Source organism: Algoriphagus sp. NBT04N3 (assembly GCF_019443765.1).
GTDB classification, from domain to species: Bacteria; Bacteroidota; Bacteroidia; order Cytophagales; family Cyclobacteriaceae; genus Algoriphagus; species Algoriphagus ornithinivorans.
The window spans coordinates 1,645,286-1,702,956 of the sequence record NZ_CP048415.1 but is presented as its reverse complement, the minus strand read 5'-3'; the positions used below and the strand labels follow the sequence as shown (position 1 = coordinate 1,702,956).

Genomic DNA, 57,671 nt, shown 5'->3' with positions numbered 1-57,671 from the left:
AGTGAATTCTCCAGGCTTTGCCGGGCGAACACCTTTTTTCATGAAAAGGCGGATTACCTGATTGATGATATAGGAGGAACCGTGAGTTGATATTTCAACCACATTTTCCTTAGTAAATGATTTGGGAGCTATAAAAAGCGATACGAGAACTTCATCTATGATCTTGTCACCATCACGGATTGTTCCAAAATGGATGGTATGTGATTCTTGCTTTTCAAGATTTTTTCCCTGAAAAACCTCATTCACTAATCTGATAGAATCTGGTCCTGAAAGTCGGATAACTGCAATGGCACCGACACCCTGAGATGTGGCCAAAGCAATAATAGTGTCATTTCGCTCGGAGAGTGAAAAGCTCATGGTTTAGGTCTAAAGGCTTTTTCTATTAATTCATTCAGGCCCGCTAAAAATTGTTCCGGCTGTCTATAACCTGGAAGTTGGGCTATATTTTGTAAAGTCGGTTCTATTATCACAAAATTAGGATAGGAGCGAACCCTCATCGCTGCAGCCATTTCTGCTTCATTGAATTCTCTGCCTCCAAAAGTAAAGGTCCTCTTCGTATCCTCGGCATTTAATTTTACGGCATAAAATTTCGCGTTGATATATTCTACCACTTTAGGGTCTGTAAAGGTTTCCTTATCCATTTTCTTGCACCAGCCACACCAATCTGTGTAGACATCTACCAGTAGCATCTTGGGGTTTTTCTCATTGGCCGCGATGGCATCCTCAAATTTCATCCACTGGATTTCTTGCTGGGCAAAAACCAAATGAGTGAAAGTGAAAAGGAAGAAAAGAAGAAATAATTTTTTCATAAGCTGCAATTCAGGAACTAAACGCCTCCTCCTTAGATTGAGTTCCGAATTTAAATTTAGACTTTTTGCTTGTTAAAATTGCTGAAGTCAAGAAAACGAAACCTGCAACGCTAACCATCATACCAGCAATCGAAGAATCCAACCAAAAGGCGAGGTAATATCCGATCACTGAAATTCCGATTCCAATACCTATCGTCAATTTGATCAATGACTTGATTTGCTTGGTCCAAAGGAAAGCAGTGGCTGGAGGCACTACAAGTAAAGCTACTACCAAAATCGCACCAACTGCCTCAAAGCTGCTAACTGTTGTATACGAAACCATGGACATTAAAGCTAAATTGATGGCACCTGCAGGAATTCCTAAAACGATCCCGAAGCTTTCATCAAAACTTGTAAGCTTTAACTCTTTGAATAAAAGCCAGATGAAAGTGATTACCAGCAGTAGGTTTAAGATAGCGAGCCATGTAATTCTAGGTCCCATACTAAAACCTGATTTGGTAATCCACAGATCAATTGGCAAATAGGCGATTTCACCATAAAGCACACATTCCTGATCCAAATCTACCTTGTAGGCAAGCATATTGATTAGAATTATTCCTATAGCGAATAATAAGGTGAAGGTGATACCAATTGAAGCGTCCAATTGAACTTTGGCTTTTTTTCTCAACCAATCAATGATGAGGGTAGCTAATATCCCCAACAAACCTGCACCTATAATGACTTCTATGCCCCTTTGCGTACCAGAAATAAAAAAGCCAATGACAATTCCAGGCAATACTGCATGTGAAATAGCATCTCCCGTCATAGACATTTTGCGAAGCATCATAAATACTCCCAAAAGTCCACATGAAATGGCAATCAGAGATGCTGTGAAAATGATCAGAAAAGCATTGGTATCAATGGTCATCATGGTCTCTTGGGATATTTTCCTGATGAGGATCTAGCTTAGGATAATTCAATCTGTTATCTAAAAGCTCCTCTAATTCAGGAGTGATCAAATGTTCTAATTTTTCAGCAGAATCATGTACGTGATCAGGGGCGATATTCATGTATTCGTTCAAATACAATTCCCATAATCTATGTAGTCTTACAATCCTTTTTGCTTCTTTCTTTCCGCTTTCATTTAATTCTATAAAACCTTCTTTAACAGTTATTTGATTGGTTTTATTTAGAGTTTTAATTGATTTCAAAGTTTCAGTTTTATGTACTGGAAACATTGAAAGAAGTTCTTGGATTTGAAGCCCGGATTTTTGCTCCTCCATTGCCTTATAAAGACTCTTAAGCACATGTTCCTTATGCGTCTTTTTTAAATAAGATTGACGGGAAATAAAACGGAATAGAACTCCCTTTTTTGGAGCGAAAAGAAAAGAAATCAAAGCCAGGGTTGATAAGCTGACCACAACCCAAGGACCGGTTGGCATTTGGGGGATGATAAAAGAAATATAGGTTCCGACTATTCCGGATATGATTGCGAAGAGAGCCGCCAAAATCAAAAGCGTTCCGAGCCTATCAGTCCAAAACCTAGCTGCTGCTCCAGGGGTGATCAATAAGGCTGCCATTAAGACAACTCCAATCGCCTGAATGCCGATGACCACTGAAAGGATCATTAAAATGTTGAAGACAACACGAATTCCCTTCATTGGAAAGCCGATTGCTTTTCCATATTCAGCATTGAAAACCAGAAGACTGAATTCTTTTAGCAGTAAACTGAGCGTTAGAATAATCAACAGAGAAAGTGAGCCATAAACCCAAAGGTCTTCTTCCAATATTCCAATGGCGTTACCGAAAATAAACTGATTTAATCCGGCCATTTCCGGATTTCCAGTCTTTTGGATCATGGTCAAAAGCACAATTCCAAAACCGAAAAAAACAGATAGGATTACAGCTATGATCGAATCCTCGCTCAGTTTGGTGTTTTCTTTTAGCCATGAACTCAAAAATGTAGCAAGTGCTCCGGAGAAAATGGCTCCTCCAACTATGTAAAAAGGATTTTTTTCACCTGCTAAAATGAAACCTAAACAAATACCTGGCAATACTGCATGAGAGATGGCATCCCCCAGAAGGGCCTTGTTATCCAAAAAACTGAAAGTACCCACATAGGCAGACCCTATACCCAATAAGGTAATCCCCATCACTATAAATAGGATGGAAGAGTCTTGGAATGAAAAGAAATAGAGAAAATCCTCCATATCAGTTTTTAAGTGGATTGAATTCTTTCTTACGAATGAGGTCAGTTACTTTGGTTAGGAGATTTAACTTTCCTCCATATGTTTTTCTGAGAAGTTCCTCACTAACTACCTCTTGCTTCGGGCCTGAGGCTACTAAGTGTAGGTTGAGCATGATGATCCATTCGAAGTAACTCATTGCCGAATGTATATCATGATGCACCACCACGATTGTTTTTCCTTCCTTGCTCATTTCCTGCAGTAATTGGAAAATGGCTGTTTCAGTCGCCATATCCACTCCTGCAAAAGGCTCATCCATCAAATACAAATCCGCTTCCTGTGCTAAAGCTCTTGCAATAAAGACTCTTTGCTGTTGTCCGCCTGATAGTTCGGAAATTTGACGAGAGGCAAAGGCACTCATTCCAACCTTTTCCAAGCAATTATGAGCAAGCTCTTTTTCTTTTTTTCCAGGCCTATTGAATAGACCCAATTTCCCATAGGTACCCATTAGCACTACATCCAAAACAGAAGCCGGGAAATTCCAATCTACAGATTCCCGTTGGGGAACATAACTGATCTGGTTTCTTACTTGCTCCAATTCCTTATTGAAAATTTTAACATAGCCTCCACTTGCCTGAACCAAACCCATGATAGCCTTGATCAAGGTTGATTTACCAGCTCCATTAGGCCCTAAGATTCCAATCAACTTTCCTTCAGGCAAGCTTAAATCCACGTTCCATAATACAGGCGATTGATCATAACTCACCGTGAGATCATGAATTTCCAAAATGGGGTTTTCTACTTGTTGGATCATGGCAATAGGCTTTTGAATATGGTTTCAATATTGGAGCGGAACATACCTATGTAAGTTCCGGCCGGAGTTTCAGGACCATCCAGACTGTCAGTGTATAATGGTCCAGCTAATTGGATAGGATGGCCTGCATTTTCACATCCCGCCACTACGGCTTTAATAGCCTTTGGAGAAATGGTTTGCTCTGCAAATACTGCTTTGATATTTCTTTCTACAATAAATTGAATGAGTCCAGTTAGATCTCTAAGACCCGGTTCACTTAAGGTGGATAGTCCCTGCAAACCTTTTACTTCAATTGAATAAGCTTTTCCGAAATAGGCAAATGCATCATGTGCTGTAATTAATGCTTGCTGACTCTGATTCAAGAGTTGGGCTTTATCTATGACTTCTTGATGTAGCTGATCTAATTCCTGAAAATACTGTTTTGAATTTGATTCAATGGTGCTTTTCCATTCCGGTTTCCATACGATAATTTCTTCAGAAGCGAATTGCATAGCCATTTTCCAAAGGGAAACATCGAACCAAATATGTGGATCTACACTATGAGCTTCAGGCCCTGATCTAATCAATAATTCATCTGGAACCTTTTCTGAGACATTGATCAAGTTTTTGCTGAAGGCTAGTTTCTCAAATATCTCCGTCATTTTACCTTCCAAATACAATCCATGGTAAATGACTAAATCTGCATCCTGCAAAAGATCCAAGTCTCTCACTGAGGCTTTATACAAATGTGGGTCAACTCCGGCAGGCATTAAAGCGATTACCTGAGCATTTTTCCCAACAAGATTTTTAATCCCATCTGCTAAAATGGAAGTGGTGGTTACAATCACCGGTAATCCATTTTCCTCACTTTCACGAAACTTGCAAGATGAAAGTAAAAGAACACAAATTAGAATCGAATAAAATCTGATCATGACTGAAGGACCAATATGTTACCAGCCACATCCTTGGACATAAAGATATTTTTCTTTTGATCTACCAATATTTCCAAAGAACCATCAAACTCAACCTTGTCCAGGACTTTGATTCTAGCCCCGATGTAAGCGCCAACCTTATCAAGATATCTCAAGAAAGCAGCAGAACTATCTTTCACCGCCACGATTTGACCGGATTGATTGAGCTCCATTTCATTCAATGGAATTCTAGGTCTTGCTCTGACATCCCCAAATTCATCCGGTATTGGATCACCGTGAGGATCAAATTTCGGATAATTAAGAAATGCATCCAGCCTTTGGATCAGTAGGGGAGACTGTATGTGTTCAAGTTCTTCTGCGACCTCATGAACTTCATCCCAAGCAAAGTTGAGTTTCTCAACCAAAAAAACTTCCCACAGTCTGTGTTTCCGGATAGTTTGTAAGGCTCTCTTTTTTCCTTCATCGGTAATATTGACCCCGTAATATTTTCGGTACTCAATCACTTCTTTCTCTCCAAGCTTACGGAGCATATCAGAGACAGAGGCCGGCTTGGTATTCATTTCACCAGCAACATCATTGGTTGATACAGATTTTTTTCCACCATCGGAGAGATGGTAAATGGCTTTTAAATAATTCTCTTCAGCTGTGGTCAAGTTCATCGTCTGGAATTTAATAAGACAAAGATAAAAATATTTTTAGATATAGCTAAAATATAATTTGAAACCGTCTAAATCGCCTGTGGATAAGCTCATTTTTATTGTGATTTGGATTTTAGTCTAGGCTAAAATATAAATTAATACTATCTAAAAAATGGGTTAAAATGCTTTATATCAATATTTTAAAAATATACATTTCATAAAATAACCTCAATAGGGTACTTTGGAAATGAGTTTCCATTTATGAAAATCGAGTGTAAAAAGGAGTTGATTGGTGGATAAGTTTTCCACTTATCCCCGGGGTAGGGAATTGTACTAAGAGAGAGATTGGATTAATCTCTGGAAATCAGGCTTAACCGTATCCCAATGGATTTCTGATGGGATTTCTCCTTGAAAGTAATAATTGGATAATGCTACCTTGAAAGAAGATCTAGCATTTAATAAGTCTAAAAAGTCAATTGATTTACCTCCTCCAAATTGAGACAAAAAGTTCTCCCAATTGGGATTAGGACTATGTAAAACTGCTTTCCCTAAACCGGCACATTCATACAGTTTAGTCGGCATTTTGGGAGCTATTTCAGGGCTTTGTTTATAAGGTAAGAGTACAAAGTCGGCCAGTTCCATAGCTTCAATGATTTGCTCATGAGCTATAGGTTGCCTGGAAATTTCAAGATTGATGTAGGATTTGTTTATAACAAAATCAGTCAGCTCTTCCCCGAATTTCTCAATTGTGCAATGCCCGATAACATGAAGCTTAATTTGTGGGAAGTCTTGGATAAGTATATCAACCCATTTTAAGGCGTCTAAGGTACCAAATGCAGGGCTAAGGGTACCAGTAACTAAGAGATGGATCTCTGGTTTTTCATCGACCTTAAATGGCTTTGTTTTTCTGATCTTTCCCTGAAATAAATTAGGGAGTATTAGCGCTGGTTTCTTTTTCGGCATTTCTATAGCATAGCAAGATTCAGCCAAGAGATAATAATCGACGGAGGCCAATCTTTCTGATAAAAAAATGACTGTTTTTGAGAGGCTTTTAGCCAAAGAACTTCTTGAATTAGGAAGATTTTGATTGGCTAGATAATTTTCCTGAACATCATAAATCAAGCTATATCTCAGGAAAAATTTGAGGAGTGTAGCGGGCAATAAATATTCCCAAGTACAACAAATGAGAACTTTTGGCCTTGTTTTGATGGTTAGGTATAGAAATCGGATCGGCAAAAAGGCTCTCTGCCAAAAAGATTTTATATCGCTGATAGAATAAAAATATCTAACATCACTGGATTTTAAAGGTCTTTTAGAGGAAAAGCCTATGAAGTTTAGCCTGTATTTATTTGTTTCACGCAGCGAAAGGCCAAGCTTCGCAAAAGCTCTTGTATCCTGTATAGGTTTTAAGCTTGAAGCGATCAGTACAGGAGTCTTATAGGCCGATTCAACATGCATAAACGAAACTAAACAATTTAATGGAACTCAGAGAAATCATCGAAAGAGCTTGGGAAAAAAGAGAATATCTTAAGGAAAAAGATACCGAAATCGCCATCAAAACTATCATCGCCGATTTGGACGCGGGTCAAATTCGTGTAGCTGAACCACAGGAAGATGGTTCATGGAAGGTAAATGACTGGGTGAAGAAGGCAGTAATCCTGTATTTTCCAATTCAGAAAATGCAAACTATTGAAGTTGGGCCTTTTGAATTTCATGATAAAATGGCGCTTAAGACCAATTATGCCAAGCAAGGTGTTCGTGTAGTTCCTCATGCTGTAGCTCGATATGGTGCACATCTAGCAAGCGGAGTGGTCATGATGCCAAGTTATGTTAATATCGGTGCCTTTGTGGACAGTGGCACGATGGTTGATACCTGGGCAACTGTCGGTTCTTGTGCTCAAATCGGCAAAAATGTTCATTTAAGTGGCGGTGTAGGTATCGGAGGTGTGCTAGAACCTGTTCAGGCAGCTCCGGTAATTGTAGAGGATGGAGCTTTTGTTGGCTCTAGAGCGATCATCGTAGAAGGAGTGAGAATAGGAAAAGAAGCGGTAATCGGTGCCGGTGTGACTTTGACAGCCAGCTCAAAAATCATTGATGTGACGGGTTCTGAGCCTAAAGAATATAAAGGTTATGTTCCACCTCGTTCGGTGGTTATTCCAGGATCAATCAGCAAAGAATTCAGTGCTGGTACTTTCCAAGTTCCTTGTGCATTGATCATCGGTCAAAGAAAAGCTTCTACGGATTTGAAAACCTCACTGAATGATGCATTGAGAGAAAATAACGTAGCAGTCTAAACCAACTATTATGAAAATGTTACTCCGAGCCGGGTGTGTTGTACTATTAAGTGCAACATTTCTGGCTTGTTCTAATTCAAAGCAAAACAAAGGGGATGCTTATTTCAACAAGGGTAAATATGAAGAAGCTGTAGGCGAATATTCAGAAACCCTGAAATTTAATCCTAATGATGTTACTTCCCTTTATAACAGGGGAAGGGCATTTGAAGAGCAGGGCCAATATGATTCTGCATTGAATGATTTTGAAAAAGCGATGCAAATCGATCCTAACAACTTTCAGATTCTTTTAAGCATTGCCAATATCCATTATCTCAACAAAGAGTATTCTAAGTCCTTGCTTTTTGCAAATAGGGCAGAAGAAATCTCAGGAGCTCCTGCAGCAGCTTCTTTTATGAAGGGTAGAGCTCTTCATCAGTTGGGAAATACCCTAGACGCGATGAAGGCCTATAATAATGCGATTAAGCTTGACAAAGATTTTGCACAGGCTTATTTTAATAGAGGAATGCTTAAAGTAGCTACCAATAAAAAAAGAGGAGGCTGTGAAGATTTTCAGCTAGCAAATGGCTTGGAATATCCAGGAGCTAAAGAAGCTTTAGAAAAGTACTGTAATTAAAAAATCCCGCTTCGTGCGGGATTTTTTTTAATGTTTATGCTCGATTTTTTGATGATTGCAAATGAGTTCAGTAGACAAACTTCCTGTGCCTCCACATACTTTACATTCACTGATTTCTTTGAGGCTTCCTTGACAGTTGGGACAAGTCAACCTTCCATCACCTCCGCATCGGTCGCATTCGAAGTATTCAACTATATTGAAAATATTCCTTTTTGTAATCATTCCAGTAGCTGCACACTTACTGCATCCTACAATACCTTTGCCTCGACAATAGGTACAACTTTGTTCTAATTTCTGCTTTCCTCCACAGTTTGAACAGGGTTCAAGTCTATAGCCCTTTCTATCACAGAGCTGACATTGAATGATATCTTTGAGCGGCCCTTCCAGCTTTTTCTGTAATTCTTGTGCTCCTTGATAATTAGCTCCCCTGAAACCATTAATTTCTAAATATTTATTCAAAAAGTTGGAGCTATTATCATATTGACCTAACTGATAAAGTGTCTCTGCAAAATAATAGGGCATTTCTTCCGGTAAGGGTAATCCTGAGTCGATCAGGTTTCTGAATATGGAATTGGCAGTGGTATAATCCTGTCTTTCCATGGCAGCTAGGGCACCTTTCATCCAACGGTCAGTCTGACCAAGATTGGGAACTCCCTGAGCTATAGAGGCAAAAGAAATTAGGAAGAAAATACCGATGAATAGTGGCAGATATTTTGAAAACACGGGTTGAATCAATTTTAATTTCAAGGTTACAAACTTGCTTTTGAAGACGAAAGTTAATGTTTGTAAATGGAGTTTTTTTAAAACATTCTTTAAAATGGATTTTGGAAGATAAAAATTGTCTTTATTTTAGGATAATAGTTTTGTTTAATCACCTGATTAAAAAGCTAGAGTCAAGAAACATTTTAACCTAAACACTAATAACATGGCAAAATCAATTGATGCTATTGAAGGTATCGGACCTGTATTCAAGGAAAAACTAGCAAAAGCTGGAGTAAAAACAGTAGAAGGCTTGCTACAACATGGAGCTTCTAAATCTGGAAGAAAGAAAATTGCAGATGCTTCGGGTATAGATGAAGGAAAAATTTTGGATTGGGTCAATATGGCAGATCTTTTCAGAATCAATGGCATTGCCAGTCAATTTGCAGAATTACTCAAAGCAGCCGGAGTTGATACTGTAAAAGAATTAAGAAATCGTAATGCAGAAAATCTTCATGCTGCTTTGGTAAAAACCAATGCTGAAAAGAAACTCACAAGAGCTATTCCTGCATTATCCAGAGTAGAGGATTTTGTAGCCCAAGCAAAAGCATTGGATCCTGTTGTAACTCATTAAGTTTCCCTTTTATCTAATTTCAAAAAAACCTTTTTGCGACCTGCATCAAGGTTTTTTTTGTAGTTTGTCATTCAAATCAGTAAAGAAGATGAGTCAAGAAGAAAAGTTTATCTCCCATCTGGCTGAAGGTCAGGTTTATAAAAAAGACTATATCATCATGGGAACTGGTATCCTAAATGGAGAGGCAGTTTCAGGAGCCCAAATCAAGGTGCCTCTTAAAACCATGAACAGACACGGCTTGATAGCAGGTGCCACAGGAACAGGTAAAACCAAAACTCTTCAGGTAATTGCAGAACAGCTCTCATTAAAAGGTGTTCCATCGGTTTTGATGGATTTGAAGGGAGATTTATCTGGCTTGGCTCAACCTGGAGAAGCTTCAGACTTCATCTTAAAAAGATCTCAAAAAATAGGGGTAGACTATGAGCCGATGGGCTTACCCGTAGAATTAATGTCTATCTCTAAGGAGAAAGGTGTCAAATTAAAGGCTACAGTTTCTGAATTTGGTCCCATCCTGATTTCTCAAATTTTGGATTTGAATGATACGCAGGGAGGAGTTATCTCTTTGGTATTTAGATATTGTGATACACATCATCTTCCGTTGGTAGATTTGAAAGATCTGAAAAGGGTGCTTCAGTTTATCGTTAATGAGGGCAAAGAAGCTATCACAAAGGAATTTGGAAGTGTATCCTCAGCATCGGTGAATACCATCATGCGAAAGATTATAGAACTTGAGCAACAGGGTGCTGAAAGGTTTTTCGGAGAGAAATCCTTTGACGTGGAAGACTTCGTAAGAACTAAAAATGGAAAAGGTGTCATTTCTGTGATTCGATTGACTGATATCCAATCTACGCCCAAACTCTTTTCTACCTTCATGCTCAGCATTCTTTCTGAGATTTATGAAACCTTTCCAGAGCAAGGAGATGCTGATCAACCTAAGCTTTGTTTGTTTATAGACGAAGCACACTTAGTTTTTTCTACTGCTTCCAAAGATCTTTTAGAGAAGATTGAAGCAATTATCAAGTTGATTCGTTCAAAAGGTGTTGGGGTGTATTTTTGTACGCAAACCCCTACAGACGTTCCAGATTCTGTCCTAGGACAATTAGGTTTAAAGGTCCAGCATGCTTTAAGAGCCTTTACAGCAAAGGACAGGAAAGCCATCACTAAAACTGCTGAAAATTACCCTGACTCTCCGTTTTATGATACTTCCAAAGTATTGACCTCCATGGGGATAGGAGAAGCCTTAATTACTGCTTTGAATGAAAAAGGTATTCCTACACCTTTGGCTCATACCCTTGTCAGAGCGCCAATTTCAAGAATGGACATTTTAACCAATTCAGAAATAGATGATTTGGTTAATAAATCTTCTTTGACCTCAAAATACAATGAAGATATAGACAGAGAAAGTGCATTTGAGTTGCTGGAAAAGAAGATGAACCAAATTGAAAAAGAACAGGAAAAAGCTGTTTTGCCTGGTCCATCTTCAAGATCCAAAACAGCAAGTCGTACCAAAGAAGACGAATCTCTAATCGAGGAGTTGAGTAAAAATACCATGGTTAGGCAATTGGGAAGAACTATTTTCCGAGAATTGACGCGTGGTATTTTAGGTTCATTTACCCGTAAAAGATAAAGTATTTAACTTTCTACAAATCAATAAATTAAAGTGAAAACTGCAATTATTGGGGGAGGGGCAGCCGGGTTCTTTGCTGCGATTCATGCTGCTTCACCTCACAATGAAGTATTCATTTTTGAGAAAACTCCAAAGCTACTTTCCAAAGTAAAAATATCCGGTGGAGGAAGATGCAATGTCACTCACCGTCCTATGGAAATAGCCAAGTTGGTAAAGAATTACCCAAGAGGAGAAAAGTTCTTAAAAAAGGTTTTTAGGCATTTCAAGCAGGAAGATACTTTTCAGTGGTTTGAGTCCCGAGGTGTTCAGTTAAAAATTGAATCAGATGGTAGGGTTTTTCCTGTTAGTGATCAATCTTCTTCTATAATTGAAGCTTTACTGAAAGAAGCCAAAGCGAAAAATATTCGAATCGAAACTGGAATGAATCTAAAGCGTATGGAGGCCAATGGGAATACCTGGACTCTTCATTTTGATTCCGGCTCCCGGCAATTTGATAAAGTGGTAATTTGTAGTGGAGGTCATCCTAAAACTGAAGGTTATCAATTTTTAAAGGGTCTTAAGCACACTATTGCATCACCTATACCTTCCCTTTTCACTTTCAATACTCCACAAGAATCCATTCGTGAATTAATGGGTTTATCATTACCGAATGCCTATGTGAGGTTGGAGGGTACCAAACTTTCCTATCAAGGTCCGGTTTTGATCACTCATTGGGGAGTGAGTGGTCCGGCAGTTTTAAAGCTTTCAGCCTTTGGAGCAGCTTGGCTTCATGAAAAAGAATATCAGGCAAAAGCGATAATTAACTGGAATCAGGATTTTGGTGAAGAGGATTATCAAAATCAGATAAGAAATTATATCCAAGCGCATTCATCCAGAAAAGTTAAAAATTACCCACTTTTTGACATTCCAGGCAGATTATGGGAGCATATTCTTGAAAAATCCCTTATTGAAGAGGAACAGATCTACGGAAACTTGGGCAAAAAGCAAATTAATAAATTGGTTCAGCATCTTTTTTGCTATATTTTGTCTGTCAAAGGTAAAACCACTTTCAAGGAAGAATTCGTAACTGCAGGAGGTGTTCAATTGAATGAGGTGGATCCTGAAACAATGGCAAGTAAGTTTCACCCAAATTTATACTTTGCTGGAGAAGTACTTAACGTGGACGGTATTACTGGAGGTTTTAATTTTCAGGCTGCATGGTCGACGGGTTTTCTGGCAGGAAAAACTATTATCAATAGCGCGATATGAGTTTAGCTTATCCTGAACTGAACCAACGGATCCTAGAAATGGCCGAAGGTGATGAGGAATTTAGAATGGAATTAACCACTGCTATCCATGCAGGACTCCTTGAGTTGAAAACCAAATATGCTGAAGGTTTTCATGAAAAAGACGAAGTTAAAATCCAACAAATCAGACATAAGGTCAAACCTACCTTAGGTATGTTTGAGTTTGAAGATTTATCAATTATCCTGCAAGAAGGAAAAGATATTTTAGAATCCGAGGGCTTTAATCAGGCATTCGGAGGACATTTCCATTTACTTCAGGAAAAACTGGATACAGCTATCGAAGAAACAGCCAAACTCTTAAATAATTGATCAAAAAGTATTTTTTTTGAAATTGATTTCTGTTCAGAGGGTTTCAACACTCTGCTGTATTTAAAATTCAATCCCATTCTCCATTTTTAGGATATGCCAATTATTGATTCCTCTTCCTACCAGGGTCCCAGTTATTTAATCAATGGTCATTTCGAAACTATAGTCCCGAGTTTATTTCGAAAAATCAAAGAGCTAACCTATGAAAGAGAAAAGATTCATACTCCTGATGATGATTTTTTAAATCTTGATTGGTCGAAGGTTGGAAGTGATAAGCTTTTGATTATTTCTCATGGCTTGGAAGGAGATTCCTATAGGCATTATGCAATGGGTTTGGCAAAATTATTTAATCAACATCATGTGGATGTTCTAGCCTGGAACAATAGAAGCTGTGGTGGAGAAATGAATCTGCAACCTATCCTTTATCATCATGGAGCGAGCTATGATTTGGATACGGTAATCGAACATACTAGAAATACAGAAAATTATAAGGAAATATATCTCTGTGGAATCAGTATGGGAGGGGCTCAAACCTTAAAATACCTAGGCGAAAAAGGTAAACATATCCCATCAGAAATTGTAAAAGCTGCGGTATATTCCACGCCCTGTAATTTGCCATCAAGTGCAGCCACTTTAAAATACCCTTCTAATAGTTTTTACAAAAATCGGTTTTTGGGTAAACTCAAAAAAAAGATGATGCTTAAGGCAACCCAGTATCCGGAATTGATCGACTTGGAGCTCTTGGGTAAAGTCAAAGACTTTGACACCTTTGACACCCATTTTACGGCCAAATTGCATGGGTTTAAAAATGCAGAAGACTTTTATCAATCAGTCAGTGCTGATAATTGGATGCAGGATATTCATATTCCTACATTGATTATCAATGCTCTCAATGATCCTTTGTTGGGTCAGGCTTGTTACCCGATAGAGTTAGCAAGGAAGAAGAAAGAGATTATTTTAGAAATGCCTAAGAGGGGTGGGCACACAGGATTTACCCTAAAAGGCGACGAATTTACTTGGGCAGAATATCGATTTTTAGAATTTTTGCTCGCTTAAAGGAAACTGATTTAGCTTTACTATATTAGTATTCCATCAAACCCACCTTTGGAATGCGGAAGCTTTTCTTTTTATCTATTCTCCTCATTTTTCTCCTCACTTTATTTCTTATGTGGTTCTCTGAACTTCGGGAATTTAGCTTCGGATATTTTTTCCTGATTGTTTTGGGCTCTTTGACTGCATTGGGTATTTATGATTCTATTCAAAAGAAACATGCGATCCTTCGGAATTTCCCCGTTGTCGGACATTTTAGATACATTTTAGAATCAATCAGCCCCGAAATCCAGCAATATTTCATTGAAAGCAATACCGATGGAAGACCATTTTCTAGAAATTTAAGAGCCTTGGCTTATAGAAGAGCCAAAGGAGTCAATGACACACATCCATTTGGAACTCAAAAAGATATTCATGGAGAAGACTATATAGCTTTAAGACACAGTATATACGCGGTAAGTCCCAAAGAGGAAGATCTTCGCGTCACGATCGGTACTCATTCTTGCGCTCAACCATATTCAGCTTCGATTTTTAATATTTCAGCAATGAGTTTTGGCTCTCTTAGTTCCAACGCTATCAAAGCTTTAAATCTAGGAGCTCAAAAAGGTAATTTCTATCATAATACGGGAGAAGGAGGGATTTCCAGTTATCATTTGTCAGGAGGAGATTTATGCTGGCAAATAGGAACTGGTTACTTTGGATGCAGGGATAAGGATGGAAATTTTGACCCTGAAAGCTTTAAAGAAAAAGCTCAGTTACCTGAAGTGAAATTAATAGAGTTGAAAATATCCCAAGGCGCAAAACCCGGGCATGGAGGTGTATTGCCAGGCATTAAAAACACTCCTGAAATTGCTAAAATCAGAGGACTTGAACCGGGTACAACTGTATTATCCCCTCCATCTCACAAGGCATTTTCCGGTCCTAAAGGAATGATAGCTTTTGTACAACAATTGAGAGAGTTATCAGGCGGTAAACCGGTCGGAATTAAACTTTGCATTGGTCGCACAGAAGAATTTATAGAAATCTGCAAGGAGATGATCAGTCAGGAATGTTTACCTGATTTTATCACAATAGATGGAGCAGAAGGAGGAACTGGTGCTGCTCCTTTAGAATTTTCAGACAGTGTAGGTTTACCGCTGGAGCCAGCTTTGATCTTTGTGAGAGCTGCATTGGAAAAATTCAATCTCAGAGATAAGATTACCATAATTGCATCAGGAAAAGCATTAAGTGCTTTTTCGATTTTAAAAAATATTGCTTTGGGAGCCGATATATGTAATTCAGCCAGAGGTTTTATGTTTAGCTTGGGTTGTATTCAAGCTTTAAGGTGTAATACCAACGATTGCCCAACTGGAGTGGCAACTCAAAGGAGAGGTTTGGTAAAAGGTTTGGTGGTTCCAGATAAAGCTGAGCGCGTTTACAATTTCCATAAAAACACAGTTCACGCTGTAATGGAATTATTGGGAGCTTCAGGGCACTATCATACTTCTGAACTGAGTGTTCATGACTTGGTCAAAGGTGATGAAATGATAAAGCTAGCCAATAGATATTTCCCTGATACTGTCAACACTCAGGTTTGATTATTCAAAGCGCTTGAGAGCCATAGTGGCCACAGTACCTCCAATGGATAGGGAACTGGTGGCAGCTGGAGATGGAGCATTTAATACATTGATGACTGTTGCACTCTCTCTGATAGCGAAATCATCCAACAATCCACCGCTTCGATCACAAGCTTGAGCTCTCACACCTGCTCCGCCATCTACCAAATCTGATTCCTGAATTTCAGGAATCAATTCCTGTAGTGCTTTCGTGAAGGCAGCTTTGGAAAATGAGCGGTATAATTCTCCAAAACCGGTTTTCCAATATTTTGCAGCAACTTTTTGGAATCCAGGCCAAGCTAAAGTTTCCGCTAATTCTGAAAAATTAATTTGAGACTTTTTATAGCCCTCTCTTTTAAAAGCCAAAACTGCATTGGGACCTGCTTCCACGCCGCCTTTCATCATTCTTGTAAAATGCACCCCTAAAAATGGGAAGTTAGGATCTGGAACGGGATAAATTAAGTTCTTGACCAGATATTCCTTTTCTTTTTTAAGCTTGTAATATTCGCCTCTGAAAGGAATGATTTTTACATCATCTGCCTCATCGCTATTCATTCTGGCAATCTTATCTGAATATAAGCCTGCACAGTTGATGACCAACTTAGATTCTATGGTTTTTATTGAAGTTTCAATTGTATTGATGTTATTTGAAGTGCTTATTTTCAATACTTTATGTTTCAATAAAATACTTCCGCCGAGCTGCATGAATTTTCTTCCATAAGCTAGGGCAACTTGGTAATAATCTACTATTCCGGTTTGCGGGACATGAATAGCCGCCACTCCGGCACAATGTGGTTCGTATTCTTTCAATTCATCCAAACTGATTTTGCGTGTACCGGTCAAGCCATTTTCTAAACCTCTTTTCCAAAGATTTTCCAATAAAGGCTTTTGCTCCTCCCGGGTAGCGACAACCACTTTTCCGGTTATTTCATAAGGAATTTTTTCCTCCTGGCAAAAGCTCACCAATTCATGGTATCCGTTGATACAGTTGATGGCTTTTAAAGATCCTGGTTTATAGTAGAGTCCAGAGTGAATTACTCCGGAATTATTTCCGGTTTGATGCTTTGCTAGCTGCTCTTCTTTTTCGAGAATAACGATTTTCAGCTCAGGCTTTGATTTGATAAGTTTAAGCCCTGTAGCCAATCCGACAATTCCACCTCCGACAATCGCAATATCGTAAACCATAGATTATTCTTTGAAAGCCCAAATATATTAGATCAGGAATCAAAATTGAATGATGCTGGCCTAGTCTTTATTCAATTCGGAAATTTTATCTCAGATTGGACTTTAAGCCAGCGGAATGAAATTATATTTGCAACTGTGCTAATATTTCCATGCGGAATTTCTAAATGAAGCGACTGTTTTCTCTCACATTTTTATTCTTTTCCCTGAGTTTTTCTTACGCCCAAGTGTCAATCAAGGGCAAAGTGACTGATGCAGAAACAGGTGATCCTATTCCATTTGCTTCAGTTTTGGTACTGGGAACAGGAAAGGGAATGAATACTGATTTCGAAGGAAATTATGAATTGAGCTTTTCGGGAAAGGCAGATAGCGTTCGGGTAAGCTATTTGGGATATATCACCCAAACCAAAAAAATTGGATCTTCAGCTAATCAAACCATTAATTTCCAACTCAGACCATCTGACTTTGAATTGGAAGCTTTTGTATTTGAGGCTGGTGAAAATCCGGCGTTTGAGATCATCAGAAGGGCGGTTGATAAAAGAAAAGTATTTGATAAAAGAAGTCTTGAGGCATACGAAACCAAGAACTATACAAAAATAGAGATTGATATTGATCAGGTTTCGGACAGGTTTACCCAGAGAAAAACAGTCCAGAAAGTAACTGCTGTTTTGGACAGCATACGGCAATTGACCAACGATGAGGGAGAAAAAATCCTGCCTGTTTTTTTCTCTGAGACCATTTCCAAATTTTATTATCGAAATAATCCTGAACTGAAGAAAGAGATCGTCGAAAAGTCCAAAGTCACCGGAGTCGGTATCACGGATGGCTCTACTACTTCTCAAATTACAGGCTCTGTCTTTCAGGAATATAACTTCTATAAAAATTGGTTGAACATTCTGGATAAAGAGTTCATTTCACCCATAGCTGATGGGTGGAAAGTTTTCTATGATTATGATTTGCTAGATTCGGTCTTAGTGGGAAAAGATAGCTGCTATAGGTTGCAAGTTTATCCCAGAAGAGAGCAAGACTTGGCTTTTAGTGGCACCATCTGGATCAATAAGGAGACCTATGCGCTTAAGCAAGTTGATTTGACTGTTCCCAAGTCCGCGAACCTAAATTTTATTGAAAGAATCAAGATTCAGCAGGAATTAGAGCCTACTTCCAAAGGTCCCTTGATTCCATCTAAAAGTAGAATTCAAATAAAAATTGGGCAAGTAAGCCCCAATACCGCCGGGCTTCTTGCAAAGTTTTACACGGCTACGGATTCAGTTATTCTCCAAGAACCTTTACCCACTTCCTTTTTCAACAATGCTGTTGAATTGAGACCTGATTTCGGGAATGCCGGAGAAGATTTTTGGAAAAAAAATAGGGTAGACCCTTTGAGTTCGGAGGAAATAGCCATTCTTCAGATGGTGGATACACTGAAGAAGATCCCCATTATTCGATTTTATTCAGAAGGTTTAAAGTTTTTTGCAACTGGGTTTCTTCCAGTAGGAAAAGTGGATTTGGGCCCTTGGACTGAATTTGGAAATTATAATAATGTAGAAGGATTTCGGGCTGGCTTTGGGATGCGGACCAATTATTCATTCAGCAATAAATGGTTGATTCAAGCCTACTTAGCGTATGGGTTTAAAGATGAACGCTTTAAATATTCAGCATTTGTAACCCGGATATTGGATAGGCAACATTGGACTACCCTTCAATTCAAATCCACGAAAGAAATCGATCAAGTGGGTTTGGAAATGGAGTCCTTAGCTGGAAATAGTATTTTCTTAGCTGCCAGTAGATTTGGGACATTGAGGAGGCCTTTTATCAGCACAACACAGCAGCTAAATTTCCAGCGGGAATTTTTCAAAGGCTTTTTGCTGAAAGGGGGTCTTCAGATTGCAGCGTTTGATCCATTGTTTAACTTTTACTTTTTGGAGCAGCAGAATAGAGAGTTAAGAAGTAGGTTTGAGACTACAGAAGCTAGAGTTGGACTTCGCTATGGAAGGGACGAAATAATCATTATCAATGACAATGAGCGGGTTTCATTTGGACCTTCTAAATGGCCAATTTTTGAAGTGAACTATGCAAAAGGTCTTCAGTGGCTAGGTGGAGACATAGATTATCATAAGTTGAGTTTTTATCTGTACCAAAGGCTAAACATGGGACTTTTTGGGGTTTCCAGATATGAAGTGGATGCAGGCAAAGTCTTTGGAGAAGTTCCTTATCCGATATTGAAAAACCACTTAGGCAACGAAACGCTTTTTTACACTACAGCTGCTTTCAATACCATGAATTTCAATGAGTTTGCCTCAGATCAATATGTCAGCTTAAGATATAGACATTCTTTTGAGGGATTTTTATTGAACAGAATTCCATTGATGAAAAAACTAAAATGGAGAGCAGTAGCCAATGGAAATTTACTTTTTGGATCAGTTAGAAATGAAAATGTATTGAATGTTCCGAGCTTAGATCCTGCAGGAAATCCTTTAGAAAGTTTTGGAAGATTAGATCCTACTAAGCCTTATTTGGAGTTAGGATATGGAATTGAAAATATCTTTAAATTCTTCCGGGTTGACTTTTTCCATCGCATGACCTATTTGGATGCGCCAGAGGCTAGGCCTTTTGTGGTGAAAGTAAGTGCGCAGATTATTTTGTGATAAATCTTCTTTTTAAAAAAAAAACTATTAGTTTTGACGACTTATTGCAATCTAAATTCTTTCTAAACTGGATGGCATTCTAAGTTTGTATCATTTTTAAATTCCATGGAATGAATAATTCTTTTGAAAAAATTTTTGTTACAGTTTTAGTCCTTACCCTTTCTATTTCCATTTGTGCAAAAGCTCAAACCAAATCCGAAACCTATACTGCAAAAAATGCTGTTTACCTTGAAGTTGGCGGAAGTTCTGGAAGATATGCAATCAACTACAGCAAGATTTTTCATCAAAAAGGGAAGCTAAAATTGAATGCCAGTGCTGGTTTTTCTATGTGGCCTAATAGAAATATAGACTCGAAGACTAGTTGGCTCCCTGCTTTGCCATTGGAGATATCTGCATTGGTTGGCAAGTCAAATCATCATCTGGAATTGGGTATGGGATTCACTTCTTATTTAAACACAAGCTTTGATTTTGACTCGGAAACATTTGAAACAATCAATAAAGTGGTTATTAACGCCTTCATTCCTCTTAGAGTCGGATACAGGTACCAAAAGCCGGAAGGGGGATTCTTTTTTAGAGTGGGTTATACACCAATTATTGACTTACCGCCAAGAACAGGAGGAAATTGGTCTTTTAATCCTTATTGGGCAGGAGTAAGTTTTGGTAAAAGTTTTTAGTCTTCTAGATTTATCTTGTGAGCTAGATAGTTGGATCGAGAACATCTTTAAATTCTTCAGGTTGGACTTTTTTCACCGCATGACCTATTTAGATGCCCCAGAGGCTAGGCCTTTTGTGGTGAAAGTAAGTGCGCAGATTATTCTTTAATTTATTTATCATTAGATGGATTAAATTTTTCCTTTAAGTTTCACTCTTCGCATATTTGCAGCTTAATCAATCGCCTGTTTGTAAAGGCTTACTTATTTTATGTCACAACAAATTAAAATTACCCTCCCAGATGGATCAGTGAGGGAGTACGAAAAAGGAACTACCGGACTACAGATTGCTTCCAGTATAAGCGAGGGTTTGGCCCGGAATGTTCTTGCCGCAAAAGTCAATGGCCAAGTTTGGGATGCTACCCGACCTATCCAAGCAGATTCAGACGTTCAGTTATTGACCTGGAATGACAATGAAGGTAAAAATACCTTTTGGCATTCCTCAGCTCACTTACTTGCTGAAGCTTTGGAAGCTTTATATCCCGGAATCAAATTTGGTATCGGACCTCCCATTGAAACGGGTTTCTACTATGATGTAGACTTTGGAGACCATACCTTGGATGGCTCAGAGCTAGAGAAGATCGAACAAAAAATGATCGAATTGGCTCGGGAAAAGAATGAGTATATCCGAAAGGACATTTCTAAAAAAGATGCTATTTCCTTTTATCAACAAAAAGGAGATGAATATAAATTAGACCTATTGGAAGGTCTGGAAGATGGTACAATCACATTTTATGAGCAGGGAAACTTCACAGATCTTTGCCGTGGTCCTCATATCCCCAATACCGGATTTATTAAAGCTGTCAAGCTTACCAACATAGCCGGAGCTTACTGGAGAGGGGATGAGAAGCGTAAGATGCTGACCCGTATTTATGGTGTTACTTTCCCAAAAGCCAAGGAATTACAGGAGTACTTGGTCATGCTGGAAGAGGCCAAAAAGCGGGACCATAGAAAGATCGGAAGAGAATTAGAACTATTTACTTTCTCTGAAAAAGTGGGGATGGGCCTGCCTTTGTGGTTGCCTAAGGGAACTTTGTTGAGAGAAAGATTAGTTGCTTTCATGAAGAAAGCTCAGGATAAGTCAGGCTATCAGCAGGTGACTACTCCTCATATTGGGCATAAGGTTTTATATGAGACTTCAGGGCATTATGAAAAGTATGGCAAGGATTCTTTTCAGCCAATTGCCACTCCCCATGAAGGAGAGGAGTTTTTATTGAAACCTATGAACTGCCCTCACCACTGTGAGATTTACAAGCATAAACCAAGATCCTACAAAGATTTACCCATTCGCTATGCTGAATTTGGGACGGTTTATCGCTACGAGCAAAGCGGTGAATTGCATGGCTTAACCCGTGTAAGGGGATTTACGCAAGACGATGCGCATATTTTCTGTCGCCCAGATCAGGTGAAAGAAGAATTTATCAAAGTAATTGACTTGGTATTGTATGTATTCAAAGCTTTGGGTTTTGAAAATTATACAGCACAGATTTCATTGAGAGATCCTGAAAAACCAGAAAAATACATCGGTTCAACTGAGGCTTGGGAAAAAGCTGAAGCGGCAATCATCGAAGCAGCTGCAGAAAAAGGATTAGATACTGTTACCGAATTAGGGGAAGCAGCATTCTATGGGCCTAAGTTGGACTTTATGGTCAAGGATGCCTTGGGCAGAAAGTGGCAATTGGGAACTATACAGGTTGATTATCAGCTCCCTGACAGATTCCAGTTGGAATATATCGGCTCGGATAATGCCAAGCATAGACCAGTGATGATTCACAGAGCACCTTTTGGGTCCTTAGAGCGGTTTGTCGCAGTATTGATTGAGCATTGTGCGGGTAACTTTCCATTATGGTTATCTCCTGAGCAAATTAATATTTTGCCAATTTCTGAGAAGTATATTGAGTATGCTGAGGAAATAAAAGCTATTTTGGATGAAAATGGGATCAGTGGGTCAATTGACAACCGAGATGAAAAGATTGGTAGGAAAATCCGTGATTCTGAGGTTAAAAAAGTACCTTTCATGCTGATAGTAGGAGAAAAAGAGCAGGAAAACAGAAAACTTTCTGTGCGAAAGCACGGGGAAGGAGATCTAGGTAACTACTCTCCGGAGGAGTTTATAAAGTATTTTCAGGGGATTATTTCAGAATCTCTAAGCAAGGATTAATTAGGTAAAATTTTATTCTGCTTTTTTGAAAAGGAAATAATTCCGATATTTGCAGTCAATTTCACAAAAACAACAAAAGCTAACTTGAGAGACAGACAACCAAACAGAGGTCGAAGAGAAGAACCATATAAGGTAAACCAAAAAATCAGAGCCCGAGAAGTAAGATTAGTAGGGGATTTCGTAGAAGGAGGTAATGCTGTATTACCCTTAGACAAGGCTATTAAACTTGCCGAGGAAAATGATTTGGACCTGGTTGAGATTTCCCCAAATGTAAATCCGCCCGTATGTAAGATTTTGGATTATGCCAAATTCAAGTACGAGCAGAAGAAAAAACAAAAGGAGATTAAAGCTAATGCAGCGAAAGTTGTTTTAAAAGAAATTCGGTTCGGACCTAATACAGATGATCACGATTTCAACTTTAAGTTGAAGCACGCGATCAACTTCCTAAAAGAAGGTGCCAAAGTGAAAGCTTATGTGCACTTTGTTGGACGAAGCATTGTATTTAAGGAAAGAGGTGAGATGTTATTGCTGAAGTTTGCGCAGGCTCTTGAAGATTATGGAGCAGTTGAGCAGCTTCCAAAATTGGAAGGAAAGCGAATGAACATCTTCATTGCACCGAAACAATCGAAGAAATAATTTCAACTAAATACAAACAGCAAAATGCCAAAAGTAAAAACCAAATCTTCCGCTAAAAAGCGATTCGCTTTAACCGGAACAGGAAAAATCAAAAGGAAGCACGCTTACAAAAGCCACATCCTAACTAAGAAAGCTACCAAAAGAAAGAGAGAATTGACCAAAACTGGTTTGGTTCACACTTCCGATGAAGGTAGAGTAAAAGACATGTTGAGAATCTGATCAGCCTGTCTAATTAATTAAGGTTTATTTATTCACCAGATGCTTTGGTTTAAAAGATTCCATTAAAATGGAACACCAAGTGTCAAAAAACAAAAAACTATGCCTAGATCAGTAAACGCGGTAGCGTCCAGAGCAAGAAGAAAAAAAGTGCTTAAAGCCACAAGAGGTTACTTCGGAAGAGGTAAAAACGTGTGGACTGTAGCAAAAAACAAGTACGAGAAGGGTCTTCAGTATGCGTACAGAGACAGAAAAGCGAAGAAGAGAGAATTCAGAGCTTTATGGATCCAGCGTATCAATGCCGGTGCAAGAGAGCACGGTATTTCCTATTCTCAATTTATGGGTATGTTGAAGAAAGCTGAAATCGAGTTGAACCGTAAGGTATTGGCTGATTTGGCTATGAACCACCCAGAGGCATTCAAAGCTGTAGTTGAAAGAGTAAAATAAGGTTTGCTGACCTTATTTTGCGGAAAGCCTTCCCTTTTTGGGAGGGCTTTTTTTGTTTAATAAGCATTTAGGTTAAAGTATATCAAAGACTGGTAATCTCTTTAAATCAAACTTGGATATGAATCCTGCGCAATCAATGAAAATTGGGAAGAACATAATTTTTCACCCAATCTCTTCCTTTTCCAGATTTAAGTTCTTTTTCTCTTTTTAAAGCATCTTTTTTAGAGTCGAAAAACTCTACAAATACAACCATCCATAGCCTATATCTAGTTGTAAAACCTTTTGTTGATTTAAAATTGTGAAAATTGAACCTAGTGATTAAATCCGAGGTCATTCCAGTGTAGGTTTTACCAGTTGAAGGCTAGAAGAGTATGTAGACTACAAATTCATCCATATACTAAAAATAAAAAAGGCCTCTGAAAAACCAGAGACCTTTGTAGTCCCGAAAGGATTCGGGAGGAGTTGAACCTGTCTGCGACAGGCAGGCCCGTTTCCGCCGCGCCTGTGCGCCTTAGGCGTAGCGGATATAAATCCTGCGCTCTAACCAACTGAGCTACCTCGCCAGAATTTTTTTTAATCACTATTTCAATATTTCGGGAGTTGCACCTGTCTACGACAGGCAGGCCCGTGTCCGCCAAGGCGGATATGAATCCTGCGCTCTAACCAACTGAGCTACCTCGCCAGAATTTTTTTAATCACTATTTCAATATTTCGGGAGTTGAACCTGTCTGCGACAGGCAGGCCCGTGTCCGCCGCGCCTGTGCGCCTTAGGCGTAGCAGATATGAATCCTGCGTAATCAATGAAAATTGGGAAGAACATAATTTTTCACCCACTCTCTTCCTTTTCCAGATTTAAGTTCTTTTTCTCTTTTTAAAGCATCTTTTTTAGAGTCGAAAAACTCGACATATACAACCATTCATGGCCTATATCTAGTTGTAAAACCTTCTGTTGATTTAAAATTGTGAAAATTGAACCTGGTGATTAAATCAGAGGTCATTCCGGTGTAGGTTTTACCAGTTGAAGGAGAGAAAAGTATGTAGAATACAAATTCATCCATATCCTAAAAATAAAAAAGGCCCCTGAAAAATCAGAGACCTTTGTAGCGAGGACGGGAGTTGAACCCGTGACCTCAGGGTTATGAATCCTGCGCTCTAACCAACTGAGCTACCTCGCCAGAATTTCTTTTAATAATTTTTAGATATTGAATATTGTAATTAATGCCTATATTAAGACACAGTCGAAATTCAATATTTCAAGGCTGAAAATCTTTATTTTCATCCGGTAAACCTCCCTCGCGAATGGGAATGCAAATATGAGGTCTTGTACTGTTAAATGCAAGTTGACGTTCTGTAAAAAATGAAATTTTCATCTAAGAAAATTTAGAAATCATGGTTAAAAATAAGTTTGTTGCTGATTATCAAATCAATGCGTCAAGGAAAATTGTTTTCCAATATTTGAGTACCGCAAGTGGCTTGGAGGAATGGTTTGCAGAGGGAGTTCGGATCAATGAAGACAAAGTTTTCATCTTTGACTTTGACAATGAGGAGCATTATGCCCGAGTTGCTTCCTTGCGCATCAATTCTCATGTAAAATTTGAGTTTTTCGATCCCAAAGATCCATATGAAAGTGATCATGCCTATATAGAGTTCAAATTGGAAGAAAATGAATTGACACAATCTCTTTTCTTAAAAGTTATTGATTATTCGGATAGCTACGAAGAAGATGAACTGGTGGCTATCTGGGATGGCTTAATTTCCAAATTGAAAGAGATAATTGGAGGTTAATTTCAATGATTTTAGCAACTTTGAACATCCATATCTATGTTTCGTTTAGAAGCAGGGTAGAAGAGGTGTCATGAAAAAAATAGACAAACTTATACTTGGGTCTTTCATAGGCCCATTTTTATTGACTTTTGTTGTTGTTGACTTTATCCTATTAATCGTCAACATGCTGAAATATTTCGATGAAATTTTCGGCAAAGGGCTGGGCTTTTGGATTTATGCCGAATTGATCGGCTATTTCGTCGTGTCTATTTCTCCGATGGCCTTGCCATTGGCAGTATTGCTTTCAAGTTTGATGACTTTCGGGAACTTAGGGGAACACTTTGAACTGACAGCTATCAAGAGTTCTGGTATTTCACTTATTCGGGCTTTAAGGCCGATAGCCATATTTACCGTCTTTTTGGTAATTGCTGCCTTCTTATCCAATAATTTCTTGGTACCCAAAGTCAATTTGAAAACCTTCAGCTTACTTTATGACATTCGGATGAAGTCTCCTGCTCTTGATATTAGAGAAGGGATTTTTTATGCAGGTATCCCAGGTTATAGTATTAAAGTCAATCAAAAAATTGGAGACAATGACTTGAAAGATATCATTATCTACAATCACAATGATGCCTTGGGGAATTTGGATGTGACCATTGCAGATTCCGGTCGCATGGAAAAATTTTTTAACGAAAATTACATGAGACTCACCTTATATAAAGGTACCAATTATAAAGAGGCAAGAGCAACTCGTGGGATTTCAGAAAAACCGGTGGAATTCAATCGAACCACTTTTGATGAAAACGTCATCATTTTCGATATGGACGCTTTTCAGTTGAGTAGAACACCTGAGGATCTTTGGTCTACTAATAGAGCAATCAAAAACATTTCGGAAATAAAGGTAGGATTAGATTCCATCTCCACCTTGGTTAATGACGAGCAATTTCAAAACTACAGAACAGCTTCTAGTATATATCCATTCTTTACCCGAGATCGTAATTTAGATCCACTGGATAACATCATGGAAAGAAAAGCGGAGGATGATTCTCTGAGGGTGCAGAAGGCAAGAAAAAACAGAGAATTGGCTGATTCCTTAGAAAACCTGAAAAATAAACCTGATACCAGTACTATTTTGGCTACCAAACCTGAGTCTAGGTTAGAGTTCAAACCGGATAGCTCAAAAACTCTTTCAGTTAGAAACTCAAGCTCCATATCCAAATCAGATTCACTTTTTCAGGCTAAAGTTTCCAACAGAAAAATTCAGAGGAGAAATCTAGAAAATATCGAGTTAGATGCTGAGGAATTGGTTGAGAACCCTCAAGAAGATATTCAGGAGCAGCCAAAGAAGATACGAAGAACAGATCCTTTGTCAGAGGAAGAAAAGGCTAAAATCGACTCAGTGGTTTTCAAAAAAGGCTATCAGTCAAATGCTCTTACTATGGCATTAAATAATGCTAGAAGCCTGAAAAATAATTTTAACATCAAAAAAATTCAGATTGAAAATCATCAGAAGGAGTTTAGGAGATATGAGATAGCTTGGTATCAAAAATATACTCAAGCTTTTGCATGTTTTGTGATGTTTTTGATAGGTGCTCCGCTGGGTGCCATTATCAAAAAAGGAGGCCTAGGGATGCCGGTCTTGGTTTCAATCATTTTCTTTATAGTCTATTACATGCTGACCATCACGGGAGAAAAATGGGCGAAGGAAGGCGTTACTGATCCTTTCCTGGGAACATGGTTTTCCTGTCTGATGCTACTTCCTTTCGGATTGTTCTTTTTGAAGCAGGCAAGAAAAGATGCCAGATTATTTGAACCGGACTTTTACATAGAATGGTGGAAAGGAGTAAGAAAACGCTTCAAAGAAAAGAGAACTGTTCATTCTTGATATTTTATTTTTAGAATAATAGCCTTACCTTTGTAGCTGTTTTAATTAATTTAGCTAAACATGTATTTAACATCAGAGACAAAACAAGAGTTGTTTAAGAATCATGGAAGGTTAAAATCTGCTACTGATACAGGATCTCCTGAATCACAGATTGCCCTCTTCACTCACAGAATCAAGCATTTGACTGAGCATTTGAAGTCAAATAAGAAGGATCACTCCTCAAGATTAGGTTTGTTGAAGTTGGTAGGTAAGAGAAGAAGCTTACTTGACTACCTCATGAAAAAAGACATCGAGCGATACAGAGCGATCATCGCCGAGTTAGGAATCAGAAAATAACCCTTTAGTAAGGTTCTCTAAACTGAGAACCTTACTTTTTTCTTTTTTAGCTGGATGCGTTTATTTTTAAAACGAAAGAAGTATTACTAATCATAATTTATGTTACCAAACTTAATCACTAAGACCATCACCCTTCAGGATGGTAGAGAAATTACTATTGAAACAGGAGCTCTTGCCAAGCAGGCAGACGGTTCTGTTGTTGTGCGGATGGGAAAAGCCATGTTATTGGCTACAGTTGTTTCAAAGAAAGAAGCTTTAGAAGGTGTAGACTTTTTACCGCTTTCTGTTGATTACCAAGAAAAATTTGCTGCTTCCGGAAAAATCCCGGGAGGATTTTTGAAAAGAGAGGGTAGACTTTCTGACTATGAGATATTGATCTCAAGAATTGTCGATAGAGCTATCAGACCAATTTTTCCAGACGATTATCATGCAGATACTCAAGTAGCTATTACTTTGATGTCCTCTGACGAAGAAGTATTGCCGGATGCATTGGCAGGTTTAGCAGCTTCCGCAGCTTTAGCTGTTTCAGATATTCCTTTCAACGGACCTATTTCTGAGGTAAGAGTTGCTAAAGTGGATGGAAAATTGATCATCAACCCTAAGCCAGTTGAATTAGAGAAAGCTAGCTTGGAATTTATAGTAGCCGGATCATTGGATTACATCTTGATGGTGGAAGGCGAAGCCAACGAAATCTCAGAAGACGAGATGGTAGAGGCTATGCAATTTGCCCATGAAGAAATCAAAAGACATTGTGAAGCTCAGATGGAGCTTACCAAACTGGTAGGAAAAGAAGAGAAGCGTGAGTACTCTCATGAGAAGTCTGATCCTGCTTTGTATGACAAAATGAAAGCTGAATTGTATGATAAATTATACAATTCTGTAAGCAAGCAAATTGCTAACAAATCAGAGAGATCTGAATTGATCAAAGCTATTAAAGACGAGTTCGTAGAAAGTTTAGGTGAAGAGCATGAGTTTGAAGCCTCTCTGATCGGGCCGTATTTCCATAAAATCCATAAGGAAGCAGCGAGAAACCTTACTTTAAATGAAAAGAAAAGGTTGGATGGAAGAAAACTCAATGAGATCAGACCTATTTGGTCAGTCGTTGATTATTTGCCATCTGCTCATGGTTCAGCTGTATTTACCAGAGGGGAAACTCAATCAGTAACTACCTGTACGCTCGGTACCAAGATGGACGAGCAAATGGTGGATGGAGCTGTGCTTTCAGGATTCAACAAATTCTTTTTGCATTACAACTTCCCAGGTTTCTCTACCGGTGAGGTGAAACCAAACAGAGGTCCAGGTAGAAGAGAAGTAGGTCACGGTAACTTGGCGATGAGAGCCTTGAAGAAAGTGTTACCTCCTGAAAATGAGAACCCTTACACCATCAGAATCGTATCAGACATTCTTGAGTCAAATGGATCATCATCCATGGCTACAGTTTGTGCAGGTTCGCTTGCCTTGATGGATGCAGGTATTCAAATCAAAGCTCCAGTAACAGGTATAGCAATGGGAATGATCTCTGATGCCAAAACTGGAAATTATTCCATTTTATCTGATATTCTCGGAGATGAGGATCACTTGGGTGATATGGACTTCAAAGTGACCGGTACTGAAAAAGGAATCACTGCATGTCAGATGGACCTTAAAGTAGAAGGTTTGGATTATAGTGTTTTGAAAGAAGCATTATACCAGGCAAAAGAGGGAAGGCTACACATTTTAGAAGAAATTTCTAAGACTTTGGCTACACCTAAGTCTGATTTGAAGCCTCATACTCCAAGATCTTATACCATGATGATTCCTAAAGAATTGATTGGCGCTGTGATTGGACCTGGAGGAAAGGTGATTCAGGAAATGCAAAAGGATACAAACACTACTATCGTGATCGAAGAAATCGATAACCAAGGTAAGATTAATGTATTCTCTGCTAACCAGGACAACTTAAATGCAGCATTGAGCAGAATCAAAGCAATCGTTGCTCAGCCAGAAATAGGAGAGACTTACACTGGAAAAGTAAAGAATATTCAACCATTTGGAGCGTTTGTGGAATTTATGCCGGGTAAAGATGGTTTACTTCATATATCCGAGATTAAATGGGAGCGTCTTGAAAGTATGGACGGGGTGCTTGAACCAGGTGAAGAGATCGTGGTGAAGCTGATCGATGTCGACAAAAAGACAGGTAAGTTTAAGCTATCCAGAAAGGTTTTATTACCAAAACCTGAAAAACAGGAACCAAAAGCTCAGTCCTAAGCTTCTATTTATTAAATTCATTATCTTAAATTCAATTACACCAATAATATTTCTGAATGAGGCAGCTAAAAATTAGCAAACAGATTACCAACAGAGAAAGCCAATCCTTAGATAAGTATCTACAGGAGATTGGTAAGGTAGATCTGTTAACAGCAGACGAAGAGGTAGTTTTAGCAAAAAGAATCCGGGAAGGCGATCAGCTTGCACTGGAAAAATTGACTAAAGCCAACCTTCGATTCGTAGTTTCTGTAGCCAAGCAATATCAGAACCAAGGGCTTTCTTTGGGAGATTTGATCAATGAGGGGAACTTAGGTTTGATTAAGGCTGCCCAAAGATTTGATGAAACACGTGGATTTAAATTTATCTCCTATGCTGTTTGGTGGATTAGACAATCTATCCTTCAGGCATTGGCAGAGCAATCCCGTATTGTAAGACTTCCTTTGAACAGGGTAGGTTCCTTGAACAAAATCTCCAAAACTTTCAGTGAATTGGAGCAGAAGTTCGAAAGAGAGCCTTCTCCTGAAGAGCTTGCTGAAGTATTGGAAGTGACTGCATCTGAAGTTGTGGATACCATGAAAATTTCTGGTAGACACGTTTCAATGGATGCTCCTTTCGTTCAGGGTGAAGAAAACAGCCTTTTGGACGTATTGGAAAATGACGGAGATGAGAAGCCGGATGATGGCTTGATGAATGACTCTTTGAGAAAAGAGGTTCAAAGAGCACTCTCTACGCTTACTCAAAGAGAAGCTGATGTGATTACCTTGTACTTTGGTTTGAACGGAGAGCATGCAATGACTTTGGAAGAGATTGGTGAAAAATTCAATCTGACCCGAGAGCGTGTAAGGCAAATTAAAGAAAAGGCCATTCGAAGGCTGAGACATACATCCAGAAGTAAGACCTTGAAGCCTTATCTGGGATAAAATAAAAAGGGGTTTCAAGCCCCTTTTTTTATTTTTAGATGTTTGTACTTCAAAATAAATTGAAGTGATTACCAATAATATAAAATCACTTTTGGGAATTTTAACTTATCCCGGTTTTGTTGGCAAACTAGAAATATCAAAATTTACCCGATTTAACACAATTCGTTGATGAGTCAAGAAATTGAAAGAGTCAAAGTTCTGATTATTGGATCAGGACCGGCAGGCTATACAGCAGCCATTTATGCTTCCAGAGCAGGTTTAAACCCGATTTTATACACCGGAGGACAACCAGGAGGACAATTAACCATCACTACTGATGTAGAAAACTATCCAGGTTATCCAGATGGAATCATGGGTCCTGAAATGATGGAAGACTTTAGAAAACAAGCCGAGCGTTTTGGAACTAAAGTTCGATATGGTATGGTGACAGATGTGGACTTTTCTGTCAAGCCCCATGTGGTGACAGTAGACGATCAAGTAAAAGTGCTAGCAGATACTGTGATTATTTCCACTGGAGCCTCAGCGAAATGGTTAGGACTGGAAAGTGAAAATAGATTGAATGGAAAAGGAGTTTCTGCCTGTGCTGTCTGTGATGGATTTTTCTTCAGAGGTCAGGAAGTGGCGATTGTAGGAGCAGGAGATACAGCTTGTGAGGAAGCTTCTTATTTGGCTAACATTTGTAGCAAAGTTTACATGTTGGTGAGAAGAGGAGAGATGAGAGCATCTCAAATCATGCAAAAACGTGTAATGAATAATCCTAAAATTGAAATTCTCTGGAATACTGAAACAGATGAGATTTTGGGTGAGGATGAAGTGACCGGAGTAAGAATTTTAGATAATATAACAGGAGAAAAAAGGGAAATTAAAATTTCTGGCTTCTTTGTTGCTATTGGTCATCAACCAAACACCGAGGTATTCAAAAAATTCATCCATATGGATGATGCTGGATATATCAAGACCATTCCTGGAAGTACCAGGACTAATGTGGAAGGTGTTTTCGCTTGCGGAGATGCCCAGGATAATATCTATAGGCAGGCAGTCACAGCAGCGGGAACTGGCTGTATGGCAGCTTTGGATGCAGAGCGGTATTTGGCCGAAACTGAAAATCATTAAATGAATTCATGAGGTATCTTAGACTGATACTTATTTGCGGAATATTTTTGAGCATTGGACTTACCCAGTCTAATGCTCAAATTTTTCCTAAGATTATCAAGAGAAATTCTAACACAACTCCTGTGGTTCCTCAAGAAAGGAAAAACATTGAGTTGAGGGGATTTGACCAGGAATCTTATCTGAGAACACTTTCTACAGTGACGGATTCCATGATTTTTGAAAATAATGTGAACCTGGGTAAGGTTCGATCAATCATAGCAGAAGATCAAAATGTGATGATCTGGGCACCTACCAACCGATTAGTGAAGGTGTCTGAACAAATTCAAATTGACAGTATTTGGGTAACTGCTTACGAATATTTTTCTGCTTGGGACTCTAAAAAAATCGATATCTACGACTTTGATATCAAAAGCTTTCAAGACTCTGTAAAAATCCGATTATATGATCCATTTTTTGGTTACAATTGGAGTATGCCTTTGGATCAAACACCCATTACTTCTCCCTTTGGCTATAGATGGAGAAGATGGCATTACGGGACTGACCTAGATCTAAATACCGGCGACCCTGTATATAGTACTTTCGATGGCATTGTTAGAGTTCGTTCCTATGATCGATACGGCTATGGTTATTATTTAGTAATCAGACATAAAAATGGACTTGAAACCCTTTATGGGCATTTATCCAAGTATTTAGTGGAAGTTGGTCAAGAAGTAAAAGCCGGTGAATTAATTGCCAAGGGAGGAAATACCGGTAGAAGTACAGGATCTCACTTACATTATGAATTAAGGTATAGAGGTCAGCCTTTTGACCCTGAAAATGTATATGATTTCAAGGAATACCGAATTCTTAACCAAGAATTTTTGTTGACTTCAGATACATTTTCTCACGTTGCTCAGGCTAGGGCTAGGGCCTATCACAGGGTGAAAAGTGGAGATACTTTAGGCTCAATTGCTAGAAGGTACGGCGTTTCAGTTAGTACATTGACTAAATTGAATGGGATCACTTCTAGGTCAATATTAAGAATTGGACAAAATCTAAGAGTGCGATAAATAAGATGAAGCTGGATATTTTGGTAATAGCGGCGCATCCGGATGATGCGGAATTAGGTTGCTCGGGAACAATTGCTGCTCATATTGCGAAAGGGTACAAAGTAGGTATCGTTGACCTTACAGCAGGAGAGATGGGGACCAGAGGTACTCCCGAATTGAGAATTGAAGAGGCCAACAAGGCTGCTGAAATATTAGGATTATCTGCTCGGGAAAATATGGGCTTTAAGGACATTTTTTTCCAGGATAACCAGGAGCATCAATTAGAGCTTATCAAGATCATCCGAAAATATCAACCAGATATAGTTTTAGCTAACGCAGTTACCGATCGGCATCCTGATCATGGTAAAGGCTCTGATCTAGCCACAAATTCCTGTTTCATGAGTGGATTGAGAAGGATTGAAACGGAATTAGACGGAAAGGCGCAGCAAGCTTGGAGACCCAAGTTTGTTTATCATTATATTCAAAATAATTACATAGAGCCTGACTTTGTGGTGGATATCACAGATTACTGGGACACCAAAGTGGAAAGCATTTTAGCTTTTCAATCTCAGTTTCATGATCCCAACAGTGAGGAGCCTGAAAGCTTTATTTCAAATCCTGATTTTTTGCCATTTATTGAAGCCCGTGCTAGAGAAATGGGACACAGGATCATGACCACTTATGGAGAAGGGTTTACTGTAGAACGGATGATTGGAGCTACTGATTTATTTGATTTAAAATAATCAGGGAGCAAGTCTGGAGATTATCCAACTTCCACTTTCAGTTCTTTCAAATAAGATTCTATCATGTAATCTGCTAGGTCTTCCCTGCCAAAATTCAATTTTGGATGGTATAACTCTGTATCCTCCCCAGTGAGGTGGACGGATCATTTTTTCTGATTTAAACCTTTCCTCAACCGCCTCTTGGTTTTCATCCAAAACCTCTCTGGAGCTAATTTTCTTACTCTGAGGCGATGTCCAAGCTCCAATTTGAGATCCCTGGGGCCTGCTAAAGAAATACTCGTCTGATTCAGCTTCGCTGATTTTTTCCACTTTTCCAGTCACTCTAACCTGCCTTTCAAGCTCTGCCCAAAAAAATGTCAGAGATGCTTTAGGGTTATTGGCCAACTCTTGACCTTTCTCACTCGAGTAATTAGTGAAAAATACAAAGCCATAATCTAATTCCTTGAGCAGGACCACTCGGCCATTTGGATACCCATCCAAACCTACTGTGGATAAGGTCATGGCATTTACTTCAAGTACCTGAGATTCAACAGCTTCTTCTAACCAAGTCTTGAATTGCTTAAAAGGATCTTTATTTATATCGCTGATATCCAGAGACTTTAGGGTGTAATCTTTACGTATTGATGAAATATCCATAGGAGGGGACTGGTATAAATTTTAACAGAATAAAAGTACAATGAGCATTGCATTTATAAAATTTAGGCATATATTTTTCCTGAAATAATCTTTTTGCGGAAATGAGTGAATCCAACCTTCCAACACCTCAAGCGGGAGATTTGTTAATCTCTGAGCCTTTTTTGCAGGACGAGAATTTTTCTCGTTCGGTAGTTCTGTTATGCGAGCATAATTCTGAAGGGAGCTTTGGATTGGTGTTCAATAAACCATCCATTCTTCGGTTGAATGAAATTGTGGAAGGTTTTGATTTTCTGGACCTAGAAGTTTACGTGGGAGGTCCGGTTGAACAGAACACATTACATTTTGTTTACTGTGGTGATAAACAGTTAAGCGAAAGTATTCAAATTGGAGAAAAGCTCTGGTGGGGAGGTGATTTTGAGGAGTTGAAGTCCAGATTGAAAACAGGAACCTTCGATTTAGAATCAATTCGATTCTTTTTGGGATATTCCGGTTGGGCACCTGGTCAACTGACAGATGAGCTTACAGAAAACACCTGGATAGTCTGCAAAGAAGAATTAAATATCACAGCATTCAATTATTCTTCGGAAGAGCTTTGGAAAAGCCTTTTAAAAAATATGGGAGGGGAGTTTAAATTGATTGCAAATTATCCCACTGACCCAAGATTAAATTAGGCAAAATCCCTACTTTTGCCCATATTGCCTTGAAATAGTAGTGTTTTTATGACTGAGAAAAGTAATGATTTGTCCGACAAGGACAAGGTGACCTCAGCTTCCGAATCTCCGGAAGCCAAGGGTAAAGAGAAAAAAGTAGAAAACTCATCTGAAAAAGAGAGTTCAGATGTAGAAAGCAAAGAAGCGGCTCCCGAGTCTAGTGCTGAGGAGAAGACTTCTGAACCTGAAGTAGTTGAAGCCAAAGAAGAAGATGCAGCAGTCACTTCTGAATTGGATGAAACTGATGAGGAGGAAGAGGAGGATCATCACGATGAGGATTTGGATATAGAAAATTTATCCAAAGCCGAATTAGTAAAGCTTCTTAAAGAAAAGACCAAAGAGAGTTCAAGCCCACTGAAGCTTGAAAAGATGGTGAATACTATCAAAGCTGCTTTCGACGAATATACCCATAAGGAGCGTGATGAGGCTTTAGAAAAATTTAAAGCTGAAGGTGGAACTGAGGACGATTTTGACTTTAGACCTTCCGATGAGGAGAGAGATTTCAATACCTACTATTACGAATTCAAAAAGCAGGTTTCTTCCATTCGAAAAGAAGCCGAAAAGCAGAAAGAGAAAAATCTAGACGCTAAGACCGAAATTCTCAATAAACTTCGTGAATTGGTGGATGGGGAAGAAACTACCCTTAGCATCAATGCTATCAAATCGATTCAGGAGGAATGGAAGTCTATAGGACCTGTTCCTGCTGCGCAAAACAGAAGCCTTTGGGCCAGCTACAATGCCTTGATGGATAGATTCTATGATAATAGAAGTATCTATTTTGAATTGAAAGAGCTGGACAGAAAGAAAAATCTGGAGAGCAAACTAGAGCTATGTGAGAAGGCTGAAGCCCTGAAAGATATGCCGGATCTAAAAGAGGCTATCAAGGCGCTTAATGAGTTACACGAAGAGTTTAAACATATAGGACCTGTTCCGAGAGAGGAGCAAGAAGAACTTTGGAAGCGTTTCAAGGCTGCCTCTGATGCTGTTTACGACAGAAGAAAAGAGTTCTACGAAAGCCAGAAAGAGGTTTTCAAAAAGAATCAGAATGAGAAAGAAGCTTTGATCGAAAAGTTAAATGCTTTCTCTGATTTCAAAGCTGAAAGAATCAAAGACTGGAATACTAAAACCAAAGAGATTCTTGATATCCAAAAAAGCTGGGAGAAAATCGGCCCTGTTCCTAGGGAATCGGGACGAGAAATCAACAAAGCCTTTTGGACTGCTTTCAAGAAATTCTTCCATAACAAAAACCTTTTCTTCAAGGAGCTCGATGAAATCCGTGCTACAAACCAAGCCAAGGCTGAAGAGTTAATTCAAAAGGCAGAAGAGTTAAAAGATTCTACAGATTGGCAAAATACGGCCAATGCTATGATTGCCTTACAGCAGGAATGGAAGAAGTTGGGGCCAACTCCGGAGAAAAGCAGAGATAATCTATACAAGCGATTCAAGACTGCCTGTGATACTTTCTTCGATAACAGAAGGAATTCCAATAAGCAGGCAAATCAGGAGTACGAAGCGAATTACAAGGCTAAGCAGGCTGTTTGTGATGAAATTATCAAAGCATCCAAAGAAAATCCTAGCGAAGAAGAACTGACTGAGTTTGTTGGGAAATTCAACGAGATTGGTTTTGTGCCAAGAAAGAATATGAAAGATATTCAGGCGCAATTTAAGGCTGCTGTAGATGCTTATTTGGAGAAACTGGATGATGACTTCGATCGTGAAGACTTCTTGTTCAGATTGAATTTGAATAGAATTCAATCCGATCCAAATGCTGTGAAGACCTTGAATAAGAAAGAGCATGGCATCAGAAAGCAGATTTCTGATTTGGAAAATAATATCACCTTGTGGAAAAATAACTTGGAGTTTTTCGCTGCTTCAAAAACTGCAGACAAATTGAAAGATCAGTTTGATGTGAAGATTCAGAAAGCAGAGGAAGAAATCGAAAAACTGAAGAAGAAGCTTTCCATTTTAAGGGAGTTTTAAATTAATCTCACTCAGAATAAGTGAGATAGAGAATATAGCTAAATTTTAATTCCTGAGTGTTTGGAGTGAAAAGATGATCAGGCTATATTTGCATCACAATTAAGGAACGCCTCTTTAGCTCAGCTGGTAGAGCAACTGACTTGTAATCAGTAGGTCGCTGGTTCGATCCCGGCAAGGGGCTCAAAAACCACCCAATAATGGGTGGTTTTTTTATTTTGTCAGAATCTATTTTTTTTGTTTACGTCATTTATTCTCCTTCCTACGATAAATTTTATATTGGTCAAACGGAAGATATTGACAGACGACGGATCAGTCCTAAAACTTGGGGGATTTGAGTGAATCGAGTTTCTTTGTTAAAAAAAACAATTGGAAGAAAAGGATTACCTCAGTTTACTTTTGCCTCAGGGGCTTTTGGAATTTTTCAAGGTTACCTCGGCAGCCTTTAAGGACAATGCTTATCATATTTATTTGGAAGAGCTCAACATTCATCCTGAACATCTTCAGGGAGTAAAGCTGGTTTCCAAAGGTTTTTTTGAGGAAGTTACCGTACAGGATTTCCCCCTGAGGGGTAAAGCTTGTTTCCTGAAAATAAAGCGGAGAAAGTGGTTGAATGAAGAGACGGGAAAGAATGTAAGCAGGGACTGGAATTTGGTAGCTAACGGCACGCGAATGACACAGGAATTCGCGCTTTTTTTAAAAAGGAACGACTGGACTCGTCCCCTGTAAGTTGTAAGAGTCTTGCTGAAAACTTCCATGTGAATGGAAAGGTCCTTGAACATCAGTATGTTTTTCATCTCAGTGACTTTCAGACTTGGTCTCAGAAATTCCATGCCAAGGATTGGATTCTCTTTCCGGAAAATCTGGGCACCCACCTCAGCATTGATGAAACATCCCTTTCTCAGGGAGAGCTCTATACCGTACTGACCAATAAAGCCGCCAAAGGCAAAAAGGGAGCGTTGGTTGCTATGATTAAGGGGACTGACAGTGAGCGGGTAATTGATGTGCTGAGAAAATTACCTGAGGGCAAACGAAAGAAAGTCAAGGAAGTTACCCTGGACATGGCTGCCAGCATGGAACGAATTGTCCGCAGGAGTTTTCCTAAAGCACTGTTGGTTACCGACCGCTTCCATGTCCAGCAACTTGTTCATGAAGCCGTACAGGAAATGAGAATTGCCCACAGATGGGAGGCCATCGAGCAGGAAAACAAAGAAATGGAACTGAGCAAAGAGTGTGGCAAGCCATTTATTCCTAACAAGCTCGAAAACGGAGATACTGAAAAACAGCTTTTGGCAAGGAGTAGATATTTGCTTTTTAAGGCAGAGGATTCCTGGACGCCCTCACAGGCACACCGGGCAGAAATACTTTTCCATCGCTATCCTGATTTAGAAAAAGCTTATAAACTGTCCAGGTCTCTGGCCAGAATCTATCAGACCAGCAAAATCAAGGGAGTAGCCTTCACCAAACTAGCTCAATGGTACAACGAAGTGGAGCAGGCAGGATTCAAATCCTTCAACACCGTATCCAGAACCATCCAAAATCACTACGAAACCATTCTCAACTTCTTTGAAAACAGAAGCACAAACGCATCGGCTGAATCATTCAATGCAAAAATCAAAGCGTTCAGAGCACAGTTCAGAGGTGTGTCAAATGTCGAATTCTTCCTCTTCAGACTTTCCAATATCTATGGATAAAATTTTAGCCTCCCCAGATATTCAGACTGATCCCAGACGACTGATTGAACATAACAATCATTTTTTTTCAAATGCCTCAACCAAATTCGCAGATGATTGGGAAATTTTTCATTTGATTATATGTTCGTCTAGAAGTCAGGCAATCAAGATAGAAAGCCATTTAAAAAAGTCAAAGAATAAAGTTTACCTGGAAAACTTGAAAAAATATCCAGAGATTTCAGAGAGATTAATTGAAAAATATAAAGATAATGATCAGTAGGTCGCTTCCCCGATAGCTATCGGGGCGATCCCGGTAAGGGGCTCAAAAACCACTCAGAAATGGGTGGTTTTTTGTTTTATATTAACCTTGTTTTTTGATTGAGTCTTCAATTATTTATTAAACCTTAACACAAAAAAAGCTGACCTTAGAAAGATCAGCTTTTTACAATAGGTTATTTAGGTTTAGGTCTTTTTGAGTGTGAACTCAGGTAAATATTTGATTTTTCCCCCTTCCATAGCAGATTCATGAGCCAAAATACCCACACAGGTAATATTTGCTGACTCTCTTGCATCAGGATAGGGAGCTCTATCTTCTTGAAGGGCGCTTAGAAACTCATGAACCAAATGGGGATGAGAACCTCCATGCCCAGATCCTTGGGTGAAGGAAAGGTGCTGGTTCTCATCAGAGTCATAAACTCCATGAGTCGTAAATTTTTGAATGCCTTCTGGTAATAAATGTGCGTAATCAGGAATTTTAATTTTTTCAGGAACTTCTCCGGTATGAATTACAGAATCCTCATGCTCAATCAAGGTCCATTCAAAGGACTTTTTTGAACCATATACATCGAAACTTTCTCTATACTGTCTAGCTGTATTGAATAGTGATCTAGTAACCTCGGCAGCTAGATCACTGTTTTTTAACTTGATGTGGCAGGTTTCAATGGCAAATGGAGATCCATATTTTGGGATCAGATTTTCATCGATTCGACCTGAACCCAGGCAAGAAACATACTCGGCCTGAGCTTTTGGTAATGCCAAAACCGGTCCCACACAGTGAGTTGCATAATGCATAGGAGGGAGGCCTTCCCAATATCCCGGCCATCCTGCCATTTCCTGCTGATGAGAGGCTCTTAAAAACTGGATTTTTCCCAACTCACCTTTTTCGTAAAGCTCTTTGACAAATAGAAACTCACGGCTGTATACCACCGTTTCCATCATCATATAGGTTAAACCGGTCGATTCAGTCAATTCAACGATCTGCCTACACTCTTCTACCGTGGTCGCCATGGGAACAGTACAAGCCACATGTTTTCCTGCCTTAAGAGCTTTGATTGACTGTTCTGCATGATTTTGAATAGGTGTATTGATATGTACTGCATCAATGTCAGGATCCTTTAGCAATTCATCATAATCGGTATAGACCTTTTCAATACCAAAGGCTTTTCCAATGGCCTCAGCTTTTTCCTGATTCCTTTGACATATGGCATACATATTCGCCATTGGGTGTTGCTGATAGATGGGTATAAACTCAGCTCCAAATCCAAGTCCTATGATGGCTATGTTAATAGGTTTTTTACTCATGGGTTTATTTTTTAAAAATTCTTATTTCAGTTTTCAAGTGTTAGAGACCTGATTAAATATTTCTTTTTTCTACTCAGAAGCCCATTTTTTTAGGAATTCCAGACCCTCTTTTGCAAATCCATCTTGGCTAGGAACCAAAGGCTTCCAAATACAAACAGCTCCTGCCAATTCCTTCACTTTTGGAGTAAAGCTTTCAATGGAAATTGTTCCTTGGTAATTAATAGACTCCAGACCTCTTTTCCAGGCGGCCCAATTTGTTTGTCCAGTTCCCGGTGTACCTCGGTAATTTTCAGAAACCTGCACATGAATTAGCTTATCCCCAACTCTCTGAATGGCCTTTTCAATATCTGGCTCCTCAATGCTAATATGAAATCCATCTAATAAGGCTTTGGCTTCTTTTTCATTGATATCTTGGATTAATTGAGCCAATTCCTCAGCAGTATTAATTAAATCAGTTTCAAAGCGATTCAAGGTTTCAATCGCGATATCTAATCCATGATTTCTAGCTTTGCCACAGACTTTCCGGAGGTTTTGAACAGCTCTGTCCCATTCGAGTTTCTTTTGCTCAGGAGACACAAGCCTAGCTTTACCGACCGCAGAGTACATAGGACCGGCCACAAACTTTGCTCCCAATTCACTGGCAATTTCAAAGCATTGATCCATGTACTTAAAACAAGTATCGTGGAAGGCAGGATCATCATGAGTAAAGTCTCTGCTGGGTCCAAAAGCTCCACAAATGATGGCGCTTAAACCATTATCCTCTAAAGCCTTTTTTACCGCAGCTAGATCCACCAATTCAGGATCTTCTACAGGAATTTCTACTGCATCGTATCCATAATTCTTGATTTTTGGAAAAAGGGAGACTGTTTCCATGTTAAAAGGAGAAGTCCATAGCCAGGTACTAACACCGAATTTTACATTCAAGGCCATACTATTCTACTTTCATAATTCCGTTCATTATTCTCCAATGCCCCGGCACAGTGCATATAAATGGATATTCACCCGGCTCAGTTGGAGCTATGAATACAAGAGATTCTCTTCCTTCGGGGTCTACCAATCGCGTGGCTGCTATCACCTGAGGGATTTTAGGAACATAATTCTGTTCAGCTCCTTTTGGATCCCTAGCCAATTCATCCGCAGCCTTTCCGATCTGTTCCATAGATCCTTTCTGGCCTATTACCAGATTATGCTGCATAAAATCAGGGTTCTCAAAGTCTATAGTCACCTGCGAACCAGCTTTTACAGTGAATGTGGCTTTGTCAAATTTCATTTCATGAGGAATGACCCCCAGTTTAATGATAGAAGTTCCATTTGCCTGTTGGCTGGCTACAAAACTCTCCTCTTCCATCAAGGATGTCCCTGGCTTATTCAATGATAGAGTAGATTTATTGCTGAGTCTACCGCCAAACCACCAAGTGCCTTCGTATTTTCCAACCACATTTCTACTATCATTCTGACCAACTCTCACTCGGTTCGGAGATAAGGACTCCTTAAATAATCCATTGGTCTTTCCTTTGGCTATTTCCTCACCATCGATTTTTAATGTCATACTGCCGTCCTCTTTCAAACTCGCATCGATGGTAAACTGAGTTTCAGGAAGGGTTTTCTTAGAGCTGAGAATATTGAGTTTTTCATTTTGTGCAACTGCAAAATGAAGGGCATCTTGATAAAAATACAGGCTATATCCATTGGTATTATTTCCTTGAGCCACCAAAACACCTTCCAATGGGTTTTGTCCTTTAGACACTATAACTCGAAGTGCTATTTCTTTTCCAGCTACGTCCGGAGGAAATAAGATACTGTTCCTCTGATCAAGTGGGTATTGCTCTGCTACTAGTGAACGACTAATTCTGTCTGCCAAAGAAAGTTCACTATCTCCAGAAGCTCTTAAAGCTGTGGAATTATCTCTTTTTGCAAATTCAGTTGGGTGCGCCAAAACAGCTGCAAAAATCGCTTGAGGTAAAAAGCTGTCCTTCCCGTTCTCTTCTCTTTCTGCAGCCTGAATTAACATTGCAGCCGCCTTTTCAGAAAAAGGCATATCTGAAACTGCCAGAAATGCGTGCTTTCTGGTAGCCAAATCCGGGTCTTGAGTAATTCCGGAATTCATAATCGCATCTAAAGACGCCGGAGTATTTGGTAAAACGCGAAGTGCATTTTTTCTAACCGCGGCAGAAGGATGGGAGAGGGCTTCAGTGACAGTTTTAAATGCCTCTTCATTTTCTCCATCTAGTTCTCCCAGACCGTGTAAAGCCCATAATGCATTGACAGCAGGAGCATTTAAACCAACTGGATCTACTTTTTCGTCGGAGATAATCTTATATAAATCAGAAATAACAGATTTGTCCTGCTTTTCCACGATCAAGCGCTGCGCTGTCAATCTCCAAAACATGTTATCACTTTTTAGGGCCTCAATCAGCTCTTTTCCGCTGGCATCCTTGAGATCAAAAGTTTTGGAATCTTTTCCACCTTTATAACTGATTATATAAATTCTACCATGTTGACTGTCCCGAAGCGGATTGATGTAGGCATTTCCAGCTCCATTTTCAAATCCTCTAGGCGTAGGATTATGCTGAATAATAAAGTTGTACCAGTCAGCAACCCATAAAGCTCCATCAGGGCCAACTTCTGCATGAACTGGTGAAAACCATTCATCAGAGCTCGCCAAAATATTGAAGTCATTTTTTTCTTTATACCCAGAGCCATCAGTCTGAATTTTTGCTCGGTGAAGGACCCTTCCAGTTGGTTCTGCCACAAAGGCAATCGTATTCCAATATTCTTCCGGAAAACTTCTGGCGGTATAAAAATTATGTCCAGCAGCAGCGGTGTAGCCACCATGCCAATCTACTTGCCTTAAAAATGGTGTCAAATGAGGCATATCATAATGGCTGTCGATTCCATGAACCGTATTAGCAGAACCTTGGAAAATAGGCCTTTTGACATAATTGTTGGCCATGGAAAAATATACGCTATGCTGTCCATTGGCAGTGGAAATAAATGTCTCAAAATCTTCTGTGAAACCAAGTCCCCAGGTATTATTGGAGGTGTTTCCCAAATATTCCAGATTATCACCCGAAGGCTCAAATCTATACACACCTTGTCCGAAGGAATGTCTTTTGCCACTTACTTCTCCATTGAAGCCTGCATAGCCTAAGACTCCCCAGATTTTATTGTCAAATCCATATCTCAGGTTGGAAGGTCCTGCATGGGTATCACTTTTGCCCCAGCCAGTCATCAATATTTCCCTCACATCCGCCACATCATCTCCATCTGTATCTTTTAAGAAGAGAAAATCAGGTGCCATAGAAATTAAAATGCCTCCATTGACCGCCATAATTGATGTGGGAATATTCAAATTATCCGCGAAAACAGTGACTTTATCTGCCTTTCCATCTCCATCTGTATCTTCCAAAATCTTGATTTTGTCGTTTCCACCTTCAGTTCTAACCTCATTCGGATAATCCACGGTTTCGATGACGAAAAGCCTTCCTCTTTCATCCCAGGTCATTGCCATAGGATTGATGATCATGGGTTCGCTGGCAAATAATTCCATTTCAAAACCAACAGGTAGCTGTACCAATTTCATGCTTTGCTCAGGAGAAAGCGGTAGCTGATATTTTGGGGCTGGATCTCTTCTTTCATAATTTGGAATCTCAGCATCCCGAAATTCAGGAGTTGGAATTTCATAAGCCTGTAAAAGCTCATTTACTTTATCGCCCACCGCCCACAGTATACCATTGGCGATTAGATTTTGGAACTCGGCCTTTTGCCAGGTTTCTTCATTGTGACCATATGCAGTGTAAAATACCCTTCCCTTTCCTTCCTCCAATGTCCAAGCATAAGGTTCTCTATGATCACCCTCCACTCGTTCCATCAAAACATGCATGTCTGGGTTCAATTGAGAATGCACATAGGTTTCATCCCAAGTATCAAACTCAGAAATTCCCTGCATGATTGGGTGTGCTGCATCCACGATTTCAGCCTTGAATCTTTCAGCCCCATGGGATTTGAATTGCCCACCAACCGCCTTGACATACCAGTCAGAATTTCTAAAAGACCAAGAAGCACTATGCACCGGAATCAAAGCTTTTCCACTTTGAACGTATTTTTTTAATGCTTTTTCCTGTGAGGAGCTGATTGAATCATGATTAGCATAAATCATCAGTCCATCATAATTGTAAAGCACATCCTCATTCAAATCCTCAGGATTGGTGGTATAGGTCAAATTAATGCCTTTTTGAAAAAGGGGAGTTCCTAAATAAAGCATCAGTTGCTCGGAATTGTGATGCTCACTTTCATGCCCCAAAACCAATATTTCAACCCTTCTGGGCTCGGTCATGGAGAGAAAACTCTTAGGTTTATTGCAAGCAGTCAAAAGGAGAATAAATCCTAGGAAATATAGACTCTTGAGAAAGTAATTAGGTGATTGATTCATGATTTGGGTTTACCTTAATTGCAGGATACTATATTCCATATTTTTAGGCAGGAAATCTTACTGTTTACTTTTAAATTCTGACTGAATTTTGATATGTTTTCTTAATTTGCCTTCAATAAATAGCATAAAGTAGTGAAAAAGCCTGTTCAAAAGTCTAGAATTCCCGAAGACAAATCTTTTCTAATCCGTGAATTAAAAGCCCCATTTTTCGATGTCAATTGGCATTTTCACTCCGAATACCAGCTTTTTGTAGTCCTTAAAGGGAAAGGAACACGCTTTATTGGTAATCATATGAGCTCATTTAAAGAAGGGGATATGGTTTTGACTGGTCCAAATTTGCCTCATCTATGGAGAAATGATCAGGAATATTTTCAAATAGATAGTAAGTTAGAGACCCATGGAATTGTCATCTATTTCCCGGATCACTTCCTCCAGAATGCAGTATTTGAGTTGAATGAATTCTCATCTATTGCAAACATGCTTTATAAGTCCTCGAGAGGATTGGAAGTACAAGGAAAAACCAATCGAGAGATTACTCAAATGATGAAGGAGCTTCTTAAAATGGAAGGAGTCCAATCACTCATTCAGCTTTTGACTATATTGGAAAAAATCGCTCAATCCGAAGAGTACCAAATCATCGCTGATGCAGCCTACACTAATACCTTCAAGGAATCTGAAAAAGACAGAATGGGATTAGTTTATGAGTTTGTCATGCATAGGTTCAATGAAAAAATAGCTTTAAAGGAAGTTGCGGATATCTGTAATCTATCGGAAAGTGCTTTTAGTCGCTATTTTAAAAGTAGAGCAAATCAATCCTTTAGTGATTTCTTGTCTTCTATCCGGATTAATCATGCCTGTAAGCTTTTGCAAAATGAGCAGTTGAACATTAGTCAAATTTGCTATGAAAGTGGATTTTTCACCCTTTCCAACTTCAATAAGCAGTTTCGTGAAAAAATAGGAAAAACTCCTTTAGAATATAGAAAGGAGTTTGTAACCAGTTTTTAAAGATTGTTTTTGAAAATTTCGTTCACTTCATCAGCATAACTGGAACTGATAGGCACAGTATGCCCTTTGAGGTGAAGTTGATGCTTTTCTATTCTATTTACAAGATTTCGATTGGCTAGAAAAGAACGGTGGGTTCGAAAAAAGTAGGAGGGAAGCTCTTTCTCTACTTGAGAAAGAGTCATTCGACTTACAATTTTATGATTTTCCAGCTGGAAGTTGACATAATTCCCCTGAGACTCGCAGTACAGAAGTTCGTCGAAATCCACTCTGGCGATTCCCTCAGAGGTCTTGATGAATAGATGGGAATCTTTATCCGATTCATGTAGTGAGATCCATTCCTGGGCCTTTTGACAAGCTTTTAGAAATCGCGGAAAAGAGAATGGCTTCAATAAATAATCCATGGCGTTCAACTCAAAACCTTTGACTGCAAAATCCGAATAAGCCGTGGTGAAAATCACCTGCACATCAGAAGGTAGAAGTTCCGCCAAATCAATTCCCGATAAATCCGGCATATTGATGTCCAGAAATACTACTTGCACAGGATTGGATTTAATGTATTCCAATCCCTCAATAGCATTGGTAAAATATGCACTGACTTCTAGAAAAGGCACTTTTGAAGCATGTGCTTTGATTACTTCCAGCGCATAGGATTCATCGTCTATTGCAACTGCTTGCAGCATAGGTTTACTTTAATTGGATGGAAAAATGTACAAAGAAATCATTGTCATTGGAAACGATATTTAATTGATGTTGATGAGGATATAGTAACTCCAATCGCTTTTTAACATTTTCTAGTCCTATGCCTGATTCCTCCTGTTTTGATTCTTTAGTTGAACTTTTAGGGTGAACGCTATTGACCACATCCAGGTGTAAAGAACCGGAAATACATCTGAGATTTATTTTTATCCAGGATTTTTCTTTGGCACTTATTCCATGCTTGAAAGCATTTTCTACAAATGGAATAATCAGCATGGGAGCAATCTTTCCGGAACATTGATTCTCATTGATTTGAATATCAGTTTCCAGGTTTTTCTGTGCGCCAAATCGTAGCATTTGTAGATCCAGGTAATTTCTGAGATAGGTAATTTCTCTAGATAATGGAATTTGAGGCATTTGATTTTCATGCAGCATGAAGCGCATCATATCGCCAAGCTTCTGAATTCCATCTGATGTTTTTTCTGCATTTTCTATCAATGAACTCGCATATAGCGTATTCAAAGCATTGAAAAGAAAATGCGGATTAATCTGAGATCTTAGAAAATCAATATTAGCCTGTCCCTGATCAATTTTAGTGTTAAGGGAAGTAATCTGGCCTATATAATTGTCATACTTTTTGAAAAGAAAAGTTGTGAGAGGAAAGAAGATCAATTGAATAAAGGCAACTGTTCCCAATCCACCAATCACAAAAATCTCCTCTTGACTTTCTTCTAAAGAGATGACAAGAAATATTAAAAGTATGATAGCAGACAAACCCCAATTATACCATCTTGATGCTTTAATTTTGCCTTCTCTTCTTTTTCCATAAACCAAAAAGAAATTAAATAAGCCTGCAATGAAAATAATTGGGATGAAGACTCCAAAAATAATGGAGGGACCGAATCCTGTAATGGGATCCAGCTGAATTAGGAAGAAAAAGGTAAATAAGAAAGCTACAATCAGACGAGCATAATTATACAATTGATAATCTCTGACTCTTGGCGGAGTTAAAGCCTGATTTAAGAGACTTCCGGCAAGAAGATAGCAGATGAATAGGACTAAAATTCCAACCAAAAAAGTAGGGAAGCCCGTTTTGACTAATCCTGATTGATAGCTGAAAATAGCGCAGATGACAAAAGTCAAAACCCCGGTTAAAGCCATTAGTAAGATTGAGGGCCATTTGTTGCTATCATTTTGAAACTTGGGGATCAAAATCATCTGCACCAAATGGAAAGCAGTGTAGATTGTTCCCAAAATGACAAGTCTGCTGATAAACTTGAAAATTTCCTGACCAGAGTCATTATAAAACTGTGGTCTGTATCCAAAGAGGATAAATAAGAATGCTGTTAGGGTAGCGCTGCTCACTAGCCACCATTCGATTTGCCTGAAATCAAAGCTTTTTACCTTCATAGGTCTTAGAATTGGGTCAAAATGGAATAAATGTGATAAAGCAAGGCCACAATCATCAGAAAATAGAAACCTGATTTCCCGTTTTTCTGCCTAATTGAATTTTTTGTTTCCCTTGCTTTCATGGATACAAGAATACCATGTTAGCTAATCAGCGTCAATTTGTTGGGATGAATAGGTTAGTTTATGGGATGGAAAGGCTATTTAATTAATCAAATGGGTTCTGAAGCAAATTAATATCCCAGAACAAAGGAAGAAGGAAATAGACCATAAGCGTTACAAGCAGAATTGATAAAATATTAAGCCAAAACCCAGCCTTGACCATATCTTTCATTTGTAGAAAACCAGATCCGAAAACGACTGCGTTGGGAGGGGTGGCAACAGGGAGCATAAATGCACAGCTGGCCGCCAGAGTAGCGCCAACCATCAAACCGAAAGGATGTAAGTCTAATTTGATCGCTACAGAAGCGAGAATCGGGAGAAGCATGGAAGCAGTTGCCATATTGGAAGTAACCTCTGTTAAAAAGTTGACAGATGCTATGATGACCAAAAGCAGGAAGAAAAATCCCACACCTTCAATTAGGGTGAATCTTTGACCGATCCACTCGGCTAAGCCTGTTTCTTTAAAACCTTCTGCCAAAGCCAAACCACCTCCAAAGAGGATTAAAATTCCCCAAGGAATTTGCTCTGCTGTTTTCCAGTCTAGAATTCTTTTAGTTTTAGTTGAATCGGGGAGGAGAAATAAAATTACCACTCCGGTTAGTACAATTATGGTGTCGTCAATACCGGGTATAAGTTGATCTAACAGGAAGCTTCTGGATATCCATGCAAAGCATACTAAGGAAAAAACGACCAATACATTTATTTCTTCATAGGAGATTTTTCCTAGTTTTTGGAGCTGCTCAGACACGATGGTTTTAGCATCGTTTAGCTTAAACCTTTTTGGGAGAGGATTGGCGTAAGTTACTAAATACCACCAACATATGAAAATAAGTGAAATGGATAAAGGAAAGCCAAAAAGCATCCATTCATTTAATCCGATTTGATAATCATATAGGTCTGAGACTACAGCGGCTAAAATCGTGTTAGTAGGAGTTCCGATAAGAGTTGCCACACCTCCGATAGAAGCGCTGTAGGCAATTCCCAACATGATATTTTTCCCCAATTTTTGAGAGAGGCTAAAATTTTCGGAGCCAAATGAATCCTCAAATTGCTTTACTACAGCCAATCCAATGGGTAACATCATCAATGAAGTGGCTGAATTTGAAATCCACATGGATAGAAATCCAGTAGCTAAAATAAATCCCAAAACAATAGTTCTAAGATCAGTGCCAATAAAATTAATAATGGATAGGGCGATCCTGCGGTGTAGATTCCATTTTTCTATCCCTGTAGCCATTAGAAATCCACCCATATATAACATCACCGTAGGATGCATGTAATTGGAAGAAACCTCAGCAATAGGAAGAATATCCAATGTGGGCATAAATATTAAAGGAAGAAAAGCCGTAGCTGCAATTGGCAAAGCTTCAGTGATCCACCAGATTGCCATCCAGGATGCTAAGGCCAGCATGGCTAAAGCTTGAGGATTTAAATCCGGAGACTGGACAAAAGATAAAATAAGAAAATAAGAAAGCGGTCCTGCAAATAAACCGAGGGTAGACAGATTGATCTTCATTCAGTGAATTCTGGGGTAGGGATAAATTTTGCAAAAGTTAAAAAATTATAATGGAATCGGGGTATCAAAATTTATTACTTAACATAATGTAAATTATGTAACAAATAATGCATATCCCAAATTCCACCCAGCAGCCACAGAGAAAGAAAATCCTGAAAATTTTGATTTTAGTCAATCCATACCCTAAAAGCACTTCGTAGCTAAAAAGGTAGATCAAAGTTCAGGAAACCAATCCTGCTATTTTAAATTTTAACTAACCTCAAAAATTATGTACTACACAAGACAAATTTTGGGAGGATTACTCTTATTATTCTCCGCAGTTTTGGTCAGTTGCGACCAAAACATCGATCCAATTGACCCCATGCCAATGCCTACGGGTCAAACAGCAACTTTTCAATTAAGCTCAGTATCTGATCCTTCGATTTCTGGAACAGCTGAATTCATTGAAAATGACGATAACACAACCACTATTAATCTTCGTCTGTCAAGCACACCTTCTGGTGGTATGCATCCAGCTCATATTCATTTTAATACTGCAGCTGAAGGTGGTGATATTGCATTAACCTTAGGAACAGTTGACGGTACAACCGGAATGAGCAGCGTCACAGTAAATTCACTAGACGATGGTAGCGCTATTACCTATGAGCAGCTAATCAATTTTGATGGTTATATCAATGTGCATTTGTCAAGTTCAGATTTAGCAACCTTGATCGCTCAAGGTGATATTGGTGAGAATGCCTTAACTGGTGAGTCTAAAACTTATGCCCTAGGCTCTGTAGATGTAGATGGAATTAGCGGTACTGCTACTTTCAGTCAAAGAGTCAATGGTGAAACATTAGCGGAAATTATGCTGATGGGAACTCCAGAAGATGGCATGCACCCAGGACACATTCACTTTAATACAGCAGCCGAAGGCGGTGCAATCGCAGTTTCTTTCAACCCTGTTGTTGGTGCATCAGGAATGAGTGCAACCAATATTTCAACTCTAGATGACGGTACTCCTATTACCTATACTCAATTATTGGATTTTGATGGATATGTGAATATTCACTTGTCAGCTGAAGACCTAGGAACATTAGTGGCCCAAGGAGATATAGGTCAAAATGAGCTTACTGGAGAAGAAAAAGTTTATGAGTTAGGAGAAAAAGATGTGGATGGAATTAGCGGTACAGCTACTTTCAAGAAGCGTGTGAACGGTGAAGCTTTAGCTATGATCGAGTTGATGAACACTCCTGAAGACGGAATGCATCCAGCACACATTCACTTTAATACGGCATTAGAAGGTGGTGGAATTGCCTTCACTTTTACTCCAGTCAATGGTGCAACTGGTGTAAGTGTGACCAACGTAGCCACGCTAGACGATGATTCTATGATCGGGTATGATGATATTTTAGAATTCAATGGATATATCAATGTGCACCTTTCTGCAAGTGAATTGGGAACCATCGTTGCTCAAGGTGATATAGGATCTAATGAATTAACCGGAGAGTCAACTACCTATGTATTAGGTGAAAAAGATGTAGTAGGAATTAATGGTACTGCGACTTTTAGAAAAAGAGCTAATGGTACTACCCTAGCAATTTTAGATGTAGAAAACACAATAGCAGGCTCTTCTCATCCAGCTCATATTCACAATAATACAGCCGAAATGGGCGGAAGCATTGCATTTACCTTTACGCCAGTTGATGGTACTACAGGAATGAGCATGACCAATATTGTTGCTTTAGATGATGAAACAGCAATTACTTATGAGCAACTATTGGAATTTAACGGATATATCAATGTACACCTCTCCATGGCAGAACTTGCAACAGTTGTTGCCCAAGGAAATATTGGGGTGAATGTAAATTAATAGTAGATGGTTGGTTTTAAAAAGTCCGGGTAATTTGCCCGGACTTTTTTTATAGTTTCTCCAGTCGAAATTGAAAATCGTATTGTAAATCTTCGTGTAATCCACTTACTAACTTTTCAACTTTTCCTTTCTGGATCTCATACAGATTTTTGATCACAGAGTTTCGGTGCTTTAAAAATCCCATTTCCTTTATTTTTTCACAGAAAAAAAGAATGACCTCAGCCTGATCGGGTTTGGACTTTAATAATTTTAAAAGCTTATTCATTTTTCTTCGAATACTTTGAGCTGATTTTTTCGCATAATAACCATGCTCTACCCTAGCCTTTTCAAATTCAACTAACAAGTCTTCTTTAACCATTTCTACAAATAATCCTGGCTGATCCCTTTCATAGAGTTTAAAAAATAAATAGGCCTTATTGTCTCTGCTAAACTTGATTAATTCGATCAAAAGATCTTTAATTTCCTGTTCAGAAAGATAGCCAAGGTCTTTTTTCAAGGTGGCTAAACTGGGAATGTCCATATACTTTTTTAGAATTTAATCAGAATAATAAGCTGCTTGCTTCAGAATTGTTGGAATAAATAAATAGTGAGCATCCCCCACCCTGTTCCGGTAACCATACTCAAAATGGCTAATAGCACCGCATGAGGCATTAAATCTTTCCTATATGCAGCTGTAACGGCCGGAGCAGTAGAAATTCCGCCCAAATTTGCCATGGATGCGATGGGAACCCAAATAAGATTAAGCCTCAATACTTTGGAAAGAGCTAGCATGAGAATAAAGTGCAAAATCAACCATACCAAAACCAAACTTACAAAGCTCCAAGGTAAGGTTAGGTTGCTGAAATCTAATCGCAATCCAAGGATGGCCATGACCAAAACAATACAGACTCCTCCCATTTTTAGGGAAAATGAGGTATTCCAATGTGTAATCAAGTTACCCAAAAGCATTCCCAAAATTGATAAACTTATAACCAGCATGAGGAATGATAGATTTAAAAAGTAACTGATACCTGTGATCAGAGCAAAAATTAGAATGATCACCAGCGGTTTAATTTTCCTTCCAGAATTGAGTTTGGGGTCAGCTAGGGTGCTTGGAAGAGGATCTTTGATTCCTATCAGTTTGCTGAGAACTTCTCCTTTTTTGATAAACTGAAACATTAAGATTGTCCAGATATTGACCAAAATATTATCCAATACCAAAACTGAGAGAAAGATATTTTCAGGGGTTTGGGCGAGCTCTTTTAAAATCAACTGAGAGGTACTTCCACCAATCCAGCCTCCAACTATGGGGACGAGGCCTTTCCAATATTCCTGTTCGAAAAAGATAACATCATTACCTGGTTCGATTAAAAGCACACCTGAAACCAATAGCACGGGTAATGTTGCTATAAAAAGACTTCCTCCAAAAAATAAAACCAAAGGTCTAAATCCTACTACTGCCAACTGCTTGAAAGGTAATGCGGACATAACTGCCAAAAGGGTGATTGGGATAATCCAGTTTCTGCTGAGGCTGTGTAAATAAACACTGGATAAATCCCATCCAAAGAGGTGCGTAAATCCTGCCGGGATCACATAAGCAAATAAAATTGCAGGAAACCAGTTGAGAATTTCTTCGATTATTTTATTATTTAATGTATTGATTTTCAATACAAAAGTAACTGTTAATAAAACAATTACTAGAGATATGATTTCATCAAATGAATTCATTGAAAAGGTTGGGAAAGAATACTTAAACAAGTTTGAATTCCTTCCAGATAGTTACCAATTCTGATATTCTCATTAGGTCCGTGAATGTTGTTATCTGGATTTGGAATCCGTACGGAAACTGCCGGAGCATTTAAAATATTGATGAAGGGTGCCATTGGTTGGGAACCACCCGTTTGTCTGGTTTTGACATAATCTGATCCAAAAACATGCTTCATTCCTGCTTCCAACCATAGTGCAAAATCAGAATCCATGGAGGTTCTGAAAGGCTGGGAACCGATGCGAAAATCAAAAGAGGCAAGTTTAGAGTAAGCCTTTCGCTCTTCCAAGCTTGGCTCCTCTCCAGCTATTATATGATAGCCTTGATCGGTGATAAATTTTCGCAAAAGTGCTATTTGTCTCTCTCCGGGAGTCTCTTTGACTGTCCGGATATCAATTTCTGCTATGGCCACAGAAGGTATCAAGGTCCTTACCTCCTTTCCTACCCAACCTGCATTGATTCCCCTAATATTTAATGATGGATACTGCATGGCTTCCTGATAGCTCCCTCCCACTTGATCTGCTTTAGCTATTCCAAGTTCATACAGTATTTCTTCCATAGATTCCGGCACTTCGGCCATAGCTTGCATGTCGGATTCACTTAAATTGACTCCTTCATAAAAGCCCGGGACTGCTACTTTCCCATACTCATCTTTCATTGCTGCCAGCAGTCTGGATAAGCCAAAAACCGGGTTCGGAGAGAAATTCCCATATTGTCCGGAATGCAGATTTTCTTTTGCTCCAAATACTTTGATAGTGGCAGTAGCTATTCCTCTTGCACCAAATGCTAGATTGGGGAGGTTGGATAAGTGACGGGTACCGTCCATGATCAATATCCCATCGGCTGCAAATAATGCTTGATTAGCCTGCACTATTCCAGCTAATTCTGGAGATGAGAGTTCTTCTTGAAAATCGAGAATCAGCTTCAGGTTCACTGCCGGCTCAAGTTGATTTTGCTGAAAAATCTCCATTGCTGTCAAAATGCTCATGGCTGGACCTTTGGAGTCTGAAGCCGACCGGGCAAAAATTTTCCAATCCAAATCGATCCTGTCATTCAATGAACTCCAATCTATTTCCTGCAATTTCCCATCAACTTCTTTTTTCAAGGCAGGAATAAATGGACTTTTTTGGTTCCATGCTGAGGTATCCACTGCTTGCCCATCAATCTGCAAGTAAACCAGAATAGTTTTTTTTGCGGGGTCAAACTTTCCTTTTGCAAATAAATGAGGAACTCCCCCTGCGCTGAGTACTTGCGTTTCAAATCCAAGTTTGTTCAATTCTTTTTGACACCAATTGAGATTTGCTTGAATTTGATCAGGAAACCGGCCGTTATTCGGGATTTTCAGGAATTCATTAAACTTGTTTAAAGACGGGAGTAAACTTTCTTCGGAAAGGCGCTGTATCTCAACTTTATCTAGTTGAGCAAAAGTTGGAAACCAGACCAAAGAAAATAAGGTTATTAATAGGTATAATCGATTCATGCCTTGGATTTAGAGAGTAGAAAAATAGAAATATTTTTCTGGTATCTATTTAAAAGATATTCTTTGGTTGATATGTATCAAAAAAAGCTGCTCAAATCCATGGAATTTGAATGGAATCAGCATAATTCCTAAGTTTAGTATCGGATAATAAACTCAAATGGAAACCTACGGTAAAATCTTATTAATTGCTATGCCTGCCTTTTTTGTGCTGGTGCTGTTTGAGAAGTTTTGGGGTGTATGGAAAGGAAATGATACAGTTCCTGTCAATGATATGATTGCGAGTCTCAGCTCGGGAATAACCAATGTGACCAAAGATGTCTTGGGTTTAAGTATCGTAGTTATCTCTTATGAATGGATGGCTGGAAAATTTGGATTATTTCAAATCGATGCGTCTTGGTTGACATATGTAATTGCCTTTATTGCTTTGGATTTTGCAGGTTATTGGGTGCATAGAATTTCCCATGAGTATAATTTATTTTGGAACAACCACATCATTCACCATAGCTCAGAGGAATTTAATCTGGCCTGTGCATTGAGACAAAGTATCTCCTCAATTGTCAAAATATTCGGAATTTTCTTGCTTCCGGCTGCTTTATTGGGGGTTCCAGCCCAAGTAATTGCCATTGTAGCTCCCTTACATCTCTTTGCTCAGTTCTGGTATCACACCAGACATATTGGCAAAATGGGTTTCTTGGAAAAAATCATCGTTACTCCTTCCCATCACCGGGTTCACCATGCCATCAATCCGGAATATTTGGATAAGAATTATGGACAAATTTTTATCATTTGGGACAAGCTATTTGGAACCTATCAGGAGGAACAGGATGATATCCCAGCAGTTTATGGGGTGACAAGACCAGTTCGAACCTGGAATCCGATTAAAATCAATTTTATGCACCTTTGGCTTCTGATCAAGGATGCTTGGAGAGCTCAAGATTGGAAAGACAAGCTGAAAATTTGGTTTATGCCATTGGGTTGGAGACCCAAAGATGTTGCAAAAAAATACCCTGTCTACAAAATTGAAGACGTTTATCACTTTCAGAAATACAACCCATTCCTCAGCAAAGGAATGTTGATTTGGAGTTTTGCCCAGTTAATTGTGCTTTTGCTCCTTCTAAGCTATTTGTTTGGAAATTTAGCCAGCATTGGAGTGCCTGATATCTTTTATTACGGAGCCTTTGTCTTTTTGACAGTTTACTCCTACACCGAACTAATGGATAGAAATCCCAATGCTTGGGTTTGGGAAGTTTTGAAAGTGATATATGCCTTTTACTTCATTTTTACTTCAGGTGATTGGTTTGGGATCAATCAAATTTTACCCGGAGCCTTGACTTTCTTCATTGTCTATTTATTTTCATCTTGTTTGCTTTCTGTATGGTTTTGTTTGAAAAATGAAAGGATGCAGTTAGCCAATTGAGTTAACTTAGGCGCATGAAAGAGTTCAAGCAGATTATTCAGGCTTACGAAGTTTGCAAGGAAGAATCCATTTCAGCCGCATTGGCTACTGTGGTAAAAGTAGATGGATCTGCCTATAGAAGACCAGGCGCGAGAATGCTCGTAACCCAAGATGGACAATTAACAGGTGCCATCAGTGGGGGCTGTTTGGAAGGAGATGCCTTGAGAAAGGCCCAAACAGTAATTTTTCAGCAAAAATCTATGTTGGTCACTTATGATACTACGGATGAAGATGATCAAAAATTCGGTGTAGGGCTAGGTTGCAATGGAATAATCCACGTATTGATTGAACCATTGGAATTTTCTAACCCAAGCAACCCCGTTGAATTAATCAAGGAAGCCATCCAAGAGCGTGAATCCAGTCTTCTGCTTACTGTATTTTCTATTCCTAGATCTAAATCAGAGCAGATAGGTACCATCTTTTTGAAAAGAGGAAATCAGGAATTCGGCAATTCTGGAAAATTGAATCCTCAGCAATGGCTCAGGATAAAACATGAAATCAATGGCTTTGAAGAAAATCAGAGTCAAATCAGGGAATACGAAGAGTTGGATCAGATTTCCGTATTCTTCGAAAAAATACATCCTGTGACGAGGGTATTACTTTTTGGTGCGGGAAATGATACTCGACCTGTTGCCCAAATGGCTGAATTATTGGGAATGGAGCTATTTCTTTTCGATGGAAGAAAAAATCAGGCTACATCTGCACGTTTTCCATCGGTTCAAAATATTATCGTTGGTTCTGCAGAAGAAGTGCTGCCAAGCATAAGTACTGATTCCAATACTGTTGCTCTTTTAATGACCCATAATTTTGAATATGAGGTGATTATTTTGGAAAAACTTTTGAAATCAAACCTTCCCTATATCGGAATTCTTGGTCCTAAGAAAAAGACTGAAAAGTTGGTACAGCGATTGGAATCCATAGGATTGCAAGTCAACATGGAGAATATTTATGCCCCTGTAGGTCTTGAAATCGGAGCTGAAACTTCTGAAGAAATTGCGCTTTCTATTATGGCAGAAATTAAAGCAGTTCTAAATCAAAAGAGTCCCATTTTCCTTCGGGACAAAAAAGGTCCCATTCACGAGTCTGGGCTATGAAAACAGGCATAATTCTTTTGGCCGCAGGTTCATCTTCCAGATTAGGTAGACCTAAGCAATTGGTGGAGCTGGGAGGTAAAACGCTGATTCAAAACGCTATAGAAGAAGCTAAAAAATGCCAAGCGGATTCAATGGTAGTTGTTTTGGGTTGGAATCCTGACTTGATCCAAACTGGTTTTGAAAGCAAAAACGTAAATGTTGTATTCAATAAGAGCTGGGAAGAAGGTATGGCTTCCAGTATGCAGACAGGGCTCAAATTTTTGATAGAAAATAGCCAAACCGATCAAGTGATTTTGATGCTATGCGACCAGCCATTTGTTGATGCGGTTCTTTTGAATAGATTGATTGAGGAGAAAGAAAGCTCTGGTAAAGGAATCATTGCTTGTTCTTACTCTGAAACCATGGGAGTGCCTGCGCTTTTTGATGCATCTTATTTCAATGAATTACTGAGCCTCAAAGGTTCAGAGGGTGCCAAAAAGGTAATTTTCAATCATTCTGAAGATGTTTTAGCGCTTGATTTCCCTGAGGGTTCGATTGATTTGGATACTGAAGATGATTTGAAAAAGATCAAGAATCTCAAATAAGATCTATCCTCTTAATTCCTTTACTACTTTTTCTACCCAATCTATGGTTTGTAGAATTTCGTCTTCGCTAGTTTTTCTTCCCAACGAAAATCGAATTGAAGCTCTTCCTAAATCTGAATCCAATCCCATGGCTTTCAATACATGACTAGGTTTAGGGGAAATGGATGTGCAAGCAGAACCCGAACTCACCGC

Annotated in this window: 54 protein-coding genes, 2 tRNA genes and 1 pseudogene (2 of these 57 running past the window's edge); 33 read left to right on the top strand and 24 right to left on the bottom strand. The window is 39.0% G+C overall.

The annotated features are described in order from the left end of the window. The 8 genes from mnmE to GYM62_RS07335 form a co-directional block, all read right to left on the bottom strand. Positions 1-357 carry the 5' portion of a tRNA uridine-5-carboxymethylaminomethyl(34) synthesis GTPase MnmE gene (gene mnmE, locus GYM62_RS07370; protein WP_219958926.1) on the bottom strand. Its footprint begins 1,026 nt before the window's first position, so only the first 357 of its 1,383 coding nucleotides appear in the window; the start codon lies at positions 355-357; the stop codon falls past the left edge of the window. Next, a complete protein-coding gene (locus GYM62_RS07365; protein ID WP_219958925.1) occupies positions 354-809 on the bottom strand; it encodes a thioredoxin fold domain-containing protein in 456 nt (151 codons plus the stop codon). The genes mnmE and GYM62_RS07365 overlap by 4 nt, the downstream gene beginning before the upstream one ends. 10 nt (positions 810-819) lie before the next feature. Beyond that, positions 820-1,719, bottom strand: coding sequence for a metal ABC transporter permease (locus GYM62_RS07360; protein ID WP_370627660.1), 900 nt, complete (start codon positions 1,717-1,719; stop codon positions 820-822). Then, a complete protein-coding gene (locus tag GYM62_RS07355; protein WP_219958924.1) occupies positions 1,706-2,998 on the bottom strand; it encodes an iron chelate uptake ABC transporter family permease subunit in 1,293 nt (430 codons plus the stop codon). The genes GYM62_RS07360 and GYM62_RS07355 overlap by 14 nt, the downstream gene beginning before the upstream one ends. A 1-nt stretch (position 2,999) precedes the next feature. Further along, positions 3,000-3,788, bottom strand: a complete 789-nt coding sequence (locus GYM62_RS07350) for a metal ABC transporter ATP-binding protein (RefSeq protein ID WP_219958923.1) — start codon at positions 3,786-3,788, stop codon at positions 3,000-3,002. Next, positions 3,785-4,699, bottom strand: a complete 915-nt coding sequence (locus GYM62_RS07345) for a metal ABC transporter solute-binding protein, Zn/Mn family (protein ID WP_219958922.1) — start codon at positions 4,697-4,699, stop codon at positions 3,785-3,787. Before GYM62_RS07345 ends, GYM62_RS07350 begins: the two co-directional genes overlap by 4 nt. Further along, positions 4,696-5,358: a metal-dependent transcriptional regulator gene (locus tag GYM62_RS07340; protein WP_091650635.1), complete on the bottom strand. Its 663-nt coding sequence runs from the start codon at positions 5,356-5,358 to the stop codon at positions 4,696-4,698. Before GYM62_RS07340 ends, GYM62_RS07345 begins: the two co-directional genes overlap by 4 nt. 312 nt (positions 5,359-5,670) lie before the next feature. Next, positions 5,671-6,795 (bottom strand): glycosyltransferase family 4 protein, encoded by a 1,125-nt coding sequence (locus GYM62_RS07335; protein WP_144605764.1) that lies wholly within the window; start codon positions 6,793-6,795, stop codon positions 5,671-5,673. Positions 6,796-6,815: 20 nt separating this feature from the next. Between GYM62_RS07335 and GYM62_RS07330 the strand changes: the two genes are divergently transcribed. Together GYM62_RS07330 and GYM62_RS07325 are read left to right on the top strand one after the other, a co-directional pair. Further along, positions 6,816-7,631: a 2,3,4,5-tetrahydropyridine-2,6-dicarboxylate N-succinyltransferase gene (locus GYM62_RS07330; protein ID WP_144605765.1), complete on the top strand. Its 816-nt coding sequence runs from the start codon at positions 6,816-6,818 to the stop codon at positions 7,629-7,631. A gap of 10 nt (positions 7,632-7,641) precedes the next feature. After that, positions 7,642-8,244, top strand: a complete 603-nt coding sequence (locus GYM62_RS07325; RefSeq protein WP_144605766.1) for a tetratricopeptide repeat protein — start codon at positions 7,642-7,644, stop codon at positions 8,242-8,244. Between the two features lie 27 nt (positions 8,245-8,271). On the opposite strand, the gene GYM62_RS07320 is transcribed toward GYM62_RS07325, so the two are convergent. Further along, entirely contained in the window at positions 8,272-8,967 is a 696-nt protein-coding gene (locus GYM62_RS07320) for a molecular chaperone DnaJ (protein ID WP_144605767.1), read from the bottom strand. A gap of 202 nt (positions 8,968-9,169) precedes the next feature. On the opposite strand from GYM62_RS07320, the gene GYM62_RS07315 reads away from it, so the two are divergent. The 6 genes from GYM62_RS07315 to GYM62_RS07290 all read left to right on the top strand — a co-directional run bounded on the left by GYM62_RS07315 (position 9,170) and on the right by GYM62_RS07290 (position 15,423). After that, complete coding sequence (locus GYM62_RS07315; protein WP_091650644.1) at positions 9,170-9,577, top strand: DUF4332 domain-containing protein; 408 nt, start codon at positions 9,170-9,172, stop codon at positions 9,575-9,577. A gap of 88 nt (positions 9,578-9,665) precedes the next feature. Continuing rightward, complete coding sequence (locus tag GYM62_RS07310) at positions 9,666-11,204, top strand: helicase HerA-like domain-containing protein (RefSeq protein ID WP_144605768.1); 1,539 nt, start codon at positions 9,666-9,668, stop codon at positions 11,202-11,204. Positions 11,205-11,237: 33 nt separating this feature from the next. Continuing rightward, a complete protein-coding gene (locus GYM62_RS07305) occupies positions 11,238-12,452 on the top strand; it encodes an NAD(P)/FAD-dependent oxidoreductase (RefSeq protein ID WP_219958921.1) in 1,215 nt (404 codons plus the stop codon). Next, positions 12,449-12,799 (top strand): hypothetical protein, encoded by a 351-nt coding sequence (locus GYM62_RS07300; RefSeq protein ID WP_091650652.1) that lies wholly within the window; start codon positions 12,449-12,451, stop codon positions 12,797-12,799. Before GYM62_RS07305 ends, GYM62_RS07300 begins: the two co-directional genes overlap by 4 nt. 93 nt (positions 12,800-12,892) lie before the next feature. Then, positions 12,893-13,852: a YheT family hydrolase gene (locus GYM62_RS07295; protein ID WP_219958920.1), complete on the top strand. Its 960-nt coding sequence runs from the start codon at positions 12,893-12,895 to the stop codon at positions 13,850-13,852. Between the two features lie 110 nt (positions 13,853-13,962). Next, complete coding sequence (locus GYM62_RS07290; protein ID WP_255590611.1) at positions 13,963-15,423, top strand: FMN-binding glutamate synthase family protein; 1,461 nt, start codon at positions 13,963-13,965, stop codon at positions 15,421-15,423. On the opposite strand, the gene lhgO is transcribed toward GYM62_RS07290, so the two are convergent. Then, entirely contained in the window at positions 15,424-16,626 is a 1,203-nt protein-coding gene (lhgO, locus tag GYM62_RS07285; protein WP_219958918.1) for an L-2-hydroxyglutarate oxidase, read from the bottom strand. 164 nt (positions 16,627-16,790) lie between these two features. Here lhgO and GYM62_RS07280 point away from each other — a divergent pair, with 164 nt between their 5' ends. The 6 genes from GYM62_RS07280 to rplT all read left to right on the top strand — a co-directional run bounded on the left by GYM62_RS07280 (position 16,791) and on the right by rplT (position 23,438). Next, entirely contained in the window at positions 16,791-19,268 is a 2,478-nt protein-coding gene (locus GYM62_RS07280) for a DUF5686 and carboxypeptidase-like regulatory domain-containing protein (RefSeq protein ID WP_219958917.1), read from the top strand. Positions 19,269-19,378: 110 nt separating this feature from the next. After that, positions 19,379-19,942 (top strand): hypothetical protein, encoded by a 564-nt coding sequence (locus GYM62_RS07275; protein WP_219958916.1) that lies wholly within the window; start codon positions 19,379-19,381, stop codon positions 19,940-19,942. Positions 19,943-20,189: 247 nt separating this feature from the next. Continuing rightward, positions 20,190-22,139 carry a threonine--tRNA ligase gene (thrS, locus tag GYM62_RS07270; protein WP_219958915.1) on the top strand — a complete coding sequence of 650 codons (1,950 nt, stop codon included), beginning with the start codon at positions 20,190-20,192 and terminating at the stop codon, positions 22,137-22,139. Positions 22,140-22,223: 84 nt separating this feature from the next. After that, positions 22,224-22,775, top strand: a complete 552-nt coding sequence (gene infC, locus GYM62_RS07265) for a translation initiation factor IF-3 (RefSeq protein ID WP_091650677.1) — start codon at positions 22,224-22,226, stop codon at positions 22,773-22,775. Between the two features lie 24 nt (positions 22,776-22,799). After that, positions 22,800-22,994, top strand: a complete 195-nt coding sequence (gene rpmI / locus GYM62_RS07260; RefSeq protein ID WP_091650680.1) for a 50S ribosomal protein L35 — start codon at positions 22,800-22,802, stop codon at positions 22,992-22,994. Between the two features lie 99 nt (positions 22,995-23,093). Next, positions 23,094-23,438, top strand: a complete 345-nt coding sequence (gene rplT, locus GYM62_RS07255) for a 50S ribosomal protein L20 (RefSeq protein ID WP_091650682.1) — start codon at positions 23,094-23,096, stop codon at positions 23,436-23,438. A 133-nt stretch (positions 23,439-23,571) separates the two neighbouring features. Here rplT and GYM62_RS07250 read toward each other — a convergent pair. The 3 genes and pseudogenes from GYM62_RS07250 to GYM62_RS07240 form a co-directional block, all read right to left on the bottom strand. Next, a pseudogene (locus GYM62_RS07250) lies at positions 23,572-23,778 on the bottom strand (GIY-YIG nuclease family protein); the annotation flags it as partial. Positions 23,779-24,355: 577 nt separating this feature from the next. Beyond that, positions 24,356-24,496, bottom strand: a complete 141-nt coding sequence (locus GYM62_RS20975; protein ID WP_255590610.1) for a GIY-YIG nuclease family protein — start codon at positions 24,494-24,496, stop codon at positions 24,356-24,358. 43 nt (positions 24,497-24,539) lie between these two features. Then, positions 24,540-24,613: transfer RNA gene (locus GYM62_RS07240), tRNA-Met, on the bottom strand. 214 nt (positions 24,614-24,827) lie between these two features. On the opposite strand from GYM62_RS07240, the gene GYM62_RS07235 reads away from it, so the two are divergent. The 8 genes from GYM62_RS07235 to bshB1 all read left to right on the top strand — a co-directional run bounded on the left by GYM62_RS07235 (position 24,828) and on the right by bshB1 (position 33,474). After that, entirely contained in the window at positions 24,828-25,223 is a 396-nt protein-coding gene (locus GYM62_RS07235; RefSeq protein ID WP_091650686.1) for an START-like domain-containing protein, read from the top strand. Positions 25,224-25,293: 70 nt separating this feature from the next. Further along, positions 25,294-27,087 (top strand): LptF/LptG family permease, encoded by a 1,794-nt coding sequence (locus tag GYM62_RS07230; RefSeq protein WP_219958914.1) that lies wholly within the window; start codon positions 25,294-25,296, stop codon positions 27,085-27,087. A 60-nt stretch (positions 27,088-27,147) separates the two neighbouring features. After that, positions 27,148-27,423 (top strand): 30S ribosomal protein S15, encoded by a 276-nt coding sequence (gene rpsO, locus GYM62_RS07225; protein ID WP_091650692.1) that lies wholly within the window; start codon positions 27,148-27,150, stop codon positions 27,421-27,423. 99 nt (positions 27,424-27,522) lie between these two features. Further along, positions 27,523-29,670, top strand: coding sequence for a polyribonucleotide nucleotidyltransferase (pnp, locus tag GYM62_RS07220; RefSeq protein ID WP_219958913.1), 2,148 nt, complete (start codon positions 27,523-27,525; stop codon positions 29,668-29,670). 56 nt (positions 29,671-29,726) lie between these two features. After that, positions 29,727-30,590, top strand: a complete 864-nt coding sequence (locus tag GYM62_RS07215) for an RNA polymerase sigma factor RpoD/SigA (RefSeq protein ID WP_026954085.1) — start codon at positions 29,727-29,729, stop codon at positions 30,588-30,590. A 168-nt stretch (positions 30,591-30,758) separates the two neighbouring features. Further along, entirely contained in the window at positions 30,759-31,703 is a 945-nt protein-coding gene (gene trxB / locus GYM62_RS07210; RefSeq protein WP_219958912.1) for a thioredoxin-disulfide reductase, read from the top strand. An 8-nt stretch (positions 31,704-31,711) separates the two neighbouring features. After that, a complete protein-coding gene (locus GYM62_RS07205) occupies positions 31,712-32,752 on the top strand; it encodes a peptidoglycan DD-metalloendopeptidase family protein (RefSeq protein WP_091650700.1) in 1,041 nt (346 codons plus the stop codon). A 5-nt stretch (positions 32,753-32,757) separates the two neighbouring features. Further along, positions 32,758-33,474: a bacillithiol biosynthesis deacetylase BshB1 gene (bshB1, locus tag GYM62_RS07200; protein ID WP_219958911.1), complete on the top strand. Its 717-nt coding sequence runs from the start codon at positions 32,758-32,760 to the stop codon at positions 33,472-33,474. Here bshB1 and pdxH read toward each other — a convergent pair whose 3' ends face one another. Next, the gene (pdxH, locus tag GYM62_RS07195; protein WP_219958910.1) at positions 33,475-34,110 is read right to left on the bottom strand and encodes a pyridoxamine 5'-phosphate oxidase; all 636 of its coding nucleotides are present in this window, start codon (positions 34,108-34,110) and stop codon (positions 33,475-33,477) included. Positions 34,111-34,211: 101 nt separating this feature from the next. Here pdxH and GYM62_RS07190 point away from each other — a divergent pair, with 101 nt between their 5' ends. The 6 genes from GYM62_RS07190 to GYM62_RS07165 all read left to right on the top strand — a co-directional run bounded on the left by GYM62_RS07190 (position 34,212) and on the right by GYM62_RS07165 (position 38,750). Beyond that, positions 34,212-34,781: a YqgE/AlgH family protein gene (locus tag GYM62_RS07190; protein ID WP_219958909.1), complete on the top strand. Its 570-nt coding sequence runs from the start codon at positions 34,212-34,214 to the stop codon at positions 34,779-34,781. A 48-nt stretch (positions 34,782-34,829) separates the two neighbouring features. Beyond that, positions 34,830-36,800, top strand: coding sequence for a DUF349 domain-containing protein (locus GYM62_RS07185; RefSeq protein ID WP_219958908.1), 1,971 nt, complete (start codon positions 34,830-34,832; stop codon positions 36,798-36,800). A gap of 108 nt (positions 36,801-36,908) precedes the next feature. Further along, positions 36,909-36,981 (top strand) — tRNA-Thr (locus GYM62_RS07180). A 185-nt stretch (positions 36,982-37,166) separates the two neighbouring features. Beyond that, positions 37,167-37,526 carry a transposase gene (locus GYM62_RS07175; RefSeq protein ID WP_219957786.1) on the top strand — a complete coding sequence of 120 codons (360 nt, stop codon included), beginning with the start codon at positions 37,167-37,169 and terminating at the stop codon, positions 37,524-37,526. A gap of 29 nt (positions 37,527-37,555) precedes the next feature. Then, on the top strand, positions 37,556-38,491 hold the full coding sequence (locus tag GYM62_RS07170; protein WP_219958907.1) for a transposase: 936 nt from the start codon (positions 37,556-37,558) through the stop codon (positions 38,489-38,491). Continuing rightward, complete coding sequence (locus GYM62_RS07165) at positions 38,484-38,750, top strand: GIY-YIG nuclease family protein (protein ID WP_219958906.1); 267 nt, start codon at positions 38,484-38,486, stop codon at positions 38,748-38,750. The genes GYM62_RS07170 and GYM62_RS07165 overlap by 8 nt, the downstream gene beginning before the upstream one ends. Positions 38,751-38,932: 182 nt before the next feature. Here the strand turns inward: GYM62_RS07165 and GYM62_RS07160 are convergent, their stop codons facing one another. The 3 genes from GYM62_RS07160 to GYM62_RS07150 form a co-directional block, all read right to left on the bottom strand. Continuing rightward, positions 38,933-40,051: a Gfo/Idh/MocA family protein gene (locus GYM62_RS07160; protein WP_219958905.1), complete on the bottom strand. Its 1,119-nt coding sequence runs from the start codon at positions 40,049-40,051 to the stop codon at positions 38,933-38,935. A 69-nt stretch (positions 40,052-40,120) separates the two neighbouring features. Beyond that, positions 40,121-40,981, bottom strand: coding sequence for a sugar phosphate isomerase/epimerase (locus GYM62_RS07155; protein ID WP_219958904.1), 861 nt, complete (start codon positions 40,979-40,981; stop codon positions 40,121-40,123). 1 nt (position 40,982) lies between these two features. Then, positions 40,983-44,483 carry a PVC-type heme-binding CxxCH protein gene (locus GYM62_RS07150; protein WP_219958903.1) on the bottom strand — a complete coding sequence of 1,167 codons (3,501 nt, stop codon included), beginning with the start codon at positions 44,481-44,483 and terminating at the stop codon, positions 40,983-40,985. A 132-nt stretch (positions 44,484-44,615) separates the two neighbouring features. On the opposite strand from GYM62_RS07150, the gene GYM62_RS07145 reads away from it, so the two are divergent. Beyond that, positions 44,616-45,488 (top strand): AraC family transcriptional regulator, encoded by an 873-nt coding sequence (locus tag GYM62_RS07145; RefSeq protein ID WP_219958902.1) that lies wholly within the window; start codon positions 44,616-44,618, stop codon positions 45,486-45,488. On the opposite strand, the gene GYM62_RS07140 is transcribed toward GYM62_RS07145, so the two are convergent. The 3 genes from GYM62_RS07140 to GYM62_RS07130 form a co-directional block, all read right to left on the bottom strand. Beyond that, positions 45,485-46,168 carry a LytTR family DNA-binding domain-containing protein gene (locus GYM62_RS07140; RefSeq protein ID WP_219958901.1) on the bottom strand — a complete coding sequence of 228 codons (684 nt, stop codon included), beginning with the start codon at positions 46,166-46,168 and terminating at the stop codon, positions 45,485-45,487. The two genes, GYM62_RS07145 and GYM62_RS07140, sit on opposite strands and share 4 nt — an antisense overlap. 4 nt (positions 46,169-46,172) lie before the next feature. Continuing rightward, a complete protein-coding gene (locus tag GYM62_RS07135; protein ID WP_219958900.1) occupies positions 46,173-47,594 on the bottom strand; it encodes a sensor histidine kinase in 1,422 nt (473 codons plus the stop codon). A 205-nt stretch (positions 47,595-47,799) separates the two neighbouring features. Continuing rightward, positions 47,800-49,269, bottom strand: a complete 1,470-nt coding sequence (locus GYM62_RS07130; RefSeq protein WP_219958899.1) for a DASS family sodium-coupled anion symporter — start codon at positions 49,267-49,269, stop codon at positions 47,800-47,802. A gap of 268 nt (positions 49,270-49,537) precedes the next feature. On the opposite strand from GYM62_RS07130, the gene GYM62_RS07125 reads away from it, so the two are divergent. Then, complete coding sequence (locus GYM62_RS07125) at positions 49,538-51,121, top strand: CHRD domain-containing protein (RefSeq protein WP_219958898.1); 1,584 nt, start codon at positions 49,538-49,540, stop codon at positions 51,119-51,121. A gap of 49 nt (positions 51,122-51,170) precedes the next feature. Here GYM62_RS07125 and GYM62_RS07120 read toward each other — a convergent pair whose 3' ends face one another. From GYM62_RS07120 to GYM62_RS07110, 3 genes are read right to left on the bottom strand one after another with little or no spacing between them, the layout of a single operon-like run. After that, a complete protein-coding gene (locus GYM62_RS07120) occupies positions 51,171-51,641 on the bottom strand; it encodes a hypothetical protein (RefSeq protein ID WP_219958897.1) in 471 nt (156 codons plus the stop codon). 41 nt (positions 51,642-51,682) lie between these two features. Then, positions 51,683-52,828: a DUF819 family protein gene (locus GYM62_RS07115; protein ID WP_219958896.1), complete on the bottom strand. Its 1,146-nt coding sequence runs from the start codon at positions 52,826-52,828 to the stop codon at positions 51,683-51,685. Further along, positions 52,825-54,345, bottom strand: coding sequence for a M20/M25/M40 family metallo-hydrolase (locus GYM62_RS07110; RefSeq protein WP_219958895.1), 1,521 nt, complete (start codon positions 54,343-54,345; stop codon positions 52,825-52,827). Before GYM62_RS07110 ends, GYM62_RS07115 begins: the two co-directional genes overlap by 4 nt. 157 nt (positions 54,346-54,502) lie before the next feature. Here GYM62_RS07110 and GYM62_RS07105 point away from each other — a divergent pair, with 157 nt between their 5' ends. From GYM62_RS07105 to GYM62_RS07095, 3 genes are read left to right on the top strand one after another with little or no spacing between them, the layout of a single operon-like run. Next, positions 54,503-55,762 carry a sterol desaturase family protein gene (locus GYM62_RS07105; protein ID WP_219958894.1) on the top strand — a complete coding sequence of 420 codons (1,260 nt, stop codon included), beginning with the start codon at positions 54,503-54,505 and terminating at the stop codon, positions 55,760-55,762. Between the two features lie 14 nt (positions 55,763-55,776). Further along, positions 55,777-56,895: an XdhC family protein gene (locus tag GYM62_RS07100; protein ID WP_219958893.1), complete on the top strand. Its 1,119-nt coding sequence runs from the start codon at positions 55,777-55,779 to the stop codon at positions 56,893-56,895. Further along, positions 56,892-57,479, top strand: a complete 588-nt coding sequence (locus tag GYM62_RS07095) for an NTP transferase domain-containing protein (protein ID WP_219958892.1) — start codon at positions 56,892-56,894, stop codon at positions 57,477-57,479. Before GYM62_RS07100 ends, GYM62_RS07095 begins: the two co-directional genes overlap by 4 nt. 3 nt (positions 57,480-57,482) lie before the next feature. On the opposite strand, the gene GYM62_RS07090 is transcribed toward GYM62_RS07095, so the two are convergent. Next, positions 57,483-57,671, bottom strand: partial view of a cysteine desulfurase family protein gene (locus tag GYM62_RS07090; protein ID WP_219958891.1) — the final stretch only. 954 nt of this gene lie beyond the right edge of the window; only the last 189 of its 1,143 coding nucleotides appear in the window; its start codon lies off the right edge, out of view; its stop codon occupies positions 57,483-57,485.

What these genes read in the sequence shown, in the direction of transcription:
- GYM62_RS07365 (WP_219958925.1), bottom strand. Translation starts at nt 809, where the DNA reads ATGAAAAAATTATTTCTTCTTTTCTTCCTTTTCACTTTCACTCATTTG.
- GYM62_RS07360 (WP_370627660.1), bottom strand. Translation starts at nt 1,719, where the DNA reads ATGATGACCATTGATACCAATGCTTTTCTGATCATTTTCACAGCATCT.
- GYM62_RS07355 (WP_219958924.1), bottom strand. Translation starts at nt 2,998, where the DNA reads ATGGAGGATTTTCTCTATTTCTTTTCATTCCAAGACTCTTCCATCCTA.
- GYM62_RS07350 (WP_219958923.1), bottom strand. Translation starts at nt 3,788, where the DNA reads ATGATCCAACAAGTAGAAAACCCCATTTTGGAAATTCATGATCTCACG.
- GYM62_RS07345 (WP_219958922.1), bottom strand. Translation starts at nt 4,699, where the DNA reads ATGATCAGATTTTATTCGATTCTAATTTGTGTTCTTTTACTTTCATCT.
- GYM62_RS07340 (WP_091650635.1), bottom strand. Translation starts at nt 5,358, where the DNA reads ATGAACTTGACCACAGCTGAAGAGAATTATTTAAAAGCCATTTACCAT.
- GYM62_RS07335 (WP_144605764.1), bottom strand. Translation starts at nt 6,795, where the DNA reads ATGCATGTTGAATCGGCCTATAAGACTCCTGTACTGATCGCTTCAAGC.
- GYM62_RS07330 (WP_144605765.1), top strand. Translation starts at nt 6,816, where the DNA reads ATGGAACTCAGAGAAATCATCGAAAGAGCTTGGGAAAAAAGAGAATAT.
- GYM62_RS07325 (WP_144605766.1), top strand. Translation starts at nt 7,642, where the DNA reads ATGAAAATGTTACTCCGAGCCGGGTGTGTTGTACTATTAAGTGCAACA.
- GYM62_RS07315 (WP_091650644.1), top strand. Translation starts at nt 9,170, where the DNA reads ATGGCAAAATCAATTGATGCTATTGAAGGTATCGGACCTGTATTCAAG.
- GYM62_RS07310 (WP_144605768.1), top strand. Translation starts at nt 9,666, where the DNA reads ATGAGTCAAGAAGAAAAGTTTATCTCCCATCTGGCTGAAGGTCAGGTT.
- GYM62_RS07300 (WP_091650652.1), top strand. Translation starts at nt 12,449, where the DNA reads ATGAGTTTAGCTTATCCTGAACTGAACCAACGGATCCTAGAAATGGCC.
- GYM62_RS07295 (WP_219958920.1), top strand. Translation starts at nt 12,893, where the DNA reads ATGCCAATTATTGATTCCTCTTCCTACCAGGGTCCCAGTTATTTAATC.
- GYM62_RS07290 (WP_255590611.1), top strand. Translation starts at nt 13,963, where the DNA reads ATGTGGTTCTCTGAACTTCGGGAATTTAGCTTCGGATATTTTTTCCTG.
- lhgO (WP_219958918.1), bottom strand. Translation starts at nt 16,626, where the DNA reads ATGGTTTACGATATTGCGATTGTCGGAGGTGGAATTGTCGGATTGGCT.
- GYM62_RS07280 (WP_219958917.1), top strand. Translation starts at nt 16,791, where the DNA reads ATGAAGCGACTGTTTTCTCTCACATTTTTATTCTTTTCCCTGAGTTTT.
- GYM62_RS07275 (WP_219958916.1), top strand. Translation starts at nt 19,379, where the DNA reads ATGAATAATTCTTTTGAAAAAATTTTTGTTACAGTTTTAGTCCTTACC.
- thrS (WP_219958915.1), top strand. Translation starts at nt 20,190, where the DNA reads ATGTCACAACAAATTAAAATTACCCTCCCAGATGGATCAGTGAGGGAG.
- rpmI (WP_091650680.1), top strand. Translation starts at nt 22,800, where the DNA reads ATGCCAAAAGTAAAAACCAAATCTTCCGCTAAAAAGCGATTCGCTTTA.
- rplT (WP_091650682.1), top strand. Translation starts at nt 23,094, where the DNA reads ATGCCTAGATCAGTAAACGCGGTAGCGTCCAGAGCAAGAAGAAAAAAA.
- GYM62_RS20975 (WP_255590610.1), bottom strand. Translation starts at nt 24,496, where the DNA reads ATGGATGAATTTGTATTCTACATACTTTTCTCTCCTTCAACTGGTAAA.
- GYM62_RS07235 (WP_091650686.1), top strand. Translation starts at nt 24,828, where the DNA reads ATGGTTAAAAATAAGTTTGTTGCTGATTATCAAATCAATGCGTCAAGG.
- GYM62_RS07230 (WP_219958914.1), top strand. Translation starts at nt 25,294, where the DNA reads ATGAAAAAAATAGACAAACTTATACTTGGGTCTTTCATAGGCCCATTT.
- rpsO (WP_091650692.1), top strand. Translation starts at nt 27,148, where the DNA reads ATGTATTTAACATCAGAGACAAAACAAGAGTTGTTTAAGAATCATGGA.
- pnp (WP_219958913.1), top strand. Translation starts at nt 27,523, where the DNA reads ATGTTACCAAACTTAATCACTAAGACCATCACCCTTCAGGATGGTAGA.
- GYM62_RS07215 (WP_026954085.1), top strand. Translation starts at nt 29,727, where the DNA reads ATGAGGCAGCTAAAAATTAGCAAACAGATTACCAACAGAGAAAGCCAA.
- trxB (WP_219958912.1), top strand. Translation starts at nt 30,759, where the DNA reads ATGAGTCAAGAAATTGAAAGAGTCAAAGTTCTGATTATTGGATCAGGA.
- GYM62_RS07205 (WP_091650700.1), top strand. Translation starts at nt 31,712, where the DNA reads ATGAGGTATCTTAGACTGATACTTATTTGCGGAATATTTTTGAGCATT.
- bshB1 (WP_219958911.1), top strand. Translation starts at nt 32,758, where the DNA reads ATGAAGCTGGATATTTTGGTAATAGCGGCGCATCCGGATGATGCGGAA.
- pdxH (WP_219958910.1), bottom strand. Translation starts at nt 34,110, where the DNA reads ATGGATATTTCATCAATACGTAAAGATTACACCCTAAAGTCTCTGGAT.
- GYM62_RS07190 (WP_219958909.1), top strand. Translation starts at nt 34,212, where the DNA reads ATGAGTGAATCCAACCTTCCAACACCTCAAGCGGGAGATTTGTTAATC.
- GYM62_RS07185 (WP_219958908.1), top strand. Translation starts at nt 34,830, where the DNA reads ATGACTGAGAAAAGTAATGATTTGTCCGACAAGGACAAGGTGACCTCA.
- GYM62_RS07165 (WP_219958906.1), top strand. Translation starts at nt 38,484, where the DNA reads ATGGATAAAATTTTAGCCTCCCCAGATATTCAGACTGATCCCAGACGA.
- GYM62_RS07160 (WP_219958905.1), bottom strand. Translation starts at nt 40,051, where the DNA reads ATGAGTAAAAAACCTATTAACATAGCCATCATAGGACTTGGATTTGGA.
- GYM62_RS07155 (WP_219958904.1), bottom strand. Translation starts at nt 40,981, where the DNA reads ATGGCCTTGAATGTAAAATTCGGTGTTAGTACCTGGCTATGGACTTCT.
- GYM62_RS07150 (WP_219958903.1), bottom strand. Translation starts at nt 44,483, where the DNA reads ATGAATCAATCACCTAATTACTTTCTCAAGAGTCTATATTTCCTAGGA.
- GYM62_RS07140 (WP_219958901.1), bottom strand. Translation starts at nt 46,168, where the DNA reads ATGCTGCAAGCAGTTGCAATAGACGATGAATCCTATGCGCTGGAAGTA.
- GYM62_RS07135 (WP_219958900.1), bottom strand. Translation starts at nt 47,594, where the DNA reads ATGAAGGTAAAAAGCTTTGATTTCAGGCAAATCGAATGGTGGCTAGTG.
- GYM62_RS07130 (WP_219958899.1), bottom strand. Translation starts at nt 49,269, where the DNA reads ATGAAGATCAATCTGTCTACCCTCGGTTTATTTGCAGGACCGCTTTCT.
- GYM62_RS07125 (WP_219958898.1), top strand. Translation starts at nt 49,538, where the DNA reads ATGTACTACACAAGACAAATTTTGGGAGGATTACTCTTATTATTCTCC.
- GYM62_RS07120 (WP_219958897.1), bottom strand. Translation starts at nt 51,641, where the DNA reads ATGGACATTCCCAGTTTAGCCACCTTGAAAAAAGACCTTGGCTATCTT.
- GYM62_RS07115 (WP_219958896.1), bottom strand. Translation starts at nt 52,828, where the DNA reads ATGAATTCATTTGATGAAATCATATCTCTAGTAATTGTTTTATTAACA.
- GYM62_RS07110 (WP_219958895.1), bottom strand. Translation starts at nt 54,345, where the DNA reads ATGAATCGATTATACCTATTAATAACCTTATTTTCTTTGGTCTGGTTT.
- GYM62_RS07105 (WP_219958894.1), top strand. Translation starts at nt 54,503, where the DNA reads ATGGAAACCTACGGTAAAATCTTATTAATTGCTATGCCTGCCTTTTTT.
- GYM62_RS07100 (WP_219958893.1), top strand. Translation starts at nt 55,777, where the DNA reads ATGAAAGAGTTCAAGCAGATTATTCAGGCTTACGAAGTTTGCAAGGAA.
- GYM62_RS07095 (WP_219958892.1), top strand. Translation starts at nt 56,892, where the DNA reads ATGAAAACAGGCATAATTCTTTTGGCCGCAGGTTCATCTTCCAGATTA.